The following is a 56,456-nucleotide window of genomic DNA, read 5'->3' as shown; positions in this document are numbered from 1 at the left end:
CGCAGACAGCAAGGCCCGCAGCCGTGGCCGCCATCTCGGCAACCGACGGACACCGCACCGACCTGACGGGTGCGATCTCCGAATTCGGTGGATACGCGGTCACCGTCGACGGCGACACAGCGCGCATCGTGACCGCCGACACCGGCAACACCGCCTGGTCCACCGACACCCTCACCCCGCCCCCCGCAGCGATCCCCGGGACCGCACGATTCGTCGCCACCGCCGGCAATGCAGTGGTCGTGGCATGGACGATCCCGACCCGTCCCGAACCGATCCAGGCGGTCTATCGACTCTCCGATGCCGAGCTCCGATGGATCAGCGGTAGCCGCAGTCCGATGGTGATGACCGCCGACAGCAGTAGCGGGGCGACGATGATCACCACCGCAGACCTCACCGACGACGGAATCGCTGTCCTGTTCGAGCAGTACGGCACCCGAGGTTTCACCGCCGATCAATTTCCCGGTGCCGACCGCTTCGCTCTGGTCGGCGGCATCGTCTACGGCGCGTCGGACTCGGGGGTGACTGCCATCGATGCGACCTCCGGCCGCGTCACCGGCACATCACCGAGTGCCGCACCGACAGCAGTGACCTCGAACGGTGTCGCATTGGCCCAGAGCAGCGACGGGTACACCGCGTTCAAGGTGATCCCCCATTTCTGAGCTGCCCGCCCGCACACCCCGTTCAGGACGTCTTGGGCCGACCTCGAAGATCGACGGAGAACAACGGGCCGAGCAGACACACGTTGACCACCCCGGTCAGCACGAAGACACCGCCGATCACTCCCACCACGATGCCCCCGACACCGCCGAGCACGACGGCGACCACGATCAGAGCGATTCCCACCACGATGCGCAGTGCGCGTCCGGCAGTACTGCGCATGAATTCGACGAACGACATGATGATTCCAGTTCTGTAGAGGGACTTTCACTGTTGGACGGGCGAGAACGCCGAAGTGGACCGATCCACGGCTCCTCGCGCGAACAGCCCAACCCCAACCCCAACCCCAACCTCGACCTCGACCTCGACCTCGACAGCGCGGCATACGACGAGCGCTTCGCGCGCGATCTGATCGACCAGGGCACGACTCTTCGCCGCTTCGCAGCCGCGATGACACGATCACCGGCCGATACCGACGATCTGGTGCAGGACGTCCTCGAACGCGCGTGGCGCAACCGAAGAACGTTTCGATCCGAATCGGCGCTCACGACGTGGCTCTACCGGATCACGATCAACCGTGCCCGCGATGTGGCCGCACGCGCGGAGACTCAGCGCACAGAACCATCGGGCACGGGCGACATCGATGTACCGATCAGCGACCTCGAGCACCCCGAGACGGTCGCGCAGGCGCTCAGCGATCGATCCACGGTGCGAGCGGCGCTGGCGACGTTGACCGTCGAGGATCGAATGGTCCTGGCATTACACGACGGCGAGGGCTGGACGGCGACACAGATCGGTGCGGTCGGCGCGCTCACCACCGCAGCGGTGTACAAGCGCATCCACCGTGCACGGGTGAAGCTGCTACACGCCCTCGACGACGGTCCCACACACCCGCGAAGCGACTCCCAGGCGTGCCGGCGCACACTCGCCGCGGCATCGGACTACCTGGACGGGCGTCTCGATGTCGACGCGTCGGCCCGCATCGATACGCACCTGCGGCAGTGTCGCCGCTGCCCACCCATCGCACAGGCCCTGATCGGTATCAAGACCGCACTCGGCCTGCGGCCGTGGACCAGCGCGGTACCCGAACAGTTCGTGTACGACGTCGCCCACTTGGGCGGACCCCCGCCCGCCGCGATGACCGGTCATCCCCGACACCCGGAATCGGATACCCCATAGGGTATATTGGGGAGTAATTCGTCGACCGAGGGAGAGACTCATGTGCAGGGCTGTCACGTGCAAGAAGTGCGGAAAAACGACGTGGGCGGGATGTGGTCAACACGTCGATCAGGTGATGCGGGGCGTTCCGGCGTCCAATCGCTGCAAGGGGCACGACTCCGATCCGAAGTCACCGGGATTGCTCTCCCGCATGTTCTCCAAGAAGTAGATCGCGGTCCGCAGCCCTGGTCCTGCAAGGGCTGCGACACGAGTCGTAGTTCTTCGCGATCTCGGTGTCGCGGTCTCGCCCGTCGCGGCGTCGACCGGTCAGACCGCGCATGCGCAGGTCCGCATCGTAGTGAACGAACAGCCCCCACCCGATCAGGTGCAACAGCACGACCACACTTGCCATCGCCGGCAAGCTGGGCTTCGTCGCGGGAAAATCGATGTCGCGCAGGCACACTCACGTCGATCACCGGCACAGCCAGCCGTCCGGCGGGCAGCGGTGGGAGGTCGTGATCGACGTCTCCGACCCTGGAGTGGCAACGATGTATTACAGGGCCATGGAGGCCTGGACGGTGACGTAGACGGCCACGACGAGCAACAGGGCTGCGAAGCTACGGGTGAGTGTGGTGGCAGAGACTCTGTCGCTGATGACTTTTCCTGCGAACGAGCCTGCAATTGCCGCGAGGGTGAACGGTACGACGATCTCCCACGGGATGGTGGCACCCGTGCCGAGGCGTTCGGTGAAGGCTCCCGCGCTGGTGATGGAGATGATCACCAGTGACGTTCCGACCGCGACGGGCATCGAGTAACCCAGTGCCAGAACCAGGGCGGGGACGATGAGGAATCCGCCGCCCACTCCCAGAAACCCGGTGAGGAAGCCGACGACGAGCGCGGAGGCGACCAGCTTGACTACCTGGGAAGTGGTGATCTTCACTTTCGTGGGCTTGGTGGCGACCGCGACGGCACCCGGGCGTGTTCCCGCGGTCTCGGCCGGGTTCGGTGTCGGTAGGTCGACATCGTGTCCGCGCCGGGTGCGGCGCAGCATCGCACCGGCGGCGACGATCATCAGTGCCGCGAACGCGAGCAGCAAGATCTGCGGGTCGACCGATCGGTTGAGGATCGATCCACCGAAGGCGGCGCCCGAGCCCAGAATTCCGAACACTGCCGCTGCCCGCCACCGAACGTGCCGTGCTCGCGCATGGCTGATGGCCGCGATGATCGAGGTGATTCCGACGATGATCAGCGAGGCGCTCGTTGCCGATTGCGGTTCGACCGCCAGGAGATACACCAGGGCAGGAACAGTCAGTATCGATCCCCCACCACCGAGCGCGCCGAGGGAAAGACCGATGAGAATCCCTGCGGCAACTGCGCTCGCCAGGGTGGCGACCATGTCAGATCACTGCGCCGGGGGTGCCGTCATCACGGACCACAGGGCGGCCGTCTTCGTGCCACGCTTTCATTCCGCCCGACAGATTGTGCGCTGTGCGACCGGCATCGGTGAGGGCCGCGACAGCTTTGCTCGACCGAGCGCCCGAGCGGCACACCACGACCAATTTCTGCTCAGGAGGGTAGGCAGCAGGATCGAGATCGCCGAGGCGTACATGGACGGCGTCCGGGGCGTGTCCGGCTGCCCATTCGTCGTCCTCGCGGACATCGATCAGGGTGGCTCCCGATTCGGCGATCAGTGCGTGTGCGGCGGCCGGATCGGCTTCCGGTGGTGCTTCAGTCATGAAGAACGCTCCTTGGATCAGTGGGTGCTTACAGGGCGTGCAGCGGCGTGGCCGGCACGAAGCGATAGCCGTCGCTCGGTGAGAACGTGGCCGAGACGGTGAACCGATCTCCTCGAATCACTGTGTGCCGCAACTCCACCGGCCGGGAATTCATGCAACCCAAGCGGCGGATCGACAGCGCGGCGGTCTTCGAGTCGAGTTCGAGTGCTGCCGCATCCTCCGGATCCGGGACGACGGCAGTGACGTCCTCGCGGCCACCGGTCAGGCGGATGCCGCAGCGTTTCTCGAGCTCGATGTAGAGAGCCGTGTGAGTGAAGTCCGCATCCAGGAGGTCGCGTGCCAGATCCCCCGGCAACCAGGCATGGTCGAGCGCCAACGGCATGGTCCCTGCCATGCGGATGCGCTCCAGGTAGAGCAGCGGAGCCTTGGGACCGATTTGCAAGGTAGCGGCCACCGCGGGGTCGGTCCGCAGTTCGAGTGCACGCACCACGCTGTGCTGGGCAACACCCGTGGCTTCCACGGCAGCGAAGAGACTGTAGAGCGCACCGAGTGGTTGCTCGATCACCGGCGGAGCCGCCAAACGAGAAGGCCGGCCACGCTCTGCAATCAAGATTCCTTCGTTCCGCAGGTGCCGCAGGGCCTCGCGGGTGGTGTGACGGCTCACCCCGTAGCTCGTCGTCAACGCATGCTCGCCCGGGAACTCGGAGCCGGCGAATTCGTCGTCACCGATTCGGCGGACCAGATCGGCATGCAGTTGCGCCCACAGCGGCATCGCACTGGAGCGGTCGAGCGCGGCGCTGCGATCGGGTTCAACCATCAGAGGCCCTCCTGTCGATCTGTGTCGGAATCCGAATTCGAGCCGCCGGCTGCTGACCCTCGGGGCCACTGTACAACAAATGTACGTACATCCGTACGGACGCAGTGGTGCTCTGTGCAAGTCGATGCGATGTCGACCGAGGATCTCGGGGACCGCAGCTCCCCGTCCCCGAGAAACCATCCGTCGGCGTCGCCGACACACAACGAGACAACGCTCGCATCGAGAAAATTTGTTTCCCACCACGAACGAGCGCCTGGTGAAGATCGCGGCGAGTCGGTCCCGGATCAGGCCAGTCGGTGCCGGATCAGGAGTGTCGCGCGGGGGCTTTCTCGCCCTGGGTCTGCTTTACCGTCGGTGGCGCGGCGAGCCGACAGGGCGAGCACCGGACCGAACCGGGGGCGGACTGCACGACCGCCTCCGATTCGGGCGGGTTCGATCAGACTGTTTCGAGGTTGCGCGCGGCCCAGGCGGCGTAGCTGCCCTCGAGTTCGACAACTCGGTAGCCGGCGCGGCGCAGGGCGCTGGCTGCGACCGCGTTACGGACGCCGCTCTGGCAATAGGTCACGATCGGACCGCTCGTGGGCAGTCCGTCGAGGTTCCACAGCACTCGGCCACCGCTGAGCTGTTCGGAGCCAGGTATGTGGCCGTCGGCGTGTTCGGTTTTGTTGCGCACGTCCAGCACCATTGCCGGGTCGAACGAATCCAGCTCGTCCGCACCGATCGTCTCGGGTGTCGTCATAGGGAGTCCTCGTAGACTCGTGACGTACCCGGTCACCGTATCGATGCCGACCCGCAGCAGGTGATCACGTAGCTCGTCGGCGACGGCGTGGTCCTCGGCGAGCACCACCAGTGGAGTGTCCTCTCGTTCGGGGTCGTAGACCCAGGCACCGAACGAGGCTGCCTTGTCGATGCCGGGGATGTTGAGCGCTCCGGGGACAGCGCCGGCGTGCACCTCATCTTGGCCGCGGGTGTCGAGGAGGACGACCTCGTCGGAGTCGAGGGCGCGTGCCAATTCTGCGGAGTCGTACTCGCGCAAGGGAGAGAGTGGCCCGAGAACGACCGGGCCCTGCTTGTTCTGACGCTTCATCCGGCCGAAGTAGGCGTGTGCATCCGGTTGGCCGTCGAGCATCTCGTCGACGAAGCCCTGCTCGTCGTCGCGCTCGACATACCCGGCCCACCAAGCGAAACGGCGTTCGTAGCCGACGCTGGTCGACGGAAGCGCGCCGAGAGCTTTTCCGCAGGCACTGCCCGAACCGTGACCGGGAAAGACCTGGATATGATCCGGCTGCGTGACGAACGACCGCTTCAGACTGCGGAAGATCTGTTTGGCACCCTCGAAACGGGTGTCGACACCGTCGGCAGCTTCGTCGAGTAGGTCCGGGCGGCCGAGATCGCCGGCGAAGACGAAGTCGCCCGTCAACATGTATCCCGGAGCATCGGCGAAGGCGCCGTCGGTCACCAGGAACGAGAGGTGCTCCGGGGTATGACCGGGCGTGTGAACGGCTTGCACCGTGATGTTGCCCAGAGCCAGCGTGTCGCCATCGTGGAGGCGTTCGGCCTCGAAGCCGTACTGCCAGTCGTCGCCGCCCTCTCCTGAGACGTAGGTGGTCGCGCCGGTGGCCTTGGCCAGCTCGCGGGTGCCGGACAGGTAGTCGGCATGGATGTGGGTCTCGGTGACGGCGGTGATGGTCATGCCATGTCGATCGGCCAGGTCGAGGTACACACCGATGTCGCGGCGGGCGTCGACCACCACTGCCTCTCCCTTGGCCTGGCAGCCGATGAAGTATCCGGCTTGGGCGAGGTCTTCGTCGTAGATGCGTTCGAGAAGCATCGAAATCTCCTTGTCGATCGTGGTGGCGTTCGTACAGGTCTCAGAATTCATGGTACCCCGTGGGGTATTTTCAGGAGGTTCTGTACGGCGAGGTGCACGGTTCCGATTCCTGCGGGGTGGAGGCGGCGTTCCACTGGGCGACCAGGGGCATCGCAACCGACTGATCCAGCGAGGCGCAACGACTCACAGCGACATCGCAGTGGTTGCCGATCATCACGTCCTCCTCAGCCGTCCGGCACTCGCCGACTCGGGGCGGACGAGGAAATTTCATTCGTCCCGAGTGTGGCGTTTGTCGGTATCGGCGACTAGCCTCACTCATAATGTACGTACATCCGTACGAGCAATCAAGGAGAGGGCGACGTACACCTCGGCACGTGTCCTTGCACCACCTGCTCGAACGCCGGAATGACCTTCCAGCACGACTGCTGTGGATGCAGTGCACCTGGCCTCAATGACCACCAATGTCGTGACCACACGGCTCGCGCCCACACCGACGTCGAGCTGAAGCACCCCGGCACCAACCGAAATCGAGACCGCGCTCACCGAGCTCGTGTCTCGAACAGGAGGACCACATGTCCGCGCACACCATCGACCACAAAGTCGCGATCATCGGCGGAGGCAACGCCGGTATTTCGCTCGCGGCACGTCTGCGGCGAGCAGGAATGACCGACATCGGCATCATCGAGCCGGCAGAGACCCACTATTACCAACCTTTGTGGACGCTCGTCGGTGGAGGCCGCGCCCCGGCCTCGGAGAGTGCGCGCAGCGAGGCGTCGGTGATGCCCCAGGGCGTCGGCTGGATCAAGGATCGCGCCGAGGGAGTCGACCCCGATGCCCAGACGGTCAGCACCTCCTCGGGAACTACGATCCATTACGACCACCTGGTGGTGTGCCCCGGCATCCAGCTCGACTGGGATTCGGTGCCCGGCATGGCCGAATCGATCGACACCCCGCAGGTCTCGAGCAACTACCGCTACGATCTCGCACCCAAGACGTGGCAGATGATTCAGAAGATGCGGTCCGGCACCGCCGTGTTCACGATGCCCTCCGGCCCCATCAAATGCGCGGGTGCCCCGCAGAAGATCGCGTACCTCGCCGCCGACTACTGGCGAGAGCAGGGCGTGCTCGATGCCATCCGAGTTGTCCTCGTCCTTCCCACACCCGGAATGTTCGGGGTACCGGTGTTCGCCGAGGAGCTCGAACGAGTCGTGGCGCGTTACGGCATCGAGGTGCGCAAGAACAGCGAAGTCACCGCTGTCGATCCGGACGGTCGATCGGTGACGATCACCGACAACAGTGCAGGTACCACCGACGAGCTACCCTACGACCTGCTCCACGTCGTACCGCGCCAATCCGCACCGGACTGGATCAAGGCCAGCCCCATAGCGGACCCCGACAATCCCGCCGGATACGTCCAGATCGACAAGAACACACTGCGGCACAACAGATTCGACAACATCTTCGCCCTCGGTGACGCCGGATCGTCACCGAATTCCAAGACCGGTGCCGCCATCCGCAAGCAAGCACCCGTGGTCGCCGAGAACCTGCAGGCGAGCATCGCCGGCCGTCCACTGACCGCACAGTACGGCGGGTACGCCTCCTGCCCCTTGACCACCTCTCGCAAGACGATGCTTCTGGCCGAATTCGACTACACGATGCAGCCGGCTCCCTCGATACCGCTGATCGACACCACACACGAACGCCGCGACATGTGGTTCCTCAAGAGACGCGGACTGCCGGCGTTGTACTGGAACGCCATTCTCACCGGCCGAGCGTGACCGGTCGACCGCCGCACAGTTACGACCGCGAGGGCGAGCTGAGCCACTATCGGTCGGTGTTCGAGGCCATCGAACGACGCGTGATACCGGAGGTGGTGATCACCCGGCTCACCCCGTATCTGCTCGTTCTGGTGTCGGCGGCCGTGCTCGGAGTGGTGCTTCCGCACACCGGCGGCGCACACGGGTACGACGTTCTTCTGCGCACCGAAAGCGCCGACGCGGAATCAGCGGGCGTGTTGGCGACACTGTTCACCGCATTCACTCTCACGTTCACCGTCGTGGTGGCCTCGATCGCGCGTCTGGTTCGGCGTTTTCGGTGGGCCGCTCTGGCTTTGGCGGGCAACGGTGTCACCACGGTGTTCGGTGTGCTCGCGATCTGGGCTCGGCAGTCACTGGCACCGACCGCGACGGTGGCGGGTCCATCGATCGGCCTGTATCTGGGCGCGGTGGCAGCCCTGCTGTCCACCGTTCTCTGGGCTCGTGTGGTGTTCACCCGCCCACCCGAGCAGCCCGGTCCAGCGCGCAGGAGCTGACACGTCGCGGGCCCGATCACCCCATCTCGAACCGGCTGTCCTGTCTCGGTCCGATCACCCCCGTGCATCGATGCGGGGGTGGTCGGACCGTTGTCAGGCGAGGGCGAGAAAGAGCTTCTCGAGCTCCGCTTCGCTCATCTTCTCCCCTGTTTCCGCCCCGGTGATGCACTCACGAAGTCCGGTGGCGACGATCTTGAAGCCTGCCCGGTCGAGAGCCTTCGACACCGCGGCCAGCTGGGTGACGACGTCCTTGCAGTCACGGCCGCTCTCGATCATCGAGATCACTCCTGCGAGCTGACCCTGCGCACGCCGCAGACGGTTCAGTACCAACGCGATGCTTTCGGTGTCACCGGTCATGTCGTTCAGTCCTTCGTTCGATGAAACTCCAGGTTACCCCTAGGGGTAACGGTGGTCGTGGTGGCCGACGCCGGACGGTATCGGCCACCACAGTGTTACTCGAGATCGGTGACACTCAGCTGTGCGAGAAGCCGATCTTGGGTAGTACTGCTCGTAGCCACGTGGGTGACCACCATGCGGCGTGGCCGGTCAGGCGCAGGAGCACCGGCAGCAGCACCAAGCGGATGAGTACGGCGTCCAGCAGTACGGCGACACCCAGAATGATTCCCATCTCCTTGGGTGGCAGTGGTTCGGCGAGCGCGAACGAGAAGAACACCGCGATCATCACCGCTGCCGCCGCGAAGATCACCCGACCCGAATGCGCCATTCCGTCGACCTGAGAACCGTGCGGATCACCGGTGTTCTCGTAGTGTTCCTTGACGCTCGACAGCAGAAACACCGTGTAGTCCATCGCGATTGCGAAGATCATCGCGAAGAAGAACACCGGGCCCCAACCGTTCAGGAATCCCTGCGGGGTGAATCCGAGCAGCGACGCCCCGTGACCGTCTTGGAAGATCAGCTTCGCCACACCGAATGCTGCGCCGGTGGACAGCAGGCTGACCACGGTCCCCAGCAGGGCGATCAGCGGTGCCTGGAGCGCGATCAGCAGCAGCAGGAATCCGAGCACGAGGATCACCGACACCACGATCGGCAGGTACTCGTTCAACGCGGTCTGTAGGTCCAGGTTCTCCGCGGGTGCACCGCCGACGATCGCTCCCTCGGGCAGCTCGGCGCGCAAGGCGTCGAGTGTGGTCTCGAGTGCGGGGTCCGACGGGTCCACGTTCGGGATGGCCTGCAGCATGACGTAATCGGATCCGTCCATGGCGGGCATGGGCGGCGTCACCATCGATACGCCGTCGACGCTCGCTGCGATCTGTGCGGTCTGCTCCGCCTCCGATGTGGGGGCGATGATCTGCAGCATGCCTGGTGCGCCTTCGCCCATCTGTGCCTGCACCAGTTCGTAGCCTTGGCGGACCGGAGCGTCCTCGGGGACAACCGAAATGGACGGCATGGAGACCTTGAGACCCAGTGCCGGAATCGACAGCGCTACCAGAATCAGCAGGGAGCCGATGGCGAACGGCCACGGATGCTTGTGCAGCAACTGACCCCAGGTCGCGAATTTCGGCGAGCGGTGCACCTGTCGCTTCGCGTACGGGAGGGAGCCGGCATTGACCTTCGGTCCGAGCTTGCCCAGCACTGCGGGGAGCAGTGTGAGGGTGGCAGCGAGAACGAACACCACCGCGAGCATGATGCCCACGGCCATCGTGCGTACCGCAGGTGCAGGTACGAGCAGTACGGCGGACAGGCTGATCAGCACGGTCAGGCCGGACAGCAGGACTGCTTTGCCTGCCGTGTCCATCGTTTCTGCCACTGCACGCTGCGGGTCGATCCGTCCGGCGTCGATGGTCTTGCGGAGCGCATCCCGGAATCGGACGACGAGGAAGAGCGCGTAGTCGATACCGAGTGCCAGGGCGAACATCATCGCAAAGTTCATGGCCCACACCGAGATCGGCGTGATTTCGTTCAGCAGAACCAGACCACCCGCGGATGCCACGAGACCGGCCAGAGTCAACAGCAAGGGCAGACCTGCCGCGACGAGCGATCCGAACGCGAGCACCATGATCGCCAATGTGACCGGCCAGGAGATGATTTCGGCCTTGATCATCGCGTCGTGGTTGGCCTTGTTGAAGTCACTCCACAGTGCCGATGCTCCGGTCGGGTAGACCTCGATCGAGTCCGTGGACGCTGCGGTCAGCTCACCTTTGAGATCGTCGACCGCTTTGACCATCTCGTCGGTCGTCCCGTTCGCTCCACCGATGAGGATACCGGTGTGTCCGTCGGGGCTGATCGACATTCCCGGTTGCGGGGGGATGACCTCGGAAATCCGCGAATCGGCGGCCAGAATGTCGGTGACTTCGGAAATGACAGCCGCGACTGCGGGATCGGTCACCTGCTCGGTGTCCGAGTGCACGACCACCTGTATCGCGGCCGAGGAGTTCCCGCCGAAGTGCTCCTGTGCGAGTTCGCGAACCTGGACCGACTCCGATCCGTTGGATTGCCACCCGGCACCGGCGAGGGAGCCGAACACCGACGGGGCGAACGCTCCCAATCCGATGATGACCACGAGCCACGCGGTGACCACCCACTTGAAGTTGCCTGCCATGTGCGCACCGAAGCGCGCCAACGGCCCGCCGGAACTCTCGTCGGTTCGAACGTCCGTGGAACTCACATCATGTCCTTACTGGTCGGGAAGATGGAGGAACCGTAACACAGTACCCCCAGGGGTATGCTGGTATCATCGCATCTACCCCCTAGGGTATGTACGGACGACCGCACCACACGCAGAGAAGCGAGGATCTACCGCATGTCATGCACCGACACCCTCACCGGCCCCGGCGGACCGAGTATCGAACGCGCAGTCCCCGCGCTGGCGGGCACCATGGTCCTTGCCAGCCTCGCCGCCGGTTCCCTTCACGACCGCCGCTGGCATGTCCTGACAGCATTCGTCGGCGGGAATCTGCTGCTGTATTCCGCAGTCGGATGGTGCCCGGCCAGCGTGTTGATGAAGCGGCTGGGGATGCGTCAGAGCGCAGTGACCCCGACCCGGTGAACCGCAACAGGACCCGCCCTGCGCCGTGGCAGTGAGTCGGCTACGCCTTCGGCCGCACTCTGCCCTCGACCATGACGGACTGGGTGGCCAACGACATTACGGGCGATCACGCCGTGGCTCGGCACCTGATCCGCGGCCAGGTTCCGTTTCTTCCCATCTACGCCGTGTTCATGTTCTTTCCGGGTGAACTGTGGTTGCGTGGCGCCATGGTGCTCCTAGCGGTCCTGCTCTCGCTGTTCTTCACCGCCTCCTACATGGAAGAGAATCGGCAACGACGCCTCGTGCGACACGAGCAGAAACTCGATGACCCGGACGTCCGTCGACGCGCTACGCGTGGTCATCGTCCTGAAATAAGCGCATGCTGGACACGTCCACCCGCGCGCAGTCAGGCGACGGTCAGATAGATCAACGCGACATGGAGTGCGACGACGATTCCCGCGATGAGCCATGCCGCGTATGCCGTGATCCGGTGATTGACATCACTGCCCATCAGGATGCGGTCCGAGGTGAACCGCACCAAGGGAATCAACGCGAACGGAATACCGAACGACAGCACGACCTGTGAGACGACCAGTGCCCGACTGGGGTCGACCCCCGCGGCCAGAATTGCCAGTGCGGGAACAAGTGTCACCAGTCGTCGCACCAGAATCGGAATGCGCTTACGTAGTAGGCCGTCCATGATCATCGCGCCGGCGTATGCCCCGACCGATGTCGATGCAAGGCCCGAGGCCAGCAGGCCCACCGCGAACAGCAGCGCTACCACCGGCCCCAGAGTGTCTCCTACTGCTGTATGGGCTCCTTCGATGGAATCGACGCCCTCGCGGCCCCCCAGCGTCGAGGCCGCCAACAGCAGCATCGACATGTTCACTGCACCGGCCAGCAGCATCACCAACCCGACATCGATCCGGGTGATCCGCAACAACCGCTGCCGGACAGGCCCTGCCTCGGGGTGTCCGTGCCGGTCACGTGCAAGGCCGGAGTGCAGATAGACCGCGTGCGGCATGATCGTCGCACCGAGCATCGCGGCGGCTATTAACACGCTTTCCGCGCCGTCGAACCGCGGAATCAACCCGGCGGCGGCCTCGGTGAACGATGGCGGTTCCACGACGACGCTGGCAAGAAATCCGATGGCGATGACACCGAGTAGCCCGAGAATCACGAACTCGAACGGGCGCTGTCCGCGTCGATCCTGAACCATCAGCAAGATCATCGATACGGCTCCGGTGATGAGGCCGCCGATCAGGAGCGGCAGGTCGAAGAGCAAGTAGAGGGCGATCGCACCGCCGACGATCTCTGCGAGGTCGGTCGCCATGGCGACCACTTCTGCTTGCCCCCAATATGCCAGTCGCACCCTCTTGCTCGACTTCTCGCGGACCACTTCGGGCAGTGTCATTCCGGTGACGATGCCGAGTTTGGCGGAGAGGAACTGCACGAGACCGGCCATCACGTTCGCGGCGACGATCACCCAGACCAGCAGGTACCCGAACTGCGCGCCGGCGCTGACGTTGGAGGCGACATTGCCGGGGTCGACGTAGGCGATCGCGGCGACGAAAGCGGGTCCGAGCAGAACGAGGCCAGACCGAAACCTCGAGGGCGGCCGAGACGATCGGCGGTGCAGCACAGACATGACCACACCCTCCGGCACCAACAATATGTCAGAACCCTGAAAATATAGTTCGGACACCCGAACAATGCAATGCGGCGTGGCGGTTCGGCGACATCTCGATCAGATGGGCAGGACCACTGCACTGACGAATTCGTTGCGGATCCAGGCGATGAACAACCCCCACACCCCGGTCAGCAGCGCCACGCCGACGGCGATCATGATGACACCGCCCGCCACCTTGATCCTCTGAGAGTTCCTCCGAAGCCACCCCACACCGCGCATCGCCGAACTCGAACCGAACGCAAGAACGACGAACGGTAGGCCGAGTCCCAGGCAGTACGCGACGATGAGAGTGACCCCGCGGGCTGCGGTTGCACCTTCGGTGCCTGCCGCCACGGACAGCACGCCGGCAAGGGTCGGACCCAGGCACGGCGTCCAGCCGAGCGCGAACACCCCACCGAGCAGCGGCGCTCCAGCGAGGGACGAGATCTGCCGGGGTGCGAATCGGGTGTCGCGTTGCAGTGCGGGTATCAACCCGATGAACGCCGCACCCATGATGATCGTGATGACCCCGCCGACGCGTTGGAGTACTTGCTCGTTGATGCGCAAGGTGCCGATGACTCCGAAGACCGAGGCTGTGGCGAGGACGAAGACGATGGTGAACCCGGCGACGAACAACGACGCTGCACCGGCCACACGCCAGCGATTCACGAGCCCCGTCGACGACGTGCCGGCGGTCGCGGTGCTGGGTGCCCGGGCATCGGCTGACTGAGCCTCGCAGGCCGATTGGGTGCCGCGGGCTGATTGGGCGTCGGCGCCGGCGATGCCTGCCAGGTAGGACAGGTATCCCGGCACCAACGGCACCACGCACGGGGAGGCGAACGAGACCAACCCGGCGAGCATGCATGCCGCGATCGCCAGCAGTAGGGGCCCGCTCGATGCCGCGTTCTGGAACGTCGACCCGATGTCTTGGGCGAGAAGAGTCGTCATTCCGCGGCTACCCGTTCGACGACGGGAAGGAGGTCTTCGGTGAGCAGGGCTCGCATGAAGACCGCGGCCACCCGGTGCTGGCGATCGAGTACCAGCGTCGAGGGAATGACGCTGGTCGGATAGTTCCCGCCGAGGGCGATCAGCGTCCGCATCGAGGGGTCGTAGATCGAAGGGTAAGTGACGTTGTTGTCGACCATGAAGTCCTGCGCTTTGTCCTTCTGCGGATCTCGGACATTGATACCGAGGAACTGCACACCGCGCTCGCGGGTGGCCTCGTAGGCCTCTTCGAGGTCGTCGGCTTCGCCGCGGCAGGGGCCACACCATTGACCCCAGAGATTGATCACGACGACCTTTCCGTCGTAGTCCGCCAGAGCGGTCGTCTTGCCCTCCTCCATCAGATCGGGGCCGGCGAGCTCGCCTATGGTTCCGCGTGTTTCGGGAGGGTCGTAGACAATGTCGGTTCGGCCACCGGGCGCGACGAAGTCGAAGCTCCCGCCGGACGGTGCAGCGTCGGCACCAGCGGAGCATCCGGAGATCAGTAGGACGGCAAGAATCGATCCGATTGCCGCGGTGGGCGTGCCGCCTTGTCGTCGAGTACCGACCCACACGGGTAGGAAACGTGTCATGAGGTGAAATCCTTTATTGCAATGCGGATCTGGTCTGTCGTCTCGAACACCGCGGGGTCGGTGACGCGCTCGATCGTTCCGTCCGGGCGGACGAGAAAGCTCAGGGGAAGGACCGGCGGTGCCGAGAGCGCGTCCTGGACGCGACCGCCGTCGATGTAGTTCGGATAGCTCAGGCCCAGTTGCGTGACCAGCGCGGCCGCGTCCGAGGGTCGGTCCTCGACGTTGATTCCGATGACTGGGATCGCGTCGGGTTCTGCGGCGTAGGCATCGACTACGGGCATCTCGGTGCGGCACGGGCCGCACCAGGATGCCCACAGGTTGATCAGCGTCACCTCGCTGCCGAGAACGTCGGCGAGATCGACATCGTCGGCACTGCCGATGCAGCGCGCCATCACTCTTGCCAGCGGCCCGCCTTCGTCTGGTACCGGCTGCGGACACAGCGGTAGTGCTGTTGCTCGTGCCGCGTCATCCGGCGGGCGGGACAGTGTGGGTTCGGGTCCGACCGGCGCGACATTGTTGGCGATGGCCTCGGACGGGCCGCCTTCGACGCCACCGGTGCGGGGCCACAGTGCGACGATCGATGCAACGACAACGACAAGCATGACGATCGACCAGCCGCGCGTCATCGCCGTGACCTTCTTTCTCGAGAGATCGGCAGAGGGGCGACCGGTACGTCGCGGTTCATAGGAGCGTGGACCAGTACGACCAGAAACGCTGTGCGATCAGGGCGATGAGGACGAGAAACCACACGGTCAGCGGAATCGAGTGATTGCGAATCACCGAATCAAGCCATAGCCGAAACCCTTGCCGAAGAGCGGGTTTCGACCTGGCGCGGTCGAGGTTGCGCAGCGTGACATACCAGAATATCGGGACGGTGACCGCCCACACCGCCATGCAGTACGGGCACAGCGCGCCGATGTCGTAGAGGCTCTGCACGATCAGCCAGTGCACGAAGCCCGCGGCAGCAGTGACACCGACCTGCAGTGCACTCCAGAACCACTGCGCGAACACGGCTCCGGCGAGCAGGGCGGCACCCACTGCCGCCACGACGGCGAAGCCCGCGATCCCGAGAAGGGAATTGGGAAATCCGAACGCAGACGCCTGCGGGGTGTCCATCACCGATCCGCAGTTGAGTACTGGATTGATACTGCAGGTCGGGGCGTAGGCGGGATCGAGCGCAAGGGCGAACTTCTCTACCGTGAGTACGAACGCGGCGGCAAGTCCGATCACGCCTCCTACCAGCAGCAGCCAGGGCAGGCTTCGGGCGAACGGTCCGCTGCGTCGGGTGAGAGCGGCTGCGCGGTCAGCCGAGTGCAGCGTCGAGGGCATCGGTGAGGTCTCCGTAGGTGGTGGGTTCGATCTTGGTGCCGTTGAGGAAGAACGTCGGGGTGCCCTGGACGCCGAGCGCGATCCCGTCGGCGACGTCGGCGTCGATGCGTTCGAGCGTCGCAGGGTCGGTGTAGGCGGCATCGAAGGCGCTCATGTCGAGCCCTTGCTCGACGGCGAAGCTCCGGAACAACTCGTCCTGCGGAACCTGCTGTTCGCCCCACTGCGCCTGCGTCTCGTACATGCGCTGATACATGTCCTCGAAGCCGCCCTGCTGAGCTGCGGCTTCGACGGCGCGTGCGGCGCGTTCGGCATTGAAGTGCGAGGCGATGGGAAAGTAGCGGGCCACGAAGCTCACCCGGTCGCCGTACTCTTCACGCAATTGTTCGATCGCCGGGTAGGCAGACCGGCAGGCCTCGCACTCGAAGTCGAGGAACTCCACGAACGTGACCCGGCCATCGGGCACCGAGTTCAACCGATGACTGTTCTCACGCACCGCGATCGAGGCAGGGTCGGCGGCGGCCTGCTCCGCGGCGGCAGCATCTGGCGTGCCCGATCGGTCCACCACCAGAAATACGACCAACGCGGCGGCGAACACGACCACCAGGGACAAGGAAATCTTCAACGCTCGGCTCATGCAGGTACCTTCTCGATTCGTTCCGGGTCTCGCGCAGTTGTTCCACCGCCGGGTCCCCAGCGTCTTCCTCGGTCGCCGCCGATGCCCCGGAATTGTTCGAGATCCAGAAAACGAACGACACGAGGGCTACCGCGAGAGCAGCGAACAGAACAATCGAGACCTTGACGGACCGGCCCACCCATTTCACCGGACGATGCGTGAAGCGTAGGCGTGAGCCTGAAGTAGAAATACTACGACCCATAGTAGTTGGGCATCGGGCCCGTTCGCCGCAGGACGTGTCACCTTCATCCCGCCCCTGTCGGCCAAATCGTCCACAAACGATCATAATGCCACAAAGTGCTATCATCGGTGCATGACGATCAATAGGGATGGGTGCCTGCTCGGCGGTACCACGTCGGCTCTCGATGCGGCAGTGGCGTTGTTCCACAGCCTTTCCGATGCGACACGGTTGGCTATCGTGCGCCGTCTCGCCGGCGGGGAATCACGTGTAGCAGACCTGGTGAGCGAGCTGGGGCTGGCCCAGTCGACGGTATCGGCGCACATGGCGTGCCTACGGGACTGCGGATTGGTCGTCGGTCGCCCCCAGGGCCGGCAGGTGTTCTACTCCCTCGTCCGGCCGGAACTGTTGGACCTGCTCGCTTCGGCCGAGACCCTCCTCGCCGTCACGGGGAACGCGGTGGCACTCTGCCCGGTTTACGGTACCGATTCCGCCGACGCGGCGGTGACCGGATGAGCGACGCATGCGGCTGCGGCCACGACGAGCCCCGCCCGGGCGACGACGACGAGCAGGAACCCGACAGTTTGTGGCAGATCACCGAGATCCGGGCCGCCGCACTGGCCGGTGTATTGCTGGCGGCAGGGCTGATCGTCGGTTGGATCGACGGTCCCGAGTCTGTGGCCGTGGTGCTCGAGTCGGTCGCGTTGATCGTCGCCGGCTACACCTTCGTCCCGTCGACCCTTCAGCGTCTCGCCCGCGGCAAGATCGGCGTCGGCACCCTGATGACCATCGCGGCGGTCGGTGCCGTGATCCTTGGTGAGGTCGGCGAGGCCGCGATGCTCGCGTTCTTGTTCGCGATCAGCGAGGGCCTCGAGGAGTACGCGGTCGCCCGCACCCGGCGCGGTCTGCGGGCGCTGCTGTCCCTGGTACCCGACACCGCCACAGTCCGACGAGATGGTCGAGAACAGGTGGTGTCGCCGACCGAGTTGATGCTCGGCGAGATCATGATCGTCAAGCCCGGCGAGCGCATCGCCACCGACGGCACCATCTGCACCGGCACCACCGCGCTCGACACCTCGGCGATCACCGGCGAATCGGTGCCCGTCGAGGCAGGGCCCGGCGACGGAGTGTTCGCCGGGTCCATCAACGGGACCGGCGTACTCGAAGTCGAGGTCTCCGCGAGCGCCGAGGACAACTCGCTCGCCAAGATCGTCCGGATCGTCGAGGCCGAGCAGTCCCGCAAGGGCGAGGCGCAGCGACTGGCCGACACGATCGCCAAACCCCTGGTGCCCGCGATCATGGTCGCCGCTGCCCTCATCGCCGCTGTGGGCAGCCTGCTCGGCGACCCACGGATATGGATCGAACGCGCACTGGTCGTCCTCGTCGCCGCCTCACCGTGCGCTTTGGCCATCGCCGTCCCGGTCACCGTCGTCGCTGCGATCGGTGCCGCCAGCAAACTCGGAGTACTGGTCAAAGGCGGCGCAGCGCTCGAAGCTCTGGGCCGGGTCCGAGGCATCGCGCTGGACAAGACCGGCACCCTGACCCGCAACAAGCCGGTCGTCACCGACGTTGCCACCGTGAACGGCGCGACCCGCGAACAGGTCCTCGCGGTGGCCGCAGCGCTCGAGGTGCGCAGCGAGCACCCCCTGGCCGCCGCGATCCTCGCCGCCGTCGACGACCACACCCCTGCCGAGGACGTCGAGTCCATCACCGGCGCCGGCCTCACCGGCCGCCTGCGCGGTTCCGACATCCGGCTTGGACGGCCGGGCTGGATCGAGCCCGGCCCTCTGGCGGCGGAGGTAACACGGATGCAGCACGCAGGAGCCACCGCTGTGCTCATCGAGCAGGACGGCCGAACCCTCGGCGCGATCGCGGTCCGCGACGAACTGCGACCCGAAGCCGCAGAGGTCGTCGCCGGTCTCCGCCGTGACGGATACCACGTCGCGATGCTGACCGGGGACAACGAACGCACCGCCCGAGCGTTGGCCGCCGATGTCGGCATCGACGAGGTCCATGCGGACCTGCGACCGGAGGACAAGGCAGCCATCATCGGCGACCTGAAGGTCCGACGGTCGACCGCGATGGTCGGCGACGGTGTCAACGACGCCCCCGCACTGGCCACCGCCGACCTCGGTATCGCCATGGGCGCCATGGGAACCGACGTGGCCATCGAGACCGCCGACGTCGCCCTGATGGGCGAGGACCTCCGTCATCTGCCACACGCCTTGGCCCACGCCCGCCGATCTCGGCGCATCATGCTGCAGAACGTCGGGCTGTCTCTGGCGATCATCACCGTGCTGATGCCGCTCGCCCTGTTCGGGATTCTGGGACTGGCAGCAGTGGTCCTGGTGCACGAACTTGCCGAGATCGTGGTCATCGCCAACGGAGTCCGGGCAGGCCGCGCCCACCCCCTGTCCACCGGACCGGCACCCGCATCGGCCCCGACGGCAGCCGAGGCCCGCATATGAGCGCCGACGCAGCCCTGGGCATCTCGGCGCCACGGTCCCGGCGGACCCTGTCGATCGTCGCCGTCGTACTCATCGGCGTCGCACTTGCGGGCGACCCCGTCGCCCGCCGCGCACTCTCAGACGGCCGCATCGTCGAGCTAGGCGTGCTGCAACTGAAGTTGGCCTACAACAGTGGTGTCGCCTTCAGCGTCGGGAACGGGCTGCCGCCGTGGGTGCTCATCGCGGTGACCGCCACCATCACCGCCGCCATTGCCGTGTACGCGTGGCGCACTGTCCCCACCGGCTCACTGGCGGGGACTGTGGGACTGTCGGCGATTGTCGCCGGCGCCGCCGCCAACGTCATCGACCGCACTGTCGACGGTCGCGTCACGGACTACTTCCACACCGGCTGGTGGCCCACCTTCAATCTCGCCGACACCTACCTCACCTGTGGTGTCGTACTGGTCATCGGCTCCATGCTCTGGGAGGAAGCGACCCACACTCGTACCGCACACGCGCAGGAAAAATCCGGATGACCGCCTCGCGGCCTCGCAGCCAATCCACCTCTACCGCGGTCCAGCCCTCCGGACACGACGTTCGGCCGCACCGCCGTGGCCGCTCGGTGCGGGAGTGATCACCACCATCGCCGCGGCGGTCGCGATGTTCGCCGGCACCAACATCGACGACATCGTCGTGTTGACCGTGCTGTTCGTCGCCTCCGCCAGCCAGGGGCGGCCGCGGGGATGGCAGATTGTCACCGGCCAGTACCTCGGCCTGATCACCCTCGTCGCGATCAGTGTCGTCGCTGCTCTGGGATTGGTGATCGTCCCGGAGGACTGGGTCGGGTTACTGGGGTTGCTGCCCCTGTCGTTGGGTGTCTGGGGCCTGATCCGCGGCCTGCGCAGCGGCGACGAGGACGAGCCCCCGGTGGTGGCAACAGGAATGGTCGGTGTCGCCGCCATCACCATCGCCAACGGAGCCGACAACATCGCCGTCTATACCCCGGTCTTCCGCACGCTCGGTGCGCCACAGACCGCGGTCACCATCGCCGTGTTCCTGATCTGCGTCGGAATCTGGTGCTACGCAGGCAGACTGTTGGGCACTCGAAGAAAGGTCGTCGACACTCTCGAACGGGTCGAGCACTGGCTCGTACCCGTGGTGTTCATCGTCCTGGGTGCGATCATCCTGCTCGAATCCGGTGTCCTCGGCCGGCTCATCGTCGCCTCGTCATGACCGACGTCTGTTCGCCCGGCAACTCCAGCGGCTCACTGCGGAACCGAACCCGGCTCACGTCCGGGTACGCCTAGCGGGGGTGCGGCGCGGCCACGTCGATGTCGACGAGCCGGCGCAGCAGATCATCGATGCGGTCCTCGACCTCGTCGAGTCGAGCACCCATGTCCGACAGTCGCTGGTGGGCGTCCCGGCGGGCCGCGGTTCCCCGGACGTAGTAGCCGTGGTCGAGAACAACGTCGTCCCACGCCGAAGGGACGACCGTGGTGTCGCGGTCAGCGCCCGGTTCGGTGATGCGTCCGGGGTGAGTGGGCGACTGTCCTGTCAGGTGCGCTCGCGTCAGCGCGGACGCCGACCTGCGGGTCAGCGAGTCCGGCGCCCAGGGGGTGTGGCCCCAGCGGTCGATGCGCACCAGGAGCGGGTCGTTCGCGTGCGCCGCCGGGACTGCGTCGTTCGAGTTGCTGCTGCTCGACGAGGCAGGCGTGCGGTTCGGGGCGAGGGCGGCGGCCACCATGCGCGTGGTCGCAGCTGCGTCGAGGAGCGACTGGACCTGCGCCCACCGCCGATGGATCGCGACCGGGTCGTGTCCGGGTCGATCGCCGAAGAGGTGTGCCGCAATGCGGTGGTCGCCGGAGACGACGAGGTCCGAGTTCTCCACGCCAATATCGCCGCGCCGCAAGGCTGTCATCTCGGTGGGCGTCATCCCGGACGCGAGAAGAGTCAATATCATCGCGTCTCGGCGTCCGAACATCCCGTGGGGCCACCCGTGAGTCGGAATGGTCTCGATGATCGACGTTGCCGCCCCACGGACATGCGCTGTGCGGTCGCGGCGTCGCTCGTTCACCGCGAGCCGCGTCGTCACCGTGTGCCCGGGTTCGGCCAACCCGCTGCGTCGGTGGACGCTGTCGATGTCGGCGACTCGGCGGCGTTGCGTGGACAACGTGGACGGGTGGGCGTCGAGGAACTCGGTGAGCGTGGCCGGATCGGCCGGCAGGGCCGAATGCTCGGTGGCGGCACACCAGTCGCGGAACAACGCCCACGTCGGCGATCCGGACAGGTCGCGACCCGCCCTGTCGGGCGCGTCTTCCGCTGTTCCGCCCTCGGCGCTCACAAGCCCAGCCTGGTCACGGCGTTGCCGATCAGGGGTGCGTTCTCCCGGGCGTAAATCTCGACCATGCCGGGGGTGGCGTGACCGGTCTGGCGCATAATGGCGTGGGCATCGGCCCCGTTGCGGAACGCCTGGGTGACGAATCCCGCGCGCAGCGAGTGCCCACCCAATTGGGCGACCGCGTGTTCGTCGTAGCCGGCGTCGGCGGCGCGCCGCCGGATCGCAGCGTGGACCGCGGCGCCGGACAGCGCCGTCGCCGAGAGGTTGCCGTTCTTGCGGATGGACCGGAACAGCGGCGCTCGACCATTCGGGGTGGGCAACGGACCTCGGCACATGTGCTCGTCGAATCCGGTTGCGCGGGTGAGCAATCGAATGAGAGCCACCCGTCCACCCGCATCGAACACGGCAACGACCTGCAGCCACCGGAGCCACGCGCACACCGGGCACGTGCGGTGGTGGTCGGTGAACGGCAACGCCTTCACCACCCCCGACCCCTCCTGGTCGGTCTTCGAGCGCCTGATCCGCACATGGGTGCCGTCGAGGCGGTCACGCCGAACATCGCGGCATTCGAGGGCGACGAGTTCGCTGCGCCGGAACGCCCCGGCGTAGCCCATCAACAGCAGCGCGGAGTCGCGTCGCTCCAACACCTCCGAGGCCCACCCGTCCGCGCTGCGGCGGGCGTGATCGACGATGACGGTGATGTCCGCGGTCACCAGCGGTGCGCGCGGGTTCCGGGGTCGATCCCCCGCCGCGGCGTAGTCACGTCGGATCCCGGCGAGGGTGGCCCGCACCATCTCGTGGCCGCACGGGCTATCGCATCCGGCGCTTCGGTGCCGATCGGCGATCGCGGCGACCCACTTCCCCAGCGTCGCGGGCGCGTACACGCGCGTTCCGTCCGCGGTGATCATGTCGGCGGCGTCGACGAGGTACGCCGCGACGGTGGCGGGGTGCGCCGGCAGTGAACGGTGGCCGGCGCGTGCGCACCAGCTCTCGAAGCGTCGCCACGCCGAGGAGTAGGCGCGGCGGGTCCCCGCTGACCGCGCCGACGCCATCGACCGTTCGATACGCGCGGCGACGTCGGTCGTCAGGTCCGGAAATACCGCCGCACCACGGACCGGGACGATCGGATCCGCGTCCAGGACCTCATCGAGCTGCCGTTCCGCCATGACAAGAACTGTAGCGAGCACCTCCGACACACTTTTTGAGTCGAGAACACGGTGAGCAGGCGTTTCGCACTAGATGGTGCGGGAAGGAAAATTCTCGTCGGTCACCGCACAAATAACGTTGGTGACTGTGACACCGCCGCCAAAACGGGCCTTGTCGGCCATCGCCGCGTGTGCGTCGCGGACGACCCCGCTCCATCGGGCGAGAACTACGTCGGCGGATGTTGCAGCGGGATCCCGTGGTCGACGAACAGTTGCACCGTCTCATCCAGCTCCGCTGCGGTGCGGCACCCCCAGCGCAGGAAGTTGTACAACGAACTGGCGGATGCGGGATCGACGCGCGCTGCCTCGATGGCGGCCTCGGCTGCAGCGTGCGCGTCAGCCCATAAATCGCGCTCGGGTGCGGGATAGGACGAGCGCGTCGGAGGTGTCCCGGGATCGACCGGCTCATAGGGTCGTGGGCGCAGCAGAGATACGTGCGCACCGCCGGCATCGATCTCACCGCTCTCGACCATCGCGATGCCGATCGCTGCGGCCTCGAGGACTTTCGCCTGCTCGTCCCAGTGCAGGTCCTCGAACGGAACCCACGCGGTCCGCAACGGGCGAGAACGACCGGCGGCCCTCCAGATCGCAACGAGTCTCGTCGCCCACCGTCCGGTGCGAACCAGTGGCGAGGACACTTCGTCGACGACGGTGCGCAGAAGCCGGAACCACACTGCGGCATGCACCCGGCCTGGGCCGAGTTCCACCCATCCCGTCGTCAGAGCCTCGGCGGTGCGCCGATCGAGGTCCGTGACCGCCGAGGGAACCGGAACGGGCGAGACCCGTTCGTCCGAACCGAACCGGACCTGATCCCAAAAGATTGCATGACCAGGGAAAGCAGAGCAGGGTTCGAGTCGACAACGGTGGTCGAGGCAGCTGCTCAGCACCGGATATTGCTGCAGCAGAGTCATGTTGATATCAGCAGTGGATTCGAGGCTGTCGACACATGCCGGGCATGCCCGACTGCGCGGAGTGCTAGCCCACGGCAACCATGCCTCGCTCGTGGGTGTGCGGCGTCGTCGATCCTCCCTCGCGAGGTCGGCCGGTAGCAGGATCGAGAATTGGTGGACGTAGGTGTCGAAGTCGCAGTCGGCGGGGTCGGTGCTGTCGAGCAGCCACGGTGTCCACCCCGCCAACGTCATCATCCGTACCCTCTCTACCGGGACTGCGCCGCGAACGGCCAGCTCGGCAAGTATCGGCTCCGGTGTGTAGCGGTCGAGATGATCCTCGACAGCACAATCGATTTCGAGGTCTGCGAGCAGGTCCGAGGGCCTGATGTGCGGATACAGCTCGCATATCCGGGCCAACCAGGACGAGAGGGCCTCACCTGGCAGTGGCTGCGGGTGCAGCGGCCACGGGCGAACGTACGCATCATCGGGCATCGGTGCGAGCCGCGCGTTCATGCGAGGTGGCGCTCGAACTGGCGGCGTCGCTCCGTGGGGCCGACGTACGGAGTGCGCGTGAGCACCGATGAGGTGATCGCTTCCTCTCTGCTGTCGACGGCGGTCACTGCTGCGGCAGTGAGCAGCGTTGTCAGTTCACCGATGGTGCCCTCGGAGCGAGTGAGGAGGTAGTCGGTCATCTCCGGTGATGTCAGGTGCGAAGGTTTGCGGAGGGGGAAGCTCGTGGTGAAGCTGGCCAGCAGTGATCTGGTGTCGGCAGTGTTGGTCCAGACCGGCAAAGTCATGGGGTGGAATCGGTTCTCCAGCTGGGGATCGGTCCGGATGGCGAGGTAGGCGTCGCGGGTTCCGACGGCGACAAGAGGAATGCGTAGTTCGTTGCCCAGGAATCGCAGCACGTTCAAGAATTCGCTGCGGACGTTGTCGCGGCCGGCGAGAACATTGTGGAGCTCGTCGATGATCAACATCTTCACGCCGGTGGCGCGGAGCAGCATCAATGCTTGCTGTTCGAGTTCGTGGACCCGATTGCGGGGCCTGGTCGGTGTTCCCAACGCTGTGAGCAGTGCGAGGTAGAACCGGCCGGGTGACGGGTCCGGGGGCATCTGCATGCACAACACCGGTATCTGCTCGCGGTCGGACAAGCTGATCGGCGGATGAGTGCGCCGGAACTTTTCGATGATCATCGACTTGCCGTTGTTCGTCGGACCGAGCAACAGCAGGTTCGGCATACGCTGCCGGTCCGGCCACGTCAGCAACGTCTCCAGATGGTCGATGACCGTACGGGCCTGCGGATACCCGATCCACCTCTCCGACCGGATCAACCGGATCCGCTCCGCGTCGTCGAGTGCGGTGAGCGGTCGAACCGACTCCCGCAGGTGCCCCATATCCTCGATGGACGACTCGGTGGGTTCGTCGCTGCTTCCTGTCGATGCGGTCATCGGCTCACCATTCCTCGATGTCGCTGAAGACCGGCGTTGCGGTGCCGCCGTCCGCTCGAGGCTCCTCCGGCGGGTGGATCGCCGGGATCGGTGCAGACGCGGCGTCGCCGGTGAGATGCGTGCGGCGGGCGCGGTTGCGCCGGGCTTTGCGGGTGGCTTTCTGCGAGCGGTCGGTGACCTCGCGCATCTGCTCGATCATCGAAAACAGTGCGCTCTCATCGACGTTCGACCGACCTTGTTCGCGGAGACGGGCGATAGCAGCTCTGTGCTCCCACAGTGTCACCGCGGGATGTGACATCGTCCGGTACGGCACCTCGACATAGCCGGCACCGTCTGGTTCGAGGACCCAGATTCTGCTCAGATCGCGTGGGTCACGTCGTATCACGAACCGCCCCAGGTCCTCTCGCCGCGCAACCCACGGTTTGAGCGCGTTCGAGAAGTAGTGCACGTGATCCAGAACGAAGCCCGTGCGCGTCAGACGTCGCCGGATGACGGGAAGAAAGTCCACCAGGAACGCGGTTTCGCCGAGCACCACACGAGGGGCGTGACCAACTGCGGCTACCTCGCCGGCCCACACGGCGGCCGGAGTGTTCCCAATCCCTGTGTGAACGCTCGCGTGATACGAGGCTATGGCCAGGACCAGCCAGCGCTCCAACTCACGCAATGTCAGCGCCGCGTGCTTGTCCGAGTCGTAACTTCCGCGATCCGCTGGGTTCGAGAAGGTGGTCCCAGGTAGCTCGTGCACCGCCGTCATCGCCGTTCCGATGATGCGTTCGACGATCCCGCCGTAGTGCGGTCGGCCCGGAGGACGGTATTCGAGTGTGATGGCGTGCTGGGCGCATCCGCGGCGCAGCGCTTCGCTTTTGAACTCGGAGGCGTTGTCGAGATACAACTGTTTCGGCTTCCCTGCCATCGGCCACTGCACCTGCTCCGCGAGCTCGCATGCCTCCAGCCATGTCTGCTTCTCGCAGCACACGCGGCCCAGGCACAACCCGACCGATATCGACGACGGCGGCTCCAGAGTGACGACGAACCCGAGTACGGAACGGCTGAGGACATCGATGGCGATCGTCAGGTAGGGGCGGCCGATCGGTTGCCGCTCGTACTCGTCGACGATCATCAGATCGACGACGGTGTGGTCGATCTGGACCTGATCGAGAATCCCCGCAACTGTCGGTGGACTGTCGCCGGCGGACTGACGTGGGCGGGCGGCATCGGATCCTCCGCGTGACCTGGCCACCGATGCCGGATGGAGGGCGTCGACTCGTGCGGTGACGGTGTTTCTGGCCGGCACTGGCAGACCTGCGCGGTGGCAGGCCAGTGCTATACGTCGGTGCAGCGCAGCGACACTGAGTTTCTGGCGGTGAAGAAAGTATCGGGTGAGATGGTCGCTGATCACTTCTTCGACCTCAGCCGTTACTCGGCTGCGGCCACGCCCTCCCGACGAGACCTTCGTCAGAAGGTCGGTGACCGTACCCGTCCCATCCCTGAGTTTGCCGAGCAACGCATAGACCCGACGCCGCGACAACCCCAGTCGTTCGGCCGCATCATCGACCGCTTCCAAACGCACCGGATGCATCTCCAACATAGGAGCCAACACGGCGAATCGGGTCTCTGCCTGCGCCCACCGCTCCCCCGACGCCGTCAGCACACCGGTCTCTACGATGGCGAGCTTGCCCGGGTCCACCACAAGCCTCCCCTGTCACCGAGAGCCGAGCGCGATCGTGCAGCGCACTTCTGACATCAGAATGTCAGAAGACCACTGCATTTACCCACAAATCGCCAGCAAAAAGTGCCGCCGTCTTCTGAAACTGACACACACCTCCCCGACCGGCACGTCGGTGTAGATCGTGGGCCACAGCATCCTCAGCTTCTTGACACGGATGGCCTGCCGGATCCCGTTGCGCGTCCACCCCTGCGCGAGTAGCAGCTCGCGAGTCATCAACTCCCCCATGGCTGCCATCGTGCCGGGGCCGGTCTCCGCCACCACGCCGTCGATTCTCGCGATTGCGCCCGTCGTCCACAGGATCCCCGCTGTCCACAGGGGTCTTGCGCGACCTCGCACGATGTGCCGCCCACCGTCCACCTCTGACGTACGCACTGACCAGCGCAGGATCGGCCCGCTGGCCTCGCTTCGCTCGGGGCGCATTCCCTAGCGGGGCGGCAATCTCCCTAGGTCCATGGACGTAGGGACTGCACGACACGCGAGGGCGCAGCACGTCCCGCTAGGGAGCCGCACGCACGGGTCGCCCCCCGATGGCCGTTCATCCCGCTAGGGAGCGCCGACGGTGCCGGACCGCCGACGCGCGCCCCATCAGGAGGTCGACGGTGCGCTCGGCTCCCGCGCCGCCGGCGCGACGAACACCGCGACCGCGACCGCGACGAGTACGAGGATCAGCGCGTAGAGCAGCGTCACGTACTGGCCCAGGGCTCCGATGATCGGCGGCCCGGCGAGGAACGAGAGGTAGCCGACGGTCGAGACCACCGACACGCGCGCCGCCGCCATGCGGGGCTCGTCGGCCGCGGCGGACATGCCCACGGGGAAGCCGAGCGAGGCGCCGAGGCCCCAGAGTGCGACTCCCGCGTACGCCGCCCAGGTGGGTCCGAAGATCACGAGCGACAGCCCGACGAAGGCCAACGCGCCGCACGCCCGCAGCGTCCGCACCCGCCCGAACCGGTCCAGCACCCCGGTGCCCGCGAGCCGGCCGATGGTCATGAAGGTCACGAAGACCGCGAAGGTCAGCGTGCCGACGGTCTTCGACGTGCCGTGGTCGTCGACCATGGCGAGCGCCAGCCAGTCGTTCGCGCTGCCCTCGGTCAGCGCCATGCCGAGCACCATGAGGCCGATGAGCAGGGTGCGAGGCTCCCGCCACACGGCGAGCCGCTCGCGACGGGAGACGGGCGCGTGGTCGTCGGCGTCGTGCGCCTGGAAGGGGACGTGCCGCAGCGCGAACCACCCGGCGACGAGTAGTACGCCGTTCACCGCGATCAAGTGCGGCAGCAACGGCATGTGCGCAGCCTGCGCCGCGGCGGCCGTGAGCGCGCCCGCGACGGTGCCCATCGAGAAGGCCGCGTGGAAGGCCGGCATCACGGTGCGCCCCAGTGCCCGCTCGTTCTCCGCGCCGGAGAGGTTCATGCACACGTCGGTGATGCCGTGCGAGAGCCCCACGAGCACGAGCGGCAGCAGCGTGAGGGCGTAGTTGCCGGACTGCGCGCCCGCCGCGGCCGCGATCATCGTCACGCCGAGCGCCGGGAGCGTCACCGCGATAACCCGCCGCGCCCCGTACCGCGCGGCCAGCGCGCCCGACCCGACCAGGCCCACCACGGACCCGACCGCGAGCCCGAAGGTGAGCAGGCTCACCTGCAAAGTCGTGGCGCCGAGGTCGTCGCGGACCTGCGGCAGACGGCCCAGGTAACTCGCGAAGGTGAGCCCGCTGAGCGCGAAGATCACCGCGACGGCATTGCGCCAGGCGAGCACCGAGCCCCCTACCGCGTCCGTCTTCTGCTGCTGGAAGTCCACGCTCACCGATCAACCCTTCGAAACGTTTCGATTGTTGCTTGCTAGGCTAGGTCCCCATGACACGCGGGTCAAACCGGATAACGCTGGTGCACGTCGCCGAGACGGCGGGCGTCTCGCTGTCGACGGCCTCGCACGCCTTCGGCGTCGACAAGCCGATCAGCGACGCCACGCGCGCCCGCGTCCTCGCCGCCGCGGCCGCGCTCGGCTACGAGGGCCCGGACCCACGGGCGCGCTCCCTGCGCAGCGGCCGCACCGACATCATCGGCGTCCAGGTCGACGACGAGGCCGGGCGAGCGTTCCGCGATCCGGTCATCATCGGGATCCTCGACGGGGTGTCCGCCGCGCTCGCCTCGAGCCCCACGTCGGTCCTGCTCATCCCCGATTCGGTGCCCGAGGAGCGCCTGCGCACACTCCCCGTCGACGGGATCGTCGCCGCCGGATGCTCCCCCACGCTCCCCCAGCTCCGGGCCGCGATGGCCAAACGATCCGTCCCCGTCGTCACCGCCGGGAACCAGGTCGACGAGATCGGCAGCGTCGGGGTCGAGAACCGTTCCGCCACCCGACGACTCACCCACCACCTGCAGGCGCTCGGCCACCGCGATGTCGGCATCCTCCGGCTGCGCCACGGCGATGTGGAGCGCGCACGCACCGACGCCGCCCGCGCGGCGTTCCCGGACGCGCCCGTCGCGGTCACCTCCGACAGCACCATCGACGAGGGCTTCCGCGCCGGCGCCGAGCTGCTCGACCACGGCCTCACCGCGATCATCGCGCAGTCGGACCTGTTGGCCGTGGGCGTGATCCGGGCGGCCGAGGCCCGGGGGCTCCGCGTTCCCGAGGACCTCTCAGTGGTGGGCTTCGACGGTGTGCGGGTGGACGGTTTCGCCCGCACCCTCACCACGATCCGACAGCCGATCGTCGAGATGGGCCGTCTCGCGGCGCAGGCGGTCCTCGCCGCGCACGACGGTGCGCCGCTACCCACGCTCGCGATGGAGGTCGAGCTCGTCGTCGGCGATACGACCGGGCCCGCGCCTCAGGCGCGGAGCTGAGCGACCTCGTCGAGCGCCGCCTCGAGCAGTTCCGCGTAGTCGTCCGGGTCCGGTACCGCCGTACGACTACTGGTCACCGACACGGTCACCGCATCGCCCAGGCCGTGCACGCCGTGCGTGAGCCCCATCGCGGGCGAGAGCGCCGGGAATCCCGCGGTGAACACCGATCTCCCACCCAGCAGCACCAGGTCCGACGGTCCGCGGTGGACGCTCGACAGAACGGTCGCACCCGCCATCGTCTCGGGCCGCACGGAGGGATCGAAGGCCCGCACGCCCATGCTCGCCAGGACCGACGGTGCCGCCTCCTCCGCCGCGCCGACGGTGCGCCACAGGTGGCTCGCCGCCCGCACCCGCGCACGGTCGAGCGCGCCGGCGATGAGCGCAGGGCGCTCCGCGGGCGGCACGTCCGGATACAGCGGCACCGAGACGTTCCCGAAGGCGTTGCGCTCTCCGCGCCGGCGTTCCCGAGCGACCATGACCTCGGCGGCGAGGGCGTCGGGCGCCGCGACCCCGCGCCGACGCAGATACCGCTCGACCGCCAGCGAGACCGCGGCGAGTGCGTTCACCGTCACGGTGTGCTCGGAACGGAGCGAGGCGTTGTCGCGCACGACCATCCGCACGTCCCGCGAAGCATCGGGCGAGGCGTTGAGCACTGTCAGCGGGGAGCCCGGGACGGGCGCGGGCAGGTTCTCCGCGCGGGTGCGCCGGTCGATCTCCGCCCGGGCGGGCGAGCTCAGCAGGCCGAGCGCCACCGTCCGCGCCAGCGCGACGGGCAGCCCGATGACGCCACGCCCGGCCCGGACCGCGCGCGGCAAGGGGCGGAACACCGGGACCGCTGCGGCCGGCGCACCGTCGAACAGGGCCCGCGCGATGGCGGACGCACGGCGCCCGTCCGCGAGGGCGTGCGCGACCTGCAGCACCACGACGGTGGCCGTCCCCGTGCACCGTGGGGCGCCGGCGACGTGCGGGAGGACGTGCAAGCGCCAGGGCGACACCGTCGCATCCACCTGACGCGCGAACAGCCGCGCGACCGCGGCTGGCACCTCGGCCCAGGTGCGGGCGACGCCCTCGCGGACATCGACGACGGTGTTCGGCGCCCAGGCCGGGTGCTCGAGATCGCCGGGCGCCGGAGCGATCCGCAGCCGCAGGTCCGTGATCGACGGAGCGCGCTCCATGACCAGATCCGCCACCTCGGCCGCGGAGGGCCCGCGGGCGGCGCCGTGATCGAAGCAGTAGAGCAGGAACTGGTCGCTCGGCATCATCAGGGAGGCCCAATGGGTGCGGGCATCACGCGCGGAGAGCAACCCACCCGTCACGGCAACAGGTCCCGGCGGTACATCAGCGCAGCGGCGCCCACGAGCGGGGCGTCGCCGCCGAGACCGGCCGGCACCACCCGCGCGGCGGCCACGTAGGGCAGCGGGTGCGCGGCGACGGCGGCCTGCACGAGCGGCACGAAATCATCGGCGACGCGTGTGAATCCGCCGCCGAGGACGACGATCGACACCGGCACCAACGCGACGGCGCTGCCGATCCCCTGCCCGACGGCGGCGGCGCACCGTCGGACTGCGGCGACCGCGATCTGGTCACCCGACCGGTACGCGGCACCCAGTTCCTCGCCCGTCGAGCCCGGGAATCCCTGCGCGCGCGCCCAGTCGACGGTGTGCGGGCCGGAGGCGACGGATTCGAGCATCGTCGTCCGGCCCAACGAGGCACTGCCCGTGTACCCGGACACCTCGATCTGCCCGATGTGCCCGGCGTTGCCACCGAGGGCTCCTCCACCCACGACGAAGCCACCGCCGACGCCGGTGGACACCACCATCCCGAGCGCGTCGTCGTACCCGCGGGCCGCTCCGAGCCAGTGCTCGCCCAGCACGATCGCGACGCCGTCGCGGCGGAACTCCACGGGTAGGCCGCCGGCCGCGTCGGCGACCAGGTCGCGGAGCGGAAATCCGTGCAGGGCTTCGAGGTTGATCGGCGAGGCGGTCCCGGCGGCCTCGTCGACCGGACCCGCCGCGGCGAGCCCGACCCCGGTGACCGGACCCTCCGCGGCGGCGAGCGCATCGCGGACGACACCCGCGATCGCCGCCTCCAGGTCCGCGGTGGACGCCCGCTCGCCGGTCGCCGCGCGGTGTCGCGATGCCTCGACGACGGTGCCGTCGGGCTCGACGAGCGCCGCCGCCACCTTCGTACCGCCGAGGTCCACCGCGAGCACCGTCATCGCGCGTACCGCACCAGACCGAGCTCGGCGGGCCCGGCGAGCAGGCGGTTCTGCGGCAGGACGCGTACCGCGTATCCGAACCTGCCCACCTGCGCGGGCAGCACGGCGCGGTATCGCTCACCGTCGAAGTGGAGTCGGACGGGCTTGCCGCCCACGATGTCCCCGCCCTCGCTGACGCCGCCGATCACCGCCTCGACGCGCACGTCGCCGTCCTCCAGTGGTCCCAGGTCGATCTCGGCGGCGAGGTCGACGCCCTCGGGGACCACCGCCACCGTCGACGGGCCGACGCGCACCGCGTCCCAGCCCGCCCGGACCTTCGCGATGTACTCGACCAGCTCTTCGATCGCCGGCCGCGTCGCGCGGGCGGACCGCGCCGCGGGCCGGTAGTAGTCGGTCGCGTACTCGCGGACCATGCGCTCGGCGGACACCTCGGGCGCCGTCGCCGACAGCGTGTGCCGCACCTTGGAGAGCCACCGCGGCGGGGCGTCATCGGCATCGCGCCGGTCGTAGAAGGCCGGCACCACGTCGTGTTCGAGCAGGTCGTACAGGGCGTCGGACTCGATGTCGTCGCGCCGTCCCGGGTCCACGCCGACCGCCGACGGGATCGCCCAGCCGTTGTTGCCGTCGTACAGCTCGTCCCACCACCCGTCCAGTACCGACAGGTTGAGGCCGCCGTTCATCGCGCTCTTCATGCCCGAGGTGCCGCAGGCCTCCAGGGGCCGCAGCGGGTTGTTGAGCCACACGTCGCAGCCGTGGTACAGGTACCCGGCCATGCCGATGGAGTAGTTGGGCAGGAAGGCGATCCGGTGCCGCAGCGTGCGGTCGTCGGTGAAGTGGAGCAGCTGCTGCAGGAGCCGCTTGCCCTCGTCGTCGTGGGGATGACTCTTGCCGGCGATCACCACCTGGACGGGCCGGTCGGGGTCGAGCAGGAGGGCGCGCAGTCGCTCGGGATCACGCAGCATGAGGGTGAGCCGCTTGTACGTGGACACCCGGCGTGCGAAGCCGATGGTGAGCACCTCGGGGTCGAACATCCGGTCCGTCCAACCGAGTTCGGCGTCGACGGCGCCCCGCTCGATCCAGGCGGCGCGGGTGCGGGAACGCACCTCGTCGACGAGGCGGTGCCGCAGGGTGGTTCGCAGGCGCCACAGGGCCTCGTCGGGCATCGAGAGCGGGTCGGTGGCGCGCTCGGTGACCAGACGGTCGGCCCACGTGCCGCGGTGGACGCCGTTGGTCACCGAGCCGATCGGGATCTCGGAGGGCTCGAAGCCGGGCCACAGGTCGGCGAACATCTCGCGGCTCACGGCGCCGTGCAGCTTCGACACCCCATTGGCGCGCTGAGCGAGACGGAATCCCATGTGCGCCATGTTGAACACGCCGGGGTCGGCCTCCGCGCCGAGCGCGATGACCTCGTCGAGCGGCACGGTGGGCAGCATCGTGCACATCTGTCCGCCGTCGCCGAAGTACCGCCGTACGAGATCGACCGGGAAGCGATCGATACCGGCGGGCACCGGGGTGTGGGTGGTGAAGACGGTGGCGGTGCGGGCGAGTGTCCTGGCCTGCGCGTAGGACAGGTCCTCGGTCGCCATGAGCTCGCGGATCCGTTCCAGGCCCAGGAATCCGGCGTGCCCCTCGTTGGCGTGGAAGACCTCGACGCCGGGGTGTCCGGTCAGGTCGCAGAACGCGCGGGCCGCGCGGACCCCGCCGATGCCGAGCAGGATCTCCTGGCGCAGGCGGTGTTCCGCGTCGCCGCCGTACAGCCGGTCGGTGATCCCGCGCAGGTCCGAGTCGTTGTTCTCAATGTCGGTGTCCAGCAGCAGCAACGGGATCCGGCCGACCTCCGCCCGCCACACGGCCGCGTTGAGCACGCGTCCCTCGAGCGGCACGGAGACCACGAGCTGCTGTCCGCTCGAGAGGGTCACGGGGCGCAGCGGCAGCTGCTCCGGGTCCAGCTCGGGGTACTGCTCGAGCTGCCAGCCGTCGGCTGAGAGCGACTGCTGGAAGTAGCCGTGCCGGTACATCAGGCCCAGCGCGATCAGCGGCAGGCCGAGGTCCGAGGCCGCCTTGAGGTGGTCGCCCGCCAGGACGCCGAGCCCACCCGAGTAGTTGGGCAGCGTCTGGCTGACACCGAACTCCATCGAGAAGTACGCGACCCCCTTCGCGCCGTCCTTGAGCTCGTCCGCCCAGGCCGGCCGGGTCAGGTAGTCGTTCAGGTCGGCGTGGAGCGCCCGCACCCGCGCGACGTACTCCTCGTCCGCCGCGAGTGCTGCCACCCGGGCCTGGTCGGCGCCGCGGAGCGCCTCGAGCGGGTCGCGGGTGACCGCCCACACCTCGGGGGCGAGGGCGGAGAACAGGTCCTGTGTGGGTCCGTGCCACACCCAGCGCAGGTTGAGCGCGAGGTCGGCGAGCGGGGCGAGCGACTCCGGGTAGACGGGCTCGACGGTGAAGGTTCCTTCTGCGTGCACGACTACCGACCCTATTGGTTGCCCGCGCGCCCCGCGAGGTTACCGGCGGGTCACGTGGTCTGCGCCGCGCCGATCACGGCGGCGGCGGTGGCGGCCAGCACGGAGCGGTGCCGCCCCAGGGTCCAGCGCACCTCACCGTCGTGGCGGTGTTCGAGCAACGACAGCGCCTGCGCGTCCTCGCCGCGACCCAGCGAGGTCTGGTGCAGGGACAGCACGTCGACCTTCGCGCCGTGCTCGGCGAGCGCCAGGACGAGCGCCTCGACGGGGCCGTTCCCGTCGATCACCGTGCGGAACGGCGCACCGTCGACCCGGAGTCCGACGGTGACCCGGCTGCCGTCGGCGATCTCCTCGACGACGCACTCCGTGAGCTCGAACCGCCCGGGCCGTGGCCCGAAGGCGTCCGCGAAGACCTCCCACAGCGCTGCGGTGTCCATCTCGGTGCCGTGCTCGTCGGCGTGCTCCTGCACGTGCCGGGCGAACTCGATCTGCAGGCGGCGCGGCAGCTCCAGGCCCAGGTCCCGCTCCAGCAGGTACGCCATACCGCCCTTGCCGGACTGCGAGTTGACGCGGATGACAGCGTCGTAGGTCCGGCCGATGTCGGCGGGATCGACGGGCAGATACGGCACCCGCCATTCGATCTCGCGTTCGGGCCGCCCCTCGGCGACGGCGCGCGAGCGGTGCTCGTCGAAGCCCTTCCTGATGGCGTCCTGGTGCGTGCCGCTGAACGCCGTGTGCACCAGATCGCCGACATACGGATGCCGCTCGTGCACGCCGATCCCGTTGCACGCCTCGACGGTGCGCCGCACCTCGTCGATGTCGGAGAAGTCGACCATCGGGTCGATCCCCTGCGCGAACATGTTGAGCGCCAGGGTCGCCAGGTCGACGTTGCCGGTCCGCTCCCCGTTGCCGAACAGGCAGCCCTCGACGCGCTGCGCGCCGGCGAGCACGGCCAGCTCGGCGCACGCGATCCCGGTGCCGCGGTCGTTGTGCGGGTGCACCGAGAGGATCACGGCGTCGCGCCGGGCCAGGTTCCGGTGCATGTACTCGATCTGATCGGCGTAGACGTTCGGCGTCGCGACCTCGACGGTGGCGGGCAGGTTGAGGATGACCGGCCGCTCCCCCGTGGCGTCCCACAGCTCCGTCATCGCGTCGCACACCTCGAGCACGTAGTCGGGCTCGGTCAGGTTGAAGACCTCGGGCGAGAACTCGAACCGCACACCGTCCAGGTCGCCCGCGGCGGCCAGCAGGTCGCGGCCCCCGGTCAGGATCAGCTCCTTCAGCTCGGTGCGGTCGCGGCCGAGCACCACGTCGCGCCAGGTGGGCGCGGTGGCGGTGTACATGTGGATCACGACCTCGTTGCGGATGCCACGGACGGACTCGACGGTCCGCTCGATCAGGTCACGACGGGCCGGCGTGAAGACGACGACGGTGACGTCCTCGGGCGCGATCTCCGTCGCCGCGATGAGCCGGACGAAGTCGTAGTCCGTCTGGGAGGCGGACGGGTAGCCGACCTCGATCTCCTTGTACCCCATGGCCACCATGAGCTCGAAGAACCGGCGCTTGCGCGCGGGATCCATGGGCTCGGGCAGGGCCTGGTTGCCGTCGCGCAGGTCGACGGGGACCCACAGCGGCGCCGCGGTCAGGCGCCGGGACGGCCAGGTGCGGTCGGTCAGCGGGACTTCGACGCGGGCGTGCACATCGCGATAGCGGTGGTGCGGCATCTGCGAGGCGCGCTGTCGGTTCCAGGCGGGAGCGGCGGCGGGGACGGGGCCGCGGGGCGTATCGATCGTGGGAAAGGTCATGACGGTTCCTTCGTGGGATTCCTCGGTGGCCGGCGCGCTTCCCACGGCGGGAGCCGGCCCGGAATCAGGCCCCGCCGTGGCGCGGAAGGAGAAGGAGGCGGCCGTGCTGCGTCATGCCGACGACCCTAACACAACTCCTCAGACAAGTAGAGAAGTATTCTCGGCACATGCCCCCGATCCGCCGCGCCTCCCTCGCCGACCAGGCCGCCGACGCCCTGCTCGCGCGCATCCGGTCCGGCGAGTGGGAGCTGGGAGACAGGCTCCCGGGCGAGACCACGCTCGCGCCCCAACTGGGCGTCGGCCGGTCGACGGTGCGCGAGGCGATCCGCAGACTCGCCGGCATCGGAGTGCTCGCGACCCGGCAGGGCGCCGGGGTGTTCGTGACCCGGCTCGAAGCACCGTCGGGCATGGACACCCTGCTCGACGGGGCCGCGATCGACGCGGTGATCGAGGCGCGGATCGCGATCGAGGTGGAGGCCGCCGCACTGGCGGCCCGGCGGCGGACCGAGGAGGACCTGGACGCGGTCCGCGCCGCGCTGGCGATCCGCGCCGCACACCGGGGCGACCTGGTCCGGCACGTCGAGACGGACACCGACTTCCACCGCGCCGTGATCGCCGCCGCGCACAATCCGGTCCTGCTGGAGATGTTCGACGGGATCGCCGCGCACCTGCGTCGGGCGATGATCGACATGCTGCGGTCCCGATCGGGCGGGTTCGGTGACGACGGCGATCAGGACTCGCACGCAGATCTGCTCGCGGCGATCGAACGGCACGATGCCGCGGCGGCCGCGGCGCTCAGCCGGGAACACCTGTCCGGCATGCTCTCCGGCTCCGGGACCGACTGACTCACTATCCTGTCGGCGTGCCCCCGACGGCGTCGTCCCAGCGCGCCCGGTACCGCCCCCACCGCGCGTCGAACCGCTCGGCGCGCTCGCGAGCGCGCTCGAGCTTCTCCGGTGAGTACCGGTGCCGCGCCCAGGGCGAGGTCGGGCGCGCGAGCCGCAGTGCCGCGACGAAGGCGACGGGGCCGACGAACAGTGCGATCAGCGCCGTCGGGTACTTGCCCTTGAGAGCGGTGGTGGCCACGAAACCGAAGTGGATCACGAGCCAGCACACGATCACACCCGCGGAGCCCCTCTCGCGTCCGCGGAGCAGCGAGATCCGGGGACGAACGTGGACATAGCTCAGAAATCCCTGGCGTACTCCGTGGGCACGATCCGCGTGAGCCGCTCCCGCGTCTGCTCATCGCGCGGCAGGTAGGTCAGCATCCGCAGCGAGGGCCGGTCGCGCAGGTTGAAGGTGCTCACCTGCAGGCGCAGCTCCCCCACCCGCGGATTGCGGATCGTCTTCTCCCAGTCGGCGGCGTCGAGCACCAGGCCCGCGTGCCACAGCTGCGCGAACAGCGGCGAGGCCGCCTGCAGCCGGTCGAGCAGCGGCTTCCACGCGGGGTCGGCATGGCTGTCGGCGTAGATCGCCCGGGTCCGCGCCACGACGGCCTCCAGCTCCTGCCGGTCGGCGACGTAGGCGCCGAGCCAGAGCTGGTCGGTGAAGTCGAGCCAGAGACAGTTCCGGTCCTCGGGGGCGAACTCCTCGACGTCGGTGATGAGGAAGCGGAAGGCACGGTTGTAGCGGATCATGTCGCCGCGCGGGTTGAGCACCACAGCAGGATTCGGCAGGAGCGCATCGAGGACGGGCCGGACTGTGTCCGCCACGGTGTCCCCCGCCGGGGGCCCGGGCTGATGTCCTGCCAGGCGGAGGACGTGGTCCCGCTCCCCATGATCCAGCAGGAGCGCATCGGCGACCGCGCACAGCACTTCCGGGCTGGGATTGACGTCGCGGCCCTGCTCGACCCAGGTGTACCAGGTGGCGCCCACGTTGGCGCGCGCCGCGACCTCCTCGCGGCGCAGCCCCGGGGTGCGTCGCCGGCCGCCGGCCGCCAGCCCCACCTGCTGTGGCGTCACCTGCTCGCGCCGGGTGCGCAGGAAGCGCGCCAGCTCGGCGTTGTTGCGAGTGCCCATGCATCGAGTATCCCCCCGTTCGCGCGCGCGGACCGCCGCCAGCCCAGTGGTCCCAGTACCAGGATCCGCACGGTCTGGATACCCGGATGTGGACGCGGCACCGTCGACGCCATGACCTCAGATTCCCTCCCCCGCCTGACCGGTCCCGGACTCGCCGTCCTCGGCGTCGCCTACTTCCTCACGACCTTCTTGTTCGCCTCGGCGAACGTGGCCGTCCCCGAGGTCGCGCGGCGCCTGTCGGCGTCGCCGGCACAGCAGACATTGATCCTGGCGGCGTTCTCGGCGACCTTCGCGACGGCCCTGATTCTGTTCGGCCGCCTCGGCGACAACCGCGGCCGCAGCCGCGTCTTCGTCGCGGGCCTCATCGCGGTCGGGATCGCTTCCATAGCTGCGGGTTTCGCCCCCGACGTGACCTCGTTCATCGTGCTGCGGGCGGCGCAGGGCGTCGGCGCGGCGGCGTTCACCCCGCAGGTGCTCTCGACGGTGCAGGCGACCACCACGGACGGAGCCCGGGGCCGGGCGATAGCGGTCATCGCAGCCACGGCGGGACTCGGCTTCTGCGGCGGCCAGGTCATCGGCGGCGCGCTGCTGGCGTGGGACCCGGCGGGCCTCGGGTGGCGGGCCGTGTGGTGGTCGGCGGCCGGCGTCGCCCTGATCGCCGCAGCCTCCACCGGTGCGGTGCCCGACACCCGGGCGGAGCGCCGGCTCCCGCTGGACTACCGGGGCACGGCGCTGCTGACGGTGGCGCTGCTCGCGCTGCTCGTCGGGCTCTCGGTCGGCGGCACGCTGGGCCGGCCCGCGGTCTCGTGGGTGCTGCTCGTCGTCGCGGTCGGGGCCGCGGCGGCGTTCTGGACGGCCCAGCGCCGGGCGGAGGCGGCGGGCGGCGCGCCGATGCTGCCGCCGTCGGTGTTCGCGCACCGGCCGATCGGGGTCGGCCTCCTCTTGGCGCTGCTGTTCTTCTCCGGCTACGGCGCACTGGTCTTCGAGTACGCGCTGGTGAGCGAGCACGCCCTCGGCATGAGCCCCGTCGCGTCGGGCGTGGCCCTGGTTCCGTACGGCGTCGCCTTCGTGGCCGTCTCACTGGGGCAACCGGCGATCCACCGCCGCCTCGGAGCGAGGACGATGCCGGTGGGCGCGACACTCAACGCGATCGGCCTGCTGGCTCTCGCGGCGAGCGGCCTCGCGGCCCCGCAGGGCTGGGCGTGGGCCGTCCAGCCCGCCCTGATCCTCGTGGGCGCGGCCCAGGCGATGCAGTTCGGCCCGCTGGTCTCCACGATCATGGGTGCCGTCCCGGACCGGATCGCCGGGCTCACCGGCGGGCTGATCTCCACCGCACAGCAGGCCGCGTTCGCACTCGGCGTCGCGACGCTCGGGACGGGCTACACGGCGCTGGCCGGCGGCATGCCCGCGCAGCACGCCTTCGCACTGATCCTCCTGGTGCACGCGGGACTCGCCGCCGCCTTCGCGGTGTGTGCGCGGAGCCTGCACCGCGCACCGTCGACCGGCGGCGCGGAGGCCCGAGTTCGGGTCGCGGCCGTCAGAAGTCGCCGTTGAAGCGGCGCAGCGAGCGGATCGCACCCACGAGTGCGGCGGACTCGTCGTCGGGCATGCCGATGTCGGCGAAGACGTCGTTGAGCACCACGGTCGCCTTCTCCACCAGCTCCCTGCCGTCCGGGGTGATGGCGACGAGGGTGGTGCGACCGTCGGTGGGATGGGGCTTGCGCTCGACCAGCCCGGCCTCGCCGAGCCGGTCGATCGCGTGGGTCACCGACGACACGTGGACCTGCAGCCGGGTGCTCGCCTTCGAGATCGGCAGTTCGCCGCGCTTGGTGAAGGCGAGCAGCCGCAGCAGCTCGAACCGGGAGAACGACAGACGGAAGGGCTTGAGCGCCGCCTCGATCCGCGCGAGCAGGATCTGGTGCGCCCGCATCACGGAGGTCACCGCCTCCATGCCGGAGGCGATCTCGCCGCTCCAGCCCGCGTCCTCCCAGTTGCGGCGGGCACGGGCGATCGGGTCCCGGGGGTCCGGCTCAGTCATCGCGCCCGCCTTCCTCGTTGTGAATCGCTACCTCAGCGTCTGAATGATCGCACTGAAGTCCAGGCCACCGTTGTCCTGCGCGAACGCAGAGTACAGCTCCGCGGCGTGCGTGCCGAGCGGCGCGCTCGAGCCGGTGGACGAGACCGCGTCCATGGCCAGCCCGAGGTCCTTGTTCATCAGGGCCGTCGCGAAGCCGGGCTTGAACTCGTTGCCCGACGGTGCCCCCGCCACCGGCCCCGGCACGGGGCAGTTGGTGTGCAGCGACCAGCAATTGCCGGTGGCGCCGGTGACCACGTCGTACAGCGCCTGATCCGCGAGGCCCAGCTTCTCGGCGAGGACGAAGGCCTCGCCCACGACGATCTGCTGGACCGCGAGGATCATGTTGTTGCACACCTTCGCGGCCTGCCCGTTGCCGGAGCCGCCGCAGTGGATCACCTTGCCCGCCATGGGGTCCAACACCGGATGGGCCGCGGCGAAGGCGGCGTCGTCGCCGCCCACCATGAAGGCGAGGGTGCCCGCGTCGGCGCCCTTGACGCCGCCGGACACGGGCGCGTCGACCTGCAGCATCCCCGCCGCCTCGGCCTGCGCGTGCACAGCACGGGCATCGTCGACGGAGATGGTGGAGCTGTCGATGAACAGCGTGCCGCGCACGGCGTGTGGGAGAACGGAGTCGTACACCGCCTTCACAATGGCGCCGCTGGGCAGCATCGTGACCACGGCGTCCGCACCGGCCACGGCCTCCTCGGCCGTGTCGATCACGGTGACGCCGGCGGCGCGGGCCGCGTCCTGTGCCGCGGGGACGAGGTCGAAACCTCGGACGGTGTGACCGGCGGCCACCAGGTTCTTGGCCATCGGGCCGCCCATGTGGCCGAGGCCGAGGAATGCGATCGTGCTCATGAAGGTGCCTTCCCTACTTGCCCTGGATGCGGGCGGCTTCGGCGCGGCCGATCACCATCCGCATGATCTCGTTGGTGCCCTCGAGGATCCGGTTCACCCGCAGGTCGCGGACGATCTTCTCGACGCCGGTCTCGTGCAGGTAGCCGTATCCGCCGTGCAACTGCAGCGCCTGGTCGGCGACCTGGAAGCAGGTCTCGGTGACGAACTTCTTGGCCATGGCACAGAGCTCGACCTTGTCGGGGTCGTTCTCGTCGAGCGCCGTGGCCGCGCGCCACAGGATCAGGCGGGAGGCCTCGAGCGAGGTGGCCATGTCGGCGAGCGCGAACCGGATGGTCGGCTCGTCGATCAGCTTGCGACCGAAGGTCTCCCGCTCGGTCATGTAACGCAGCGCGAGGTCGTACGCGGCCTGCGCACCGCCCAGCGAGCACGCCGCGATGTTGAGGCGGCCGCCGTTGAGGCCGTTCATGGCGATGCCGAAGCCCTTGCCGGCACCGTCGGTCCCGCCGAGCATGCGCGATGCGGGGATCCGCACGTTCTCGAAGATCACCTGCGTGGTGGGCTGGCTGTGCCAACCCATCTTCACCTCGGGCGGCCCGAAGGACAGGCCCGGGGTTCCCTTGTCCACCAGGAAGGTCGAGATGCCGCGGGCGCCCTCGCCCTCGCTACGCGCCATGACCACGTACAGGTCGGAGGCGCCGCCGCCGGAGATGAACTGTTTCGTGCCGTTGAGCACGAAGTCATCGCCGTCACGGTCGGCCTTGGTGGACAGCGACGCCGCGTCCGAACCGGCGCCCGGCTCGGTGAGGCAGTAGCTGGCCATGACGTCCATCGGCGCGAGCTTGGGGATCCACTCCTGCCGCTGCTCCTCGGAGCCGTAGGTGTCGACCATCCACGTGCACATGTTGTGAATGGAGACGAACGCCGCGGTCACCGGGTCGCCCTTGGCGAGCTCCTCGAAGATGCGGACGCCGTCGAGCCGGCGCAGGCCGGACCCGCCCACGTCCTCGCGGGTGTAGATGGCGGCCATGCCGAGGCTGCCCGCCTCCTTCATCTCCTCCACCGGGAAGTGCTTGGTGGCGTCCCATTCGAGGGCGTAGGGCGCGAGGCGCTTGCGGGAGAAGTCGCGCGCCATCTCGACGATGGCGAGGTCGTCGCCCGTCAGAATCGGGTAAGGCACGTACAGCTCCTAGTGCATCGTCGGGATGGAGAACTCGGCACCGTCCTTGATGCCCGAGGGCCAGCGCGAGGTCACCGTCTTGGTCTTGGTGTAGAACAGGATCGAGTGCGGGCCGTGCTGGTTCAGGTCGCCGAAGCCGGACCGCTTCCAGCCGCCGAAGGTGTGGTACGCCACCGGCACCGGGATCGGCACGTTCACGCCGACCATGCCGACCTCGACGCGCGAGACGAAGTTGCGGGCGGCGTCGCCGTCACGGGTGAAGATCGCCACGCCGTTGCCGTACTCGTGCTCGGTGGGCAGCGCGAGGGCCTCCTCGTAGTTGTTCGCACGGACGATGCAGAGCACGGGGCCGAAGATCTCGTCGGTGTAGATCGACATGTCCTTGGTGACGTGGTCGAACAGCGTCGGGCCGAGGTAGTTTCCGCCCGAGAGATCGGCATCGCCGAAGGTCAGCTCGTCGCTGGTGCGCTCCCGCCCGTCGATGACGATCTCGGCTCCGGCGTCCACACCCTGCTGGATGTAGTTCTTGGTGCGCTCGACCGCGGCCGGGGTGATCAGCGGCCCGTAGTCGGCCTTGGGGTCGTGACTGTGGCCCACGCGCAGCTGCTGCACGCGCTCGACGAGGCGCTCACGGAGACGGTTCGCCGTGTCCTCGCCGACCGGGACGGCGACGGAGATCGCCATGCACCGCTCGCCGGCCGAGCCGTAGCCGGCACCGATGAGTGCGTCGACGGCCTGGTCCAGGTCGGCGTCCGGGAGGATCACCATGTGGTTCTTGGCGCCGCCGAAAGCCTGGCTGCGCTTGCCGTTCTTGGCGCAGGTCTCGTAGATGTACTGCGCGATGTCCGAGCTGCCGACGAACCCGACGGCCTTCACGTCCGGGTTGTTCAGCAGCGCGTCGACCGACTCCTTGTCGCCGTGGACGACCTGGAACACGCCCTCGGGCAGGCCCGCCTCGACGAACAGCTCGGCCAGGCGCACCGGCACGGAGGGGTCGCGCTCGGAGGGCTTGAGGATGAACGCGTTGCCGCAGGCCAGCGCGGGACCCGCCTTCCACAGCGGGATCATGGCCGGGAAGTTGAAGGGCGTGATCCCGGCGACGACGCCGAGCGGCTGACGCATCGAGTAGACGTCGATGCCGGTACCGGCGCCCTCGGTGTACTCGCCCTTGAGCAGGTGCGGGATGCCGATCGAGAATTCGATGACCTCGATGCCGCGCTGGATGTCGCCCTTGGCGTCCGCGACGGTCTTGCCGTGCTCACTGGAGAGCAGCGAGGCCAGCTCATCGACGTTCTGGTTGACCAGCTCGATGAACTTCATGAACACGCGGGCGCGGCGCTGCGGGTTGAACGCGGCCCACTGGACCTGCGCCTTCTTCGCGCGGGCCACCACATCGTCGACCTCGGCGGTACTCGCCAGCGGAACCGTCGCCTGGACCCGCCCCGTGCTCGGGTCGAAGACATCGGCGGTGCGGCCGGTGCCCTCCACCCGGCGACCGTCGATGAAATGCGGAATGGTGCGCACGTCAGCCATGGTGTGTCCTTCTCTCGATCGAGGTCCATCGCGAATCCCTTGCGCGATGTGTTGCCCATCACTATATACTTGGATATCCAAGTAATCAACCGGAGGATCTGAAAGTGGCTAGCACACAGGGGTATCGAGACTTCCTCGCCGCGCGCGACCTGCTGGTCGAGCTCGCCGACGACTACGACGCCGCCCGGGAGCGGTTCGCCTGGCCCCAGCTCGACGAGTGGAACTTCGCCCTCGACTGGTTCGACGCCGTGGCCGAGAACAACGACTCCCCCGCGCTCTGGATCGTCGAAGAGGACGGCTCCGAGTCGAAGTTCAGCTACGCCGAGATGAGCGCCCGCAGCAATCGCGTCGCGAACTGGCTCCGCGAGCGGGGCGTGCAGCCGGGCGACCGGATCCTGCTGATGCTCAGCAACCAGGTCGAGCTGTGGGACATCATGCTCGCCGCGATCAAGCTCGGCGCCGTCGTCATCCCCGCGACCACGCTGCTCGCCGAGGGCGACATCGCGGACCGCATCGCGCGCGGCGGCGCCAAGCACGTCATCGTCCGGAGCGAGCTCGCCGAGCGCGTCCCCGCGGAGGCGCAGGTCACCCGGATCGCCGTCGGCGATCCCGTGCCGGACTGGGAGGCCTTCGCCGCGGCGTACACGGCACCGTCGGACTTCACCCCCTCGCACGTCACGCACGCGGACGACACCCTGCTGCTCTACTTCACCTCCGGAACCACCAGCGCCCCCAAGCTGGTCGAGCACACCCACGCGAGCTACCCCGTGGGTCACCTGTCGACGATGTACTGGATCGGGCTGCGCCCCGGCGACGTGCACCTCAACGTCAGCTCGCCCGGCTGGGCGAAGCACGCGTGGAGCAATGTCTTCACGCCGTGGATCGCGCAGGCCTGCGTCTTCATCTACAACTACAACCGGTTCGACGCCGCCGCTCTGATGGGGCAGATGGAGCGGGCGGGCGTCACCAGCTTCTGCGCACCGCCCACGGTGTGGCGCATGCTGATCCAGGCCGACCTCAGCGCGCTGACGACGCCGCCGCGCGTCGTCGTCGGCGCGGGCGAGCCGCTCAACCCCGAGGTGATCTCCCGGGTGCGCGACGCGTGGGGCGTCACGATCCGCGACGGCTTCGGCCAGACTGAGACCACGGTGCAGGTCGCGAACACGCCGGGACAGCCCCTCAAGGACGGCTCGATGGGGCGCCCGTGCCCGGGCTACGACGTGGTGCTCGTCGACCCCGCGACCGGCGAGCAGGGGGTCGACGAGGGCGAGATCTGCCTGCGCCTGGACCCGCGGCCACTCGGCCTCATGGTCGGCTACCACGGCGATCCCGAGAAGACGGCCAAGGTGATGGACGGCGGCGTCTACCACACCGGCGACGTGGCCTCGAGAGATGCGGAGGGCTACCTGACCTACGTCGGCCGCACCGACGACGTCTTCAAGTCCAGCGACTACAAGATCAGCCCGTTCGAGCTGGAATCCGTTCTCCTGGAGCATGACGCGGTGGCCGAGGCCGCCGTCGTCCCCGCGCCCGACGAGCTGCGCCTCGCGGTACCGAAGGCGTACATCGTGCTCGCCGAGGGCTTCTCCCCCGACGAGACGACCGCGCGGTCGATCTTCGATTACAGCCGTGAGCACCTCGCGCCCTACAAGCGCGTGCGCCGTATCGCCTTCGCCGATCTCCCGAAGACGATCAGCGGCAAGATCCGCCGGGTGGAGCTGCGCAAGGCCGAGGAGCAGGGCCTGACCTCCGCGGAGTTCCGCGAGTCCTGACGAGAGCACTCCCGCTGCGGCGGCGATCCGGATTCCGGGTCGCCGCCGCACTCGTTCAGCGCCTGGACGCGGGGGCGAGCATCGCGGCGACCGCGGACCGCCATCGAGCCTCGGAATCACCTGCGCACCAGGCCCGCAGCGCCGCGCCGACGATGCCGTAGGCCATCGCCCCGGCGTCGACGCCGGGGCGGATCGAGCCCATGACCAGAAGGTTCGCCACCACAGCGGTGACCCCCTCGAACCCGGCGGCATCGTCGCCGAGGACCTCGGCCGCGGCGCCGCGCAGCCCCGGCCGCGCGGCGAGCAGCCGAGCCAGGGCCGTGGCCGGGGGCTGCGGCAGCCCCGCCAACGCCGAACACACTTCCTCCGCGACATCCCCCGTGCCGCCGACGGCGTTCCCCGCCTCCGTGCCGAGCAGGAAGCTGCGATCGACCGCATAGGCGGCGAGGAAGCCCTCGAAGTCGCCGAAGTGCGCGTGCAGGAGTCCGGTCGCGACGCCGGCCTGCACCGTGACCGCGCGACCCGTGAGCCCGTCCACGCCGGCACGCAGGATCACCGCTTCGGCGGCCTCGAACAGGCGCTGCCGGGCACCGTCGATCGCGATTCCCCTGGGCACGGCACCGATCCTAGCCCACCTTGCATCGATGGTGAACAGTCGCTCATACTGGTTTGAACACTTGCTCAAACCAGGAGGACGCATGGCCGACCACGAACTGCGCATCGTCATCGCGGGGGCCGGGATCGCCGGACTCGCTGCGGCACTGCGGCTGCAGCGCGATGGGCACCGGGTGCTCGTCGTGGAGCGCGCCGCCGAACGCCGCACCGGCGGCTACCTGGTGAACCTCCTCGGCCCGGGCTTCGACGCAGCGGACGCGCTCGGCCTCGTCCCCGCACTGCGCGAGCGCGACCAGGGGATCTTCACCTCGCTCCTCGTCCGCGCCGACGGCTCCACCAAGACGACGATGCCCGCCGCGCTCGCCGAACAGTCCCTCGGATCGCGGGCGCTGACGGTGTTCCGCGGGGACCTCGAGGCGGTCCTGTTCGAGGCGCTCGGCGGTGCCGCCGAGGTCCGGTTCGGCACGTCGGTCACCGCGGTGACCGACGGTGCCGCCGGCCCCCTCCAGGTCACGCTCAGCGACGGCAGCGAGCACGAAGCGGACCTGCTGATCGGTGCGGACGGGCTGCACTCGGGGGTCCGCGAGCTGGTCTTCGGACCCAAGGCCCAGTACGTCCGCGACCTCGGCCACGCGGTAATCGCGTTCCCCATGGAGGCGGCGCCCGAGGGGCTCCCGGAGCAGACAGCGAGCACCTTCATCGACGTCGGCCGGACCGCGGCGGTGTTCCGGCCGCGGGGCGGCGCACCGTCGGCCTTCTTCACGTACCGGACCGACGAAACGCCACGCGGCCCCGTCGAAGCCCTGGCGGAACATTTCGGAGACCTCTCCGGCCCCGTGCACGAGGCGGCGCGCTGGAGCGCCGACACCGACGACGCGTACGTCGACTCCGTCAGCCAGGTGGTGATGGACGCGTGGTCGCGCGGCCGCGTCGTGCTGCTCGGCGACGCCGCGTGGTGCGTCTCCCTGTTCGCCGGCCACGGCGCGGGGCTCGCCCTGGCCGGGGCCGACCGGTTGGGCGCCGCCCTCCTCGACCACCCCGGCGAGCTCAGCGACGCTGCGCGGGAGTGGGAAACCGGGCTGCGCGAGGAAGTCCGTACCCGGCAGCGGCAGGCTCGCGCGGGCATGGCCAGGTTCGCTCCCCCGAGTCGGTTCCACGTCCACGTGCAGGACCTGATGATTCGCGCGTTGACGGCTCCGGTCGTCGGCGGGCTGCTGATGCGTGGGCTGCATCGCGTCATGGAACGGTAAGAACAGGTCCGTTGCCCGCCGAGGCGATCGCAAATAGCGTGGAAGGGTTCCCGTCACACGAAGGAGAATCCGATGCCCGAGGTCGCGTTCAAGAACATCCGCTTCGATCCCGAGGGACACCCGTTCAACGAACTCGCGGTCCCGCTCGCGCAGGCCGTCGGCTACACCGCCGATCTCTCGATCGACCCGCAGTTGGCCCAGTTGCTGCGTCTCCGCGTGGCCCAGGTGAATCGCTGCGCGTTCTGCGCGGTCCTGCACGGCGAGTCCGCCCGGGATCGCGAGATCCCGCAGGCCAAGATCGATGACCTGACCGCGTACCCGATCTCCGACCTGTTCACCGAGCCGGAGAAGACCGCCCTGCGGTACTGCGACGCCCTGACCCTGCCGAACGTGGACGAATTCCACGACTTCCACGAGGCGATGACACAGCACTTCACGATCGACCAGATCAAGGATGTCGCGGCGGTCGTCGTGAACATGCACGTCTGGACTCGATGGAAGCTGGCACAGGGCCAGACGCCGTACTTCGTGGATGGTGACGGCTCCGCGAACTGACGCGCGGCGATTCGTGGCCGGCCGAGGGAACGGTCCGATCGGGCCACGATCTTCGCAGGTCACGAATACACTGGCGGTCTCATGTTGACCTACGTGCTCGACGTCCGCGATCTGTCGGACGTGCGCTTCGTGCTCGCTCCGATGACCGAGACCGCGCTGAGCCTGTTCCACCTGAACGGGACGATCAGCACGCCGGCGCATCTGCAGCGGTGGCAGGACAACGCACAGGCGCAACGCGATCGCTACGACCACCGGCTGATCAGCGCGCTGATCGCGCCGGGCCCGGCGATCCCGGACTTCCTGACCCCGCTTCCCAGGCCGGGCGTCACGCGGCCCTCGCTCGACGACGGCCTCACGGCGATCGCGACGACCGATCCCGAGCTGATTCACGCTCAACTGGACCAGCTTCGCGAGGGTGGTGAGCCGTCGCCCCCGCTCAAGCGGCTCCTGGACGACGGTGAGCGCGCGGGGCCCCGGATCGCGGGTGCGATGGAGCGCTACCACCGCGTGGCGATCGCCCCGGTGTGGGCGGTGGTGAACCGGATCCTCGAGGCGGACATCACGTTCCGCGGCCGAGAACTCGCGATGGGTGGGCCGACCCAGTTGTTCGACTCACTCGCCCCTCAACTCGAGTGGGACCGCGACGGCCGACTGCGGCTGGACACGGCGTACGTCGGCGAGGAGGGTGAATTCGCAGCGGCCGGAAGGGGTCTGACGCTGATGCCGAGCGTCTTCGTCACCCGCCTGGTGAGTGCCTACTCCCCCGAGACGGCGGCGCCGCACGTCGGTTACCCGGCGCGCGGCAGCGCGACTCTCACGGAGTCGACGCGGGTAGTACCGCCCGGGGCGCTGCGACGCCTGATCGGCGGAGCGAAAGCCGATGTGCTGCACGCACTCGTCGAGCCGGTGGCGGTCAGCGAACTGGCACGGCGCCTGGAGATCTCGCCGTCGGCGGTGTCCCAGAGCCTGCGCGTGCTCTACGAGAACGGCCTCATCGACCGGGCCCGGAGCGGGCGCGAGGTGCTCTATCGCAGGACACCCGACGGTGAGCGGTTGGCGCGCGGCCACCGCCCCTGATCGATCAGAAGCGGAGTGCGGCGGGGCCGGTGTACTCGGGGTTGGCCGACACGAAACGCTGCAGTGCGGCGCGGATCCCGGCGGCGGAGAATCCGGAGCGGGGCGCGGCGGTCGGTAGCGCGGCGTCCTCGTGGACATCCGCGAGGCGGGCGTAGACGGTGCCGGCGGTGGGATCGGCGGTGAGGCTCTTGAAGTCACGGTAGTTGGTCATGACCAATACTCTCCGCGATGCGCGGGAGGGACGCCATTCTTTAAGTGATGAGCTAAAGTGTGACCGCGGACACTGTGTGCTGGAACACATCTCGAATCGGCGTTCGCGGACGAAAGCCCAGTTCGCGCGGTCAGCGGGCGACTTCGCGGTGCCCCGCATCGATCCGGCGGGTCCAGCCCTTCGCGTCGAGGTGCTCGAGCAACGGGACCGCGACCCGTCGGCTGGTACCGAGCGCCCGTCGCGCCTCCGAGGTCGTGAAGGGCTGCGGCAGCCCCGCCAACTCCCGCATCGCCAGCGCGGGCGCGCGCGGCGACAACACCACCCCGTCGGCGATCCGGAGCAGGCGGCCCGCGCGCTCAGCCGCGGCGAGCTCCCGAGCTCCGAGCCGCAGGGCCGCCAGGTCGTCGGCCTCGGGCGCGACGAAGGGGGACGCCGTGAGCCGGCGCTCGACCTCCGCGACGGCCCGCTCGGCGGGGCCCAGGTCGGCGCGGTGCCCGGGCAACGCGAGCCGGCCGGCTTCGTTCTCCAGCCCGGCACCGTCGAGCACCGTCGGCAGCAGCGACGGGTCCGGCAGCGCGAGCGCCTCCCGCGCCGCACCGAGCGATAGGCCGGCCGCGAGCGGATCCCGCTCGTGCAGGTCCGCCACCGCCCCGCGCAGCCGCGCCTGCCACGCATCGAGGGCCGCCTCGTGGATCCACCAGTCCCCGGCCACCCGCACACCGTCCGGGACCTCCGTGCCGTAGCCCAGGTCGACGAGGCGGTCGCGCCGGACCGCGCCGCGGCGGGCCACCTCGGCGAGCAGGTCCCCGTCGGAGCCCCTGCCGGCGAGGGCACCCGCGCGGCGCGCACCGTCGCCGCGCCGGAGCAGCGCGGGCGGATCCGCGTCGAGCACCGTCGCGCCCCCGACGATCCGCTTGGCGCCCGGGTCGCGGAGGACCACCGTGTCACCGAGCACCAGCGGCAGGGGCCGGGCCAGCGTCAGGCGCGCGTGCTCCCCGTCGAAGGGCCGTACCCGGGCGGGGACGGCGGCGGTACCGGCGTGGACGGTGAGCCATTCCGGGACGCGCGCCTCGGCGTCCGTGAGCGCGAGCCGCACGTCCACGACGTCCGTCACCGGCCACAGACCCGGCGCGAGCAGTGCGTCCCCCCGGCTGATGTCCTCGACCGCGACGCCGCGAAGGTTGACCGCGATGCGCGAGACCGGGCCGACCTCGTCCCGAGTCGCACCGTGGCGCTGCAGGCCACGCACCGCGACGCGGCGGCTCCCACCCGTGCCCGCAAGCTCGAAATCGTCTCCCACCCGCACCGTGCCCGCGGCGAGCGTGCCGGTGACGACGGTGCCCGCACCCACGACGCTGAACGCCCGGTCGATCCAGATCCGCACACGGGCCGCGGGATCAGGCGTGGGAACGCCCGCGAGGACACCGTCGAGCGCTGAGCGCAGCACGTCGAGGCCCTCCCCCGTGACCGCCGAGACCGCGACGGTCGGCGCGTCCGCGAGCCCGGTGCCGGCGAGCCGCGCCCGCGCCTGCTCACGCACCGCGTCGACGCGGTCGGGGGCGCGGTCGGCCTTGGTGATCACGACCAGTCCGTGTCGGATGCCCAGGGCCGCCACGGCGTCCCGGTGGTCGTCGGACTGCGCGCTCCACCCCTCGTCGGCGGCGACCACGAAGCAGACGACCGGAACCGGCCCGAGTCCGGCGAGCATGTTCCCGAGGAAGCGCTCGTGCCCGGGCACGTCGACGAAGGCCGTCTCCTGCCCGGACGGCAGTGCGGTCCAGGCGAATCCGAGGTCGATGGTCAGTCCGCGCCGTTGCTCCTCCGCCCAGCGGTCGGGTTCGATCCCCGTGAGCGCGCGAACGAGCGTGGACTTGCCGTGATCGACGTGCCCCGCGGTGGCTACGACGTACACGCCAGCGCCCGCTGAACGGCATCGGCAACGGCCGCATCGGAGTCCTCCGGCACGCATCGCAGGTCGATCAGGCAGGCCCCGTCGGTGACACGCGGCAGCACGGCGGGATCACCGGTGCGGAGCGGCGCCGCGAGCGCCTCCGGCAGCCGGACCGCCCAGCCCGGCAACGGGACTCCCGGCGCGCCTCCGCCACCGACCCTGCCGTCGTGTGGGACGACGGTGCCGCCGACCCGTCCGGCGAGTCGCTCAGCGCGGCGGCGCAGTCCGTCGGGATCGGCGTGCAGGTACGCGATCACCGGCGCCTGCGGCCCGCCCACGGTGGCCTCCAGCGCCGCGAGCACCAGTTTGTCGGCGCGGACCGCGCGGGCGAGCGGGTGCCGCGCGAGGCGCTGCACGAGATCGGCACGGCCTAGGAGGATTCCTGCCTGCGGGCCGCCGAGGAGTTTGTCGCCGCTCGCGGTCACCAGGTCGGCGCCCGCGGCGAGCGCGGACGCGGCGTCGGGCTCGCCCGGCAACGCGGGATCCGCGGCGAGCAGGCCGCTGCCCAGGTCCATGACGAGCGGGACGTCGCCGCACACCTCGCGGAGTTCGGAGAGGCCGACCTCGGCGGTGAAGCCCTCGACGCGGAAGTTGCTAGGGTGCACCTTGAGGACGCATCCGGTGTCGGGGCCGATCGCGTCGGCGTAATCGCCGGCGTGCGTGCGGTTCGTGGTGCCCACCTCCCGCAGCCGGGCGCCGGTGGAGGCGATGAGATCCGGCAGGCGGAAGCCCGCGCCGATCTCGATGAGCTCACCGCGGCTGATCACCACCTCGCGGCCCGCGGCGAGCGCGGTGGTCGCGAGCACGAGTGCCGCCGCCCCGTTGTTGACCACGAGGGCCTCCTCCGCGGCGGGGCACGCCGCGAGCAGCGCCCCCCGGGCCGCGACGCCGCGCTTGCTCCGCGCGCCGGTCGCGAGATCGAGTTCCACGTCGACGTAGCCGGCGGCGTCCACCAGCGCAGCAACAGCGGCCGCCGAGAGCGGGGCGCGGCCGAGGTTGGTGTGCACCACGACGCCGGTCACGTTGAGCACCGGGCGCAGCGACGACGGTGCCGTCGCGGCGAGCTCGCGGTCGACGGCGGCGGCGACCTCCTCGGGCGCCAGGTCGCCCCGGCGCGCCGCGTCCTGGGCCTGCGTGATCGCGGCGCGGACACGGCGCTCGCCCAGCCGCGCGGCCGCCGCGACGAGAACGGGCTCGGCGAGCAGACGATCGGTGCGGGGAATCCGCCTGCGGGGATCCGTCATTCGCCCTCCTCTGCTCGTCCGTCTGTCGGACGTTGGCGGAGGTGGACGGGAATCGAACCCGCCAGGCCGAGATACTCGACCTCACCGGTTTTGAAGACCGGGGGGCCCACCAGGAACCCGGACACCTCCGCCGACCAACATAGACCCCGATGCCCACCTCCGGGGTCCGGTGGGCGCGCTAGCGTGGTGACATGACCGCAGACCTCGCCCGGCTCACGTCCTTCGCGCACGGCGGCGGTTGCGCCTGCAAGATTCCGCCGGGTGAGCTCGAGGACGCGGTGCGGGGACTGACGGGACAGGTCGCGCCCGACGTCCTGGTCGGGTTGGACGACGGTGACGACGCCGCGGCGGTCCGGCTCTCCGACGATCTGGCCGTGCTCTCGACCGCGGATTTCTTCACCCCCGTGGTGGACAGCGCCTTCGACTGGGGACGGATCGCCGCCGCCAACGCCCTCTCGGACGTCTACGCGATGGGCGGTCGGCCGGTGATGGCCATCAATCTCGTCGGTTGGCCCCGCGAGCAGCTGCCGATGGAGCTCATGACCGAGGTGCTGCGCGGCGGCCTGGCCGTGGCGCAGGAGGCCGCGTGCCCGGTGATCGGCGGACACAGCATCGACGATCCCGAACCCAAGTACGGCATGGCCGTGACCGGTGTCGCGCACCCGGACCGACTGCTCCGCAACGACTCCGCCGCCGCCGGCCTGCCACTCACACTGACCAAGCCGATCGGTGTCGGACTGCTCAACAACCGGCACAAGCGCACGGGCGAGGTCTTCGAGGCCGCCATCGCGACCATGACCACGCTCAACCGAGACGCAGCCGCCGCCGCACTCGCCGCGGGGGCGCGCGCCGCCACCGATGTCACCGGGTTCGGTCTGCTCGGCCACCTGTTCAAGATGTGCCGCGCCTCGGGCATCGGGGCCGAGATCGACGCCGCCGCGGTCCCGCTGGTCGACGGTGCCCGCGAGGCCCTGCGGGACGGGTTCGTCTCCGGCGGCACCCGGCGCAACCTCGATTGGGTCGCGCCGCAGCTGCAGGTGGACGGCGCGAGCGAGGACGATCTGCTCTTCCTCGCCGACGCGCAGACCTCGGGCGGCCTGCTCGTGGTGGGCGAGGTGCCCGGCTATCCGGTGATCGGGCGGACCGTCGCCGCGCCGGATGCGCCGGGGCGCATCGTCATCCGGTGATCGAGTCCCCGGTCTCCCCCGCCGCGCGGCGGGCGGCGAGGCGCCGCTTCTGCGGCTCGATCGTGTAGCGCGGGTCCTTCGCGGACTCCAGGCCCGCCTCGAAGACACCGAAGCGGGTGCATGCGGACGCCGCGAGGAGCGCGCCGCCGGACAGGGCGGCGAGGCACCGTCGAACCACTCCTCGGCGACCGCCCGTGAGCAGCGCGCCCACGCCCCCGGCGACCGCGAGCCGCTCGGCCCACCGCATCAGCTTCCCGGGCGTGCCGTGGTGCAGCGGCTCCGCGGCGACAGGGTCCATGCGGGACTCCATGATCCGGGTCGCGGCCACGTCGCCGATCACGCCGAGCACGGCGAAGTTCCGCGCCGGCGCGGCCTCCTCCGCGGGTGTGACGATCAGCGCCAGACCGCTCGCGGCGAGGCTCGCCGAGCTGACGAAGACGAAGGGCAGGTCCTTGTACGCCGCGTTCCAGGTGGGCATCGCCGTGTCCGCCAGGAGCACCGCCGTGTACGCCGCGAGCGGCGTCGCGAACACCGCGGCGCCCAGGCCCGCGGGCGCCTCCGCGAACCGCAGGACCTTCCGCAGCGGGCCGAGCGGAAGGCGCTCGCCGAGGATCCGGTCCACTTCCGCCACGGCGGCCACGCCGATCAGGCCGCTGTACCCGGAGAGGATCCACGAGCCCACGCTCATCGGCGAGGTCACCTTGAAGGTGCGCATCATGTGCAGGAAGCGTTCGGGGCGGCCGAGATCCGCGACCAGCGCGAGCGCGCCCACGCCGGCGGCACCGAGTCCCGCGAGGCGGGCGTTGCGGCGCAGCACCGGGTAGCCGGACAGCTGCGCGCCCGCGGCGAGCAGCCCCGAGCCGCCTGCCACGCCACCGAGGAAGAGGTAGGCGCCGACGGGCGCCTCCCACGGCGGCGGCTTCACGATCGGGTGGCCGTAGTAGCCGTCGACGTGCTCGATGACCGCCTCGGGAACCATGAGATCATCGGGACGCCTGGACTTCCCGGGCTTGCGGGAGCCGTCGCCGCGCTTACCCCTCCGCTCGGGCCGGGGCGGACGGAACTGGTCGAACTCCGAGCTCGTCATCTACCGGCCCCGCTTCCGCGCCGACAGGAACGAGACCGCGGCGGCCGCGATCATCCCCGCGGCGGCGGTGCCGGCGCGCTTGTACATCGTCATCAGGTCGGCGGTGCAGACCCGCGGGTCGGGCGGGAGGCCGTAGACCTCGGGCTCGTCGAGCAGCAGGAACACCGAGCCGGTGCCGCCGACCCCGTCGTTCTCGTTGGCGCCGTACAGGCGGGCCTCGGTCATGCCCTGCGCGTGCAGCTGCGCGACGCGCTCGCGGGCCGTGGCCACCATCGCCTCGCGCTCGCCGAACTTGATCGACGTGGTGGGGCAGGTCTTGGCGCACGCCGGCGTCTCGTCGTCACGGAGCCGGTCGTAGCAGAGCGTGCACTTCTGCGCGATCCCACGGTTGTCGACGGGCGGCTGCTCGCCCTTGCGATGACCCTCCCGTGTGGTCGGGGCGACGGTGCCGTCGCTGCGCCGCTCGACCACCCCGAACGGGCAGCCCGCGACACAGGTGCCGCAGCCGTTGCAGATGTCGTTCTGCACCACGACGGTGCCGAACTCGGTGCGCATCATCGCGCCGGTGGGGCACACGTCGAGACAGCCGGCGTGGGTGCAGTGCTTGCACACGTCGGAGGACATGAGCCAGCGGAACTCGGGGGTGTCGGGCGGCGTCACGTCGGCCTCGCCCCACGCCGGCATCGCTTCGCCCGCCGACGCCTCCCCCCTCACCGGGGCGGTGTCGCGGATCGCGGGCATGCCCAGACCGACCAGCTCCCGGCCGGATTCGCGGGCGCGCTCGATGCTCTCGCGGTCCTGCTCGATGAAGGCCACGTGCCGCCAGGTGCTGGCTCCGAGCGCGACGGTGTTGTCGTACGACATGCCCGTGAGCTCGAGGTCACCGTCGCGCGGATTGCGGTTCCACTCCTTGCACGCGACCTCACAGGCCTTGCAGCCGATGCAGATCGACGTGTCGGTGAAGAAGCCACGCCGGGCCTCGTGCACGTGCCAGTGTGCGTCGACACTCGGGTCGGTGGGGCCGGTCAGCTGTCCCATCGCCTGCCACCTCCTCGTCGTCGTGTGCTCGTCACCATCGAGTGAACCCCTCCTGCTCGGGATCGTCTCGCTCCGGGTCGGGGAAGATGTCCTCGGGCCGTGGGTCGGTCAGGCGCACGTTGTCGGTGTCGACGGTGACCCCCGCCCGGTCCCGGTAGCTCTGCACCAGATCCTCGAGCGCCGCGCCGCGTGGCCGGCGGCCCGCGATCACGGTGCAGGAACCCACCTTCGACTCCTGGATCTGGGTGTTCGGGTCCAACGTGACGCCGATCAGGTCGTTCGCGGCGTCGCCCGTCACCACGGCGTCGGAGCCCACGCCCCAGTGGTACGGCAGTCCCACTTGATGCACCGTCCGGCCGCCCACGACGAGCGGGCGCATCCGCTCGGTGACCAGCACCCGGCACTCGATCGCGGCACGCGGCGAGACGATCGTGGCCCACCCCTCGTTCTCCAGTCCGCACTCCGCGGCCAGCCCCGGCGAGACCTCGCAGAACATCTCGGGCTGCAGCTC

At 68.9% G+C, this 56,456-nt stretch carries 53 protein-coding genes, 1 tRNA gene and 2 pseudogenes (2 of these 56 only partly in view); 18 read left to right on the top strand and 38 right to left on the bottom strand.

Going from position 1 to position 56,456, the window contains the following annotated elements; translation table 11 throughout:
• Positions 1-659, top strand: the 3' portion of a protein-coding gene (locus tag AXK60_RS24325) for a PQQ-like beta-propeller repeat protein (RefSeq protein WP_244881169.1). The gene continues 481 nt to the left of window position 1, outside the view; 659 of the gene's 1,140 nt are visible here — the last part of the coding sequence; the start codon falls outside the window, past its left edge; its stop codon occupies positions 657-659.
• Between the two features lie 22 nt (positions 660-681).
• Here the strand turns inward: AXK60_RS24325 and AXK60_RS24320 are convergent, their stop codons facing one another.
• Positions 682-897, bottom strand: a complete 216-nt coding sequence (locus AXK60_RS24320) for a YgaP-like transmembrane domain (protein WP_068575084.1) — start codon at positions 895-897, stop codon at positions 682-684.
• 33 nt (positions 898-930) lie between these two features.
• Between AXK60_RS24320 and AXK60_RS24315 the strand changes: the two genes are divergently transcribed.
• Positions 931-1,836 carry a sigma-70 family RNA polymerase sigma factor gene (locus AXK60_RS24315; protein ID WP_244881168.1) on the top strand — a complete coding sequence of 302 codons (906 nt, stop codon included), beginning with the start codon at positions 931-933 and terminating at the stop codon, positions 1,834-1,836.
• A gap of 532 nt (positions 1,837-2,368) precedes the next feature.
• On the opposite strand, the gene AXK60_RS24305 is transcribed toward AXK60_RS24315, so the two are convergent.
• The 4 genes from AXK60_RS24305 to AXK60_RS24295 form a co-directional block, all read right to left on the bottom strand.
• Complete coding sequence (locus tag AXK60_RS24305) at positions 2,369-3,211, bottom strand: sulfite exporter TauE/SafE family protein (RefSeq protein WP_068575082.1); 843 nt, start codon at positions 3,209-3,211, stop codon at positions 2,369-2,371.
• 1 nt (position 3,212) lies between these two features.
• Positions 3,213-3,551, bottom strand: coding sequence for a rhodanese-like domain-containing protein (locus AXK60_RS26035; protein ID WP_082778229.1), 339 nt, complete (start codon positions 3,549-3,551; stop codon positions 3,213-3,215).
• 28 nt (positions 3,552-3,579) lie between these two features.
• Positions 3,580-4,368: a GntR family transcriptional regulator gene (locus tag AXK60_RS24300; RefSeq protein ID WP_068575081.1), complete on the bottom strand. Its 789-nt coding sequence runs from the start codon at positions 4,366-4,368 to the stop codon at positions 3,580-3,582.
• Between the two features lie 436 nt (positions 4,369-4,804).
• Positions 4,805-6,199, bottom strand: coding sequence for an MBL fold metallo-hydrolase (locus tag AXK60_RS24295; protein ID WP_068575340.1), 1,395 nt, complete (start codon positions 6,197-6,199; stop codon positions 4,805-4,807).
• A 572-nt stretch (positions 6,200-6,771) separates the two neighbouring features.
• Between AXK60_RS24295 and AXK60_RS24290 the strand changes: the two genes are divergently transcribed.
• Both AXK60_RS24290 and AXK60_RS24285 read left to right on the top strand, forming a co-directional pair.
• Positions 6,772-7,977 (top strand): NAD(P)/FAD-dependent oxidoreductase, encoded by a 1,206-nt coding sequence (locus tag AXK60_RS24290; RefSeq protein ID WP_068575080.1) that lies wholly within the window; start codon positions 6,772-6,774, stop codon positions 7,975-7,977.
• On the top strand, positions 7,974-8,510 hold the full coding sequence (locus AXK60_RS24285; protein ID WP_068575079.1) for an Rv2732c family membrane protein: 537 nt from the start codon (positions 7,974-7,976) through the stop codon (positions 8,508-8,510). Before AXK60_RS24290 ends, AXK60_RS24285 begins: the two co-directional genes overlap by 4 nt.
• A gap of 93 nt (positions 8,511-8,603) precedes the next feature.
• Here the strand turns inward: AXK60_RS24285 and AXK60_RS24280 are convergent, their stop codons facing one another.
• Both AXK60_RS24280 and AXK60_RS24275 read right to left on the bottom strand, forming a co-directional pair.
• Entirely contained in the window at positions 8,604-8,867 is a 264-nt protein-coding gene (locus AXK60_RS24280; protein ID WP_006898188.1) for a metal-sensitive transcriptional regulator, read from the bottom strand.
• Between the two features lie 115 nt (positions 8,868-8,982).
• The gene (locus AXK60_RS24275; RefSeq protein WP_082778228.1) at positions 8,983-11,136 is read right to left on the bottom strand and encodes an MMPL family transporter; all 2,154 of its coding nucleotides are present in this window, start codon (positions 11,134-11,136) and stop codon (positions 8,983-8,985) included.
• 135 nt (positions 11,137-11,271) lie between these two features.
• On the opposite strand from AXK60_RS24275, the gene AXK60_RS24270 reads away from it, so the two are divergent.
• Both AXK60_RS24270 and AXK60_RS26030 read left to right on the top strand, forming a co-directional pair.
• Positions 11,272-11,517: a YgaP family membrane protein gene (locus AXK60_RS24270; protein ID WP_068575077.1), complete on the top strand. Its 246-nt coding sequence runs from the start codon at positions 11,272-11,274 to the stop codon at positions 11,515-11,517.
• 50 nt (positions 11,518-11,567) lie between these two features.
• A pseudogene (locus AXK60_RS26030) lies at positions 11,568-11,921 on the top strand (DUF5313 family protein); the annotation flags it as partial.
• Here AXK60_RS26030 and AXK60_RS24265 read toward each other — a convergent pair.
• The 6 genes from AXK60_RS24265 to AXK60_RS24240 all read right to left on the bottom strand — a co-directional run bounded on the left by AXK60_RS24265 (position 11,903) and on the right by AXK60_RS24240 (position 16,702).
• Positions 11,903-13,144, bottom strand: coding sequence for an Nramp family divalent metal transporter (locus AXK60_RS24265; protein WP_068575339.1), 1,242 nt, complete (start codon positions 13,142-13,144; stop codon positions 11,903-11,905). The pseudogene AXK60_RS26030 and the gene AXK60_RS24265 sit on opposite strands and share 19 nt — an antisense overlap.
• A gap of 99 nt (positions 13,145-13,243) precedes the next feature.
• Positions 13,244-14,113: a cytochrome c biogenesis CcdA family protein gene (locus AXK60_RS24260; protein WP_068575076.1), complete on the bottom strand. Its 870-nt coding sequence runs from the start codon at positions 14,111-14,113 to the stop codon at positions 13,244-13,246.
• Entirely contained in the window at positions 14,110-14,739 is a 630-nt protein-coding gene (locus AXK60_RS24255; RefSeq protein WP_082778227.1) for a TlpA disulfide reductase family protein, read from the bottom strand. The genes AXK60_RS24260 and AXK60_RS24255 overlap by 4 nt, the downstream gene beginning before the upstream one ends.
• Entirely contained in the window at positions 14,736-15,365 is a 630-nt protein-coding gene (locus tag AXK60_RS24250) for a TlpA family protein disulfide reductase (RefSeq protein WP_068575075.1), read from the bottom strand. Before AXK60_RS24250 ends, AXK60_RS24255 begins: the two co-directional genes overlap by 4 nt.
• 55 nt (positions 15,366-15,420) lie before the next feature.
• Positions 15,421-16,068 (bottom strand): vitamin K epoxide reductase family protein, encoded by a 648-nt coding sequence (locus tag AXK60_RS24245; protein WP_068575074.1) that lies wholly within the window; start codon positions 16,066-16,068, stop codon positions 15,421-15,423.
• The gene (locus AXK60_RS24240; protein ID WP_068575073.1) at positions 16,043-16,702 is read right to left on the bottom strand and encodes a DsbA family protein; all 660 of its coding nucleotides are present in this window, start codon (positions 16,700-16,702) and stop codon (positions 16,043-16,045) included. Before AXK60_RS24240 ends, AXK60_RS24245 begins: the two co-directional genes overlap by 26 nt.
• Before the next feature lie 352 nt (positions 16,703-17,054).
• On the opposite strand from AXK60_RS24240, the gene AXK60_RS24235 reads away from it, so the two are divergent.
• The 4 genes from AXK60_RS24235 to AXK60_RS24220 all read left to right on the top strand — a co-directional run bounded on the left by AXK60_RS24235 (position 17,055) and on the right by AXK60_RS24220 (position 20,599).
• Positions 17,055-17,435: an ArsR/SmtB family transcription factor gene (locus AXK60_RS24235; protein ID WP_068575072.1), complete on the top strand. Its 381-nt coding sequence runs from the start codon at positions 17,055-17,057 to the stop codon at positions 17,433-17,435.
• Positions 17,432-19,387: a heavy metal translocating P-type ATPase gene (locus tag AXK60_RS24230; RefSeq protein ID WP_068575071.1), complete on the top strand. Its 1,956-nt coding sequence runs from the start codon at positions 17,432-17,434 to the stop codon at positions 19,385-19,387. Before AXK60_RS24235 ends, AXK60_RS24230 begins: the two co-directional genes overlap by 4 nt.
• Positions 19,384-19,902, top strand: coding sequence for a signal peptidase II (gene lspA, locus AXK60_RS24225; protein WP_068575070.1), 519 nt, complete (start codon positions 19,384-19,386; stop codon positions 19,900-19,902). The genes AXK60_RS24230 and lspA overlap by 4 nt, the downstream gene beginning before the upstream one ends.
• Before the next feature lie 124 nt (positions 19,903-20,026).
• Complete coding sequence (locus AXK60_RS24220) at positions 20,027-20,599, top strand: cadmium resistance transporter (RefSeq protein WP_244881165.1); 573 nt, start codon at positions 20,027-20,029, stop codon at positions 20,597-20,599.
• Between the two features lie 70 nt (positions 20,600-20,669).
• On the opposite strand, the gene AXK60_RS24215 is transcribed toward AXK60_RS24220, so the two are convergent.
• The 7 genes from AXK60_RS24215 to AXK60_RS24185 form a co-directional block, all read right to left on the bottom strand.
• The gene (locus AXK60_RS24215; RefSeq protein ID WP_068575068.1) at positions 20,670-21,707 is read right to left on the bottom strand and encodes a hypothetical protein; all 1,038 of its coding nucleotides are present in this window, start codon (positions 21,705-21,707) and stop codon (positions 20,670-20,672) included.
• Positions 21,704-22,870 carry a site-specific integrase gene (locus AXK60_RS24210; protein WP_068575067.1) on the bottom strand — a complete coding sequence of 389 codons (1,167 nt, stop codon included), beginning with the start codon at positions 22,868-22,870 and terminating at the stop codon, positions 21,704-21,706. Before AXK60_RS24210 ends, AXK60_RS24215 begins: the two co-directional genes overlap by 4 nt.
• A gap of 206 nt (positions 22,871-23,076) precedes the next feature.
• Positions 23,077-24,312 carry a TniQ family protein gene (locus tag AXK60_RS24205; protein ID WP_068575066.1) on the bottom strand — a complete coding sequence of 412 codons (1,236 nt, stop codon included), beginning with the start codon at positions 24,310-24,312 and terminating at the stop codon, positions 23,077-23,079.
• Positions 24,309-25,130 carry a TniB family NTP-binding protein gene (locus AXK60_RS24200; RefSeq protein ID WP_244881164.1) on the bottom strand — a complete coding sequence of 274 codons (822 nt, stop codon included), beginning with the start codon at positions 25,128-25,130 and terminating at the stop codon, positions 24,309-24,311. The genes AXK60_RS24205 and AXK60_RS24200 overlap by 4 nt, the downstream gene beginning before the upstream one ends.
• 121 nt (positions 25,131-25,251) lie before the next feature.
• Entirely contained in the window at positions 25,252-26,934 is a 1,683-nt protein-coding gene (locus tag AXK60_RS24195) for a Mu transposase C-terminal domain-containing protein (RefSeq protein WP_068575337.1), read from the bottom strand.
• A gap of 81 nt (positions 26,935-27,015) precedes the next feature.
• Positions 27,016-27,237 (bottom strand): hypothetical protein, encoded by a 222-nt coding sequence (locus AXK60_RS24190; protein WP_068575064.1) that lies wholly within the window; start codon positions 27,235-27,237, stop codon positions 27,016-27,018.
• A gap of 324 nt (positions 27,238-27,561) precedes the next feature.
• On the bottom strand, positions 27,562-28,773 hold the full coding sequence (locus tag AXK60_RS24185; protein WP_068575063.1) for an MFS transporter: 1,212 nt from the start codon (positions 28,771-28,773) through the stop codon (positions 27,562-27,564).
• Between the two features lie 50 nt (positions 28,774-28,823).
• Between AXK60_RS24185 and AXK60_RS24180 the strand changes: the two genes are divergently transcribed.
• Positions 28,824-29,813 (top strand): LacI family DNA-binding transcriptional regulator, encoded by a 990-nt coding sequence (locus tag AXK60_RS24180; RefSeq protein ID WP_068575062.1) that lies wholly within the window; start codon positions 28,824-28,826, stop codon positions 29,811-29,813.
• Here the strand turns inward: AXK60_RS24180 and AXK60_RS24175 are convergent.
• Genes AXK60_RS24175 through AXK60_RS24160 form a run of 4 tightly spaced genes read right to left on the bottom strand, consistent with a single transcriptional unit; the run spans position 29,798 to position 36,295 of the window.
• Complete coding sequence (locus AXK60_RS24175) at positions 29,798-31,075, bottom strand: WS/DGAT domain-containing protein (protein WP_068575061.1); 1,278 nt, start codon at positions 31,073-31,075, stop codon at positions 29,798-29,800. The two genes, AXK60_RS24180 and AXK60_RS24175, sit on opposite strands and share 16 nt — an antisense overlap.
• 50 nt (positions 31,076-31,125) lie before the next feature.
• Positions 31,126-32,031, bottom strand: coding sequence for an ROK family protein (locus AXK60_RS24170; protein WP_068575060.1), 906 nt, complete (start codon positions 32,029-32,031; stop codon positions 31,126-31,128).
• A complete protein-coding gene (gene glgP / locus AXK60_RS24165; RefSeq protein WP_068575059.1) occupies positions 32,028-34,493 on the bottom strand; it encodes an alpha-glucan family phosphorylase in 2,466 nt (821 codons plus the stop codon). The genes AXK60_RS24170 and glgP overlap by 4 nt, the downstream gene beginning before the upstream one ends.
• 50 nt (positions 34,494-34,543) lie before the next feature.
• Complete coding sequence (locus AXK60_RS24160; protein ID WP_068575058.1) at positions 34,544-36,295, bottom strand: 2-isopropylmalate synthase; 1,752 nt, start codon at positions 36,293-36,295, stop codon at positions 34,544-34,546.
• Between the two features lie 167 nt (positions 36,296-36,462).
• On the opposite strand from AXK60_RS24160, the gene AXK60_RS24155 reads away from it, so the two are divergent.
• On the top strand, positions 36,463-37,140 hold the full coding sequence (locus AXK60_RS24155; protein ID WP_068575057.1) for a FadR/GntR family transcriptional regulator: 678 nt from the start codon (positions 36,463-36,465) through the stop codon (positions 37,138-37,140).
• A 4-nt stretch (positions 37,141-37,144) separates the two neighbouring features.
• Here AXK60_RS24155 and AXK60_RS24150 read toward each other — a convergent pair.
• Both AXK60_RS24150 and AXK60_RS24145 read right to left on the bottom strand, forming a co-directional pair.
• Positions 37,145-37,420: pseudogene (locus AXK60_RS24150) on the bottom strand (hypothetical protein); the annotation flags it as partial.
• Between the two features lie 59 nt (positions 37,421-37,479).
• The gene (locus AXK60_RS24145) at positions 37,480-38,313 is read right to left on the bottom strand and encodes a helix-turn-helix transcriptional regulator (protein WP_068575055.1); all 834 of its coding nucleotides are present in this window, start codon (positions 38,311-38,313) and stop codon (positions 37,480-37,482) included.
• 111 nt (positions 38,314-38,424) lie between these two features.
• Here AXK60_RS24145 and AXK60_RS24140 point away from each other — a divergent pair, with 111 nt between their 5' ends.
• A complete protein-coding gene (locus AXK60_RS24140; protein WP_068575054.1) occupies positions 38,425-39,867 on the top strand; it encodes an MFS transporter in 1,443 nt (480 codons plus the stop codon).
• Here the strand turns inward: AXK60_RS24140 and AXK60_RS24135 are convergent.
• From AXK60_RS24135 to AXK60_RS24120, 4 genes are read right to left on the bottom strand one after another with little or no spacing between them, the layout of a single operon-like run.
• Positions 39,851-40,351: a MarR family winged helix-turn-helix transcriptional regulator gene (locus tag AXK60_RS24135; RefSeq protein WP_068575053.1), complete on the bottom strand. Its 501-nt coding sequence runs from the start codon at positions 40,349-40,351 to the stop codon at positions 39,851-39,853. The genes AXK60_RS24140 and AXK60_RS24135 overlap by 17 nt on opposite strands.
• Positions 40,352-40,378: 27 nt before the next feature.
• Complete coding sequence (gene mmsB / locus AXK60_RS24130; protein ID WP_068575052.1) at positions 40,379-41,248, bottom strand: 3-hydroxyisobutyrate dehydrogenase; 870 nt, start codon at positions 41,246-41,248, stop codon at positions 40,379-40,381.
• A gap of 13 nt (positions 41,249-41,261) precedes the next feature.
• Entirely contained in the window at positions 41,262-42,425 is a 1,164-nt protein-coding gene (locus AXK60_RS24125) for an acyl-CoA dehydrogenase family protein (protein ID WP_280512894.1), read from the bottom strand.
• A 9-nt stretch (positions 42,426-42,434) separates the two neighbouring features.
• Positions 42,435-43,958, bottom strand: coding sequence for a CoA-acylating methylmalonate-semialdehyde dehydrogenase (locus tag AXK60_RS24120; protein WP_068575051.1), 1,524 nt, complete (start codon positions 43,956-43,958; stop codon positions 42,435-42,437).
• Positions 43,959-44,056: 98 nt separating this feature from the next.
• Here AXK60_RS24120 and AXK60_RS24115 point away from each other — a divergent pair, with 98 nt between their 5' ends.
• Positions 44,057-45,730, top strand: coding sequence for an AMP-binding protein (locus tag AXK60_RS24115; RefSeq protein ID WP_425315234.1), 1,674 nt, complete (start codon positions 44,057-44,059; stop codon positions 45,728-45,730).
• 55 nt (positions 45,731-45,785) lie between these two features.
• On the opposite strand, the gene AXK60_RS27465 is transcribed toward AXK60_RS24115, so the two are convergent.
• A complete protein-coding gene (locus tag AXK60_RS27465; RefSeq protein ID WP_068575049.1) occupies positions 45,786-46,346 on the bottom strand; it encodes a TetR/AcrR family transcriptional regulator in 561 nt (186 codons plus the stop codon).
• An 82-nt stretch (positions 46,347-46,428) separates the two neighbouring features.
• Between AXK60_RS27465 and AXK60_RS24105 the strand changes: the two genes are divergently transcribed.
• The 3 genes from AXK60_RS24105 to AXK60_RS24095 all read left to right on the top strand — a co-directional run bounded on the left by AXK60_RS24105 (position 46,429) and on the right by AXK60_RS24095 (position 49,227).
• Complete coding sequence (locus tag AXK60_RS24105; RefSeq protein WP_068575048.1) at positions 46,429-47,595, top strand: FAD-dependent oxidoreductase; 1,167 nt, start codon at positions 46,429-46,431, stop codon at positions 47,593-47,595.
• Positions 47,596-47,667: 72 nt separating this feature from the next.
• Complete coding sequence (locus AXK60_RS24100) at positions 47,668-48,150, top strand: carboxymuconolactone decarboxylase family protein (protein ID WP_068575047.1); 483 nt, start codon at positions 47,668-47,670, stop codon at positions 48,148-48,150.
• 81 nt (positions 48,151-48,231) lie between these two features.
• Positions 48,232-49,227 (top strand): ArsR/SmtB family transcription factor, encoded by a 996-nt coding sequence (locus tag AXK60_RS24095; RefSeq protein ID WP_068575046.1) that lies wholly within the window; start codon positions 48,232-48,234, stop codon positions 49,225-49,227.
• A 4-nt stretch (positions 49,228-49,231) separates the two neighbouring features.
• Here the strand turns inward: AXK60_RS24095 and AXK60_RS24090 are convergent, their stop codons facing one another.
• The 4 genes from AXK60_RS24090 to AXK60_RS24075 form a co-directional block, all read right to left on the bottom strand.
• Entirely contained in the window at positions 49,232-49,438 is a 207-nt protein-coding gene (locus AXK60_RS24090; RefSeq protein WP_068575045.1) for a hypothetical protein, read from the bottom strand.
• Positions 49,439-49,568: 130 nt separating this feature from the next.
• Positions 49,569-51,350, bottom strand: coding sequence for a selenocysteine-specific translation elongation factor (gene selB / locus AXK60_RS24085; protein WP_197466895.1), 1,782 nt, complete (start codon positions 51,348-51,350; stop codon positions 49,569-49,571).
• A complete protein-coding gene (selA, locus tag AXK60_RS24080; RefSeq protein ID WP_068575043.1) occupies positions 51,338-52,633 on the bottom strand; it encodes an L-seryl-tRNA(Sec) selenium transferase in 1,296 nt (431 codons plus the stop codon). The genes selB and selA overlap by 13 nt, the downstream gene beginning before the upstream one ends.
• Positions 52,634-52,666: 33 nt before the next feature.
• A tRNA-Sec gene (locus tag AXK60_RS24075) sits at positions 52,667-52,762 on the bottom strand.
• 62 nt (positions 52,763-52,824) lie between these two features.
• Here AXK60_RS24075 and selD point away from each other — a divergent pair.
• The gene (gene selD / locus AXK60_RS24070) at positions 52,825-53,820 is read left to right on the top strand and encodes a selenide, water dikinase SelD (RefSeq protein ID WP_068575042.1); all 996 of its coding nucleotides are present in this window, start codon (positions 52,825-52,827) and stop codon (positions 53,818-53,820) included.
• On the opposite strand, the gene nrfD is transcribed toward selD, so the two are convergent.
• The 3 genes in view from nrfD to fdnG are tightly spaced (at most 31 nt apart) and all read right to left on the bottom strand, a layout consistent with a single transcriptional unit that may run on beyond the window.
• The gene (nrfD, locus tag AXK60_RS24065) at positions 53,810-54,907 is read right to left on the bottom strand and encodes an NrfD/PsrC family molybdoenzyme membrane anchor subunit (RefSeq protein WP_068575041.1); all 1,098 of its coding nucleotides are present in this window, start codon (positions 54,905-54,907) and stop codon (positions 53,810-53,812) included. The genes selD and nrfD overlap by 11 nt on opposite strands.
• A complete protein-coding gene (locus tag AXK60_RS24060) occupies positions 54,908-55,945 on the bottom strand; it encodes a 4Fe-4S dicluster domain-containing protein (RefSeq protein ID WP_068575040.1) in 1,038 nt (345 codons plus the stop codon). It abuts the gene before it with no gap.
• A 31-nt stretch (positions 55,946-55,976) separates the two neighbouring features.
• A protein-coding gene (gene fdnG / locus AXK60_RS24055; protein WP_244881163.1) for a formate dehydrogenase-N subunit alpha crosses the window boundary here: on the bottom strand, positions 55,977-56,456 show its end. Its footprint extends 2,742 nt past the window's final position; only the last 480 of its 3,222 coding nucleotides appear in the window; the start codon falls outside the window, past its right edge; it ends in the stop codon at positions 55,977-55,979.

The sequence above is a fragment of the Tsukamurella pseudospumae genome (assembly GCF_001575195.1).
In the GTDB taxonomy this organism is placed as follows: domain Bacteria; phylum Actinomycetota; class Actinomycetes; order Mycobacteriales; family Mycobacteriaceae; genus Tsukamurella; species Tsukamurella pseudospumae.
The sequence above is the reverse complement of the archived record's forward strand: the minus strand, read 5'-3'. Positions and strand labels throughout refer to the sequence as shown.

Excerpts from the sequence above, each read along its gene's own strand:
- AXK60_RS24320 (WP_068575084.1), bottom strand. The coding sequence starts at position 897 with ATGTCGTTCGTCGAATTCATGCGCAGTACTGCCGGACGCGCACTGCGC.
- AXK60_RS24305 (WP_068575082.1), bottom strand. The coding sequence starts at position 3,211 with ATGGTCGCCACCCTGGCGAGCGCAGTTGCCGCAGGGATTCTCATCGGT.
- AXK60_RS26035 (WP_082778229.1), bottom strand. The coding sequence starts at position 3,551 with ATGACTGAAGCACCACCGGAAGCCGATCCGGCCGCCGCACACGCACTG.
- AXK60_RS24300 (WP_068575081.1), bottom strand. The coding sequence starts at position 4,368 with ATGGTTGAACCCGATCGCAGCGCCGCGCTCGACCGCTCCAGTGCGATG.
- AXK60_RS24295 (WP_068575340.1), bottom strand. The coding sequence starts at position 6,199 with ATGCTTCTCGAACGCATCTACGACGAAGACCTCGCCCAAGCCGGATAC.
- AXK60_RS24290 (WP_068575080.1), top strand. The coding sequence starts at position 6,772 with ATGTCCGCGCACACCATCGACCACAAAGTCGCGATCATCGGCGGAGGC.
- AXK60_RS24280 (WP_006898188.1), bottom strand. The coding sequence starts at position 8,867 with ATGACCGGTGACACCGAAAGCATCGCGTTGGTACTGAACCGTCTGCGG.
- AXK60_RS24270 (WP_068575077.1), top strand. The coding sequence starts at position 11,272 with ATGTCATGCACCGACACCCTCACCGGCCCCGGCGGACCGAGTATCGAA.
- AXK60_RS24265 (WP_068575339.1), bottom strand. The coding sequence starts at position 13,144 with ATGTCTGTGCTGCACCGCCGATCGTCTCGGCCGCCCTCGAGGTTTCGG.
- AXK60_RS24260 (WP_068575076.1), bottom strand. The coding sequence starts at position 14,113 with ATGACGACTCTTCTCGCCCAAGACATCGGGTCGACGTTCCAGAACGCG.
- AXK60_RS24255 (WP_082778227.1), bottom strand. The coding sequence starts at position 14,739 with ATGACACGTTTCCTACCCGTGTGGGTCGGTACTCGACGACAAGGCGGC.
- AXK60_RS24250 (WP_068575075.1), bottom strand. The coding sequence starts at position 15,365 with ATGACGCGCGGCTGGTCGATCGTCATGCTTGTCGTTGTCGTTGCATCG.
- AXK60_RS24245 (WP_068575074.1), bottom strand. The coding sequence starts at position 16,068 with ATGCCCTCGACGCTGCACTCGGCTGACCGCGCAGCCGCTCTCACCCGA.
- AXK60_RS24240 (WP_068575073.1), bottom strand. The coding sequence starts at position 16,702 with ATGAGCCGAGCGTTGAAGATTTCCTTGTCCCTGGTGGTCGTGTTCGCC.
- AXK60_RS24235 (WP_068575072.1), top strand. The coding sequence starts at position 17,055 with ATGACGATCAATAGGGATGGGTGCCTGCTCGGCGGTACCACGTCGGCT.
- AXK60_RS24230 (WP_068575071.1), top strand. The coding sequence starts at position 17,432 with ATGAGCGACGCATGCGGCTGCGGCCACGACGAGCCCCGCCCGGGCGAC.
- lspA (WP_068575070.1), top strand. The coding sequence starts at position 19,384 with ATGAGCGCCGACGCAGCCCTGGGCATCTCGGCGCCACGGTCCCGGCGG.
- AXK60_RS24220 (WP_244881165.1), top strand. The coding sequence starts at position 20,027 with ATGTTCGCCGGCACCAACATCGACGACATCGTCGTGTTGACCGTGCTG.
- AXK60_RS24210 (WP_068575067.1), bottom strand. The coding sequence starts at position 22,870 with ATGGCGGAACGGCAGCTCGATGAGGTCCTGGACGCGGATCCGATCGTC.
- AXK60_RS24205 (WP_068575066.1), bottom strand. The coding sequence starts at position 24,312 with ATGAACGCGCGGCTCGCACCGATGCCCGATGATGCGTACGTTCGCCCG.
- AXK60_RS24180 (WP_068575062.1), top strand. The coding sequence starts at position 28,824 with ATGACACGCGGGTCAAACCGGATAACGCTGGTGCACGTCGCCGAGACG.
- AXK60_RS24175 (WP_068575061.1), bottom strand. The coding sequence starts at position 31,075 with ATGATGCCGAGCGACCAGTTCCTGCTCTACTGCTTCGATCACGGCGCC.
- AXK60_RS24170 (WP_068575060.1), bottom strand. The coding sequence starts at position 32,031 with ATGACGGTGCTCGCGGTGGACCTCGGCGGTACGAAGGTGGCGGCGGCG.
- AXK60_RS24160 (WP_068575058.1), bottom strand. The coding sequence starts at position 36,295 with ATGACCTTTCCCACGATCGATACGCCCCGCGGCCCCGTCCCCGCCGCC.
- AXK60_RS24155 (WP_068575057.1), top strand. The coding sequence starts at position 36,463 with ATGCCCCCGATCCGCCGCGCCTCCCTCGCCGACCAGGCCGCCGACGCC.
- AXK60_RS24145 (WP_068575055.1), bottom strand. The coding sequence starts at position 38,313 with ATGGGCACTCGCAACAACGCCGAGCTGGCGCGCTTCCTGCGCACCCGG.
- AXK60_RS24140 (WP_068575054.1), top strand. The coding sequence starts at position 38,425 with ATGACCTCAGATTCCCTCCCCCGCCTGACCGGTCCCGGACTCGCCGTC.
- AXK60_RS24135 (WP_068575053.1), bottom strand. The coding sequence starts at position 40,351 with ATGACTGAGCCGGACCCCCGGGACCCGATCGCCCGTGCCCGCCGCAAC.
- mmsB (WP_068575052.1), bottom strand. The coding sequence starts at position 41,248 with ATGAGCACGATCGCATTCCTCGGCCTCGGCCACATGGGCGGCCCGATG.
- AXK60_RS24120 (WP_068575051.1), bottom strand. The coding sequence starts at position 43,958 with ATGGCTGACGTGCGCACCATTCCGCATTTCATCGACGGTCGCCGGGTG.
- AXK60_RS24105 (WP_068575048.1), top strand. The coding sequence starts at position 46,429 with ATGGCCGACCACGAACTGCGCATCGTCATCGCGGGGGCCGGGATCGCC.
- AXK60_RS24100 (WP_068575047.1), top strand. The coding sequence starts at position 47,668 with ATGCCCGAGGTCGCGTTCAAGAACATCCGCTTCGATCCCGAGGGACAC.
- AXK60_RS24095 (WP_068575046.1), top strand. The coding sequence starts at position 48,232 with ATGTTGACCTACGTGCTCGACGTCCGCGATCTGTCGGACGTGCGCTTC.
- AXK60_RS24090 (WP_068575045.1), bottom strand. The coding sequence starts at position 49,438 with ATGACCAACTACCGTGACTTCAAGAGCCTCACCGCCGATCCCACCGCC.
- selA (WP_068575043.1), bottom strand. The coding sequence starts at position 52,633 with ATGACGGATCCCCGCAGGCGGATTCCCCGCACCGATCGTCTGCTCGCC.
- selD (WP_068575042.1), top strand. The coding sequence starts at position 52,825 with ATGACCGCAGACCTCGCCCGGCTCACGTCCTTCGCGCACGGCGGCGGT.
- nrfD (WP_068575041.1), bottom strand. The coding sequence starts at position 54,907 with ATGACGAGCTCGGAGTTCGACCAGTTCCGTCCGCCCCGGCCCGAGCGG.
- AXK60_RS24060 (WP_068575040.1), bottom strand. The coding sequence starts at position 55,945 with ATGGGACAGCTGACCGGCCCCACCGACCCGAGTGTCGACGCACACTGG.